Source organism: Lysinibacillus telephonicus (assembly GCF_039654155.1).
Lineage (GTDB): Bacteria > Bacillota > Bacilli > Bacillales_A > Planococcaceae > Ureibacillus > Ureibacillus telephonicus.
In genome coordinates this window covers 1,100,245-1,157,915 of sequence record NZ_CP155468.1, presented here as the reverse complement: position 1 = coordinate 1,157,915, position 57,671 = coordinate 1,100,245, and the positions used below count along the sequence as shown (strand labels likewise).

At 34.0% G+C, this 57,671-nt stretch carries 59 protein-coding genes and 1 riboswitch (2 of these 60 only partly in view); of the genes, 17 read left to right on the top strand and 42 right to left on the bottom strand.

Annotation, left to right across the window (positions count from 1 at the left end):
- The 4 genes from MKY04_RS05410 to MKY04_RS05395 all read right to left on the bottom strand — a co-directional run.
- Positions 1-20: the beginning of a PaaI family thioesterase gene (locus MKY04_RS05410; RefSeq protein WP_126296189.1), read on the bottom strand. Its footprint begins 460 nt before the window's first position; only the first 20 of its 480 coding nucleotides appear in the window; its start codon is at positions 18-20; the stop codon falls past the left edge of the window.
- Between the two features lie 37 nt (positions 21-57).
- Complete coding sequence (locus MKY04_RS05405; RefSeq protein ID WP_126296190.1) at positions 58-621, bottom strand: Fe-S-containing hydro-lyase; 564 nt, start codon at positions 619-621, stop codon at positions 58-60.
- A 12-nt stretch (positions 622-633) separates the two neighbouring features.
- Complete coding sequence (locus MKY04_RS05400) at positions 634-1,479, bottom strand: fumarate hydratase (protein ID WP_126296191.1); 846 nt, start codon at positions 1,477-1,479, stop codon at positions 634-636.
- 166 nt (positions 1,480-1,645) lie between these two features.
- On the bottom strand, positions 1,646-2,503 hold the full coding sequence (locus tag MKY04_RS05395; RefSeq protein WP_346235489.1) for a CoA ester lyase: 858 nt from the start codon (positions 2,501-2,503) through the stop codon (positions 1,646-1,648).
- A 153-nt stretch (positions 2,504-2,656) separates the two neighbouring features.
- On the opposite strand from MKY04_RS05395, the gene MKY04_RS05390 reads away from it, so the two are divergent.
- From MKY04_RS05390 to MKY04_RS05375, 4 genes are all read left to right on the top strand, one after another.
- Positions 2,657-3,322: a GntR family transcriptional regulator gene (locus tag MKY04_RS05390; RefSeq protein WP_246020503.1), complete on the top strand. Its 666-nt coding sequence runs from the start codon at positions 2,657-2,659 to the stop codon at positions 3,320-3,322.
- 624 nt (positions 3,323-3,946) lie between these two features.
- A complete protein-coding gene (locus tag MKY04_RS05385) occupies positions 3,947-4,984 on the top strand; it encodes a DctP family TRAP transporter solute-binding subunit (protein WP_346235488.1) in 1,038 nt (345 codons plus the stop codon).
- A 66-nt stretch (positions 4,985-5,050) separates the two neighbouring features.
- Positions 5,051-5,542, top strand: a complete 492-nt coding sequence (locus MKY04_RS05380) for a TRAP transporter small permease (protein WP_346235487.1) — start codon at positions 5,051-5,053, stop codon at positions 5,540-5,542.
- Entirely contained in the window at positions 5,523-6,794 is a 1,272-nt protein-coding gene (locus tag MKY04_RS05375; protein WP_346235486.1) for a TRAP transporter large permease subunit, read from the top strand. Before MKY04_RS05380 ends, MKY04_RS05375 begins: the two co-directional genes overlap by 20 nt.
- 275 nt (positions 6,795-7,069) lie before the next feature.
- Here the strand turns inward: MKY04_RS05375 and MKY04_RS05370 are convergent, their stop codons facing one another.
- The 13 genes from MKY04_RS05370 to MKY04_RS05310 form a co-directional block, all read right to left on the bottom strand.
- Positions 7,070-8,860: an oligopeptide ABC transporter substrate-binding protein gene (locus MKY04_RS05370; protein WP_126295471.1), complete on the bottom strand. Its 1,791-nt coding sequence runs from the start codon at positions 8,858-8,860 to the stop codon at positions 7,070-7,072.
- 323 nt (positions 8,861-9,183) lie between these two features.
- Positions 9,184-10,086, bottom strand: a complete 903-nt coding sequence (locus MKY04_RS05365; RefSeq protein WP_346235485.1) for an ABC transporter permease — start codon at positions 10,084-10,086, stop codon at positions 9,184-9,186.
- Positions 10,087-10,113: 27 nt separating this feature from the next.
- Positions 10,114-11,076 carry an oligopeptide ABC transporter permease gene (opp4B, locus tag MKY04_RS05360; protein WP_346235484.1) on the bottom strand — a complete coding sequence of 321 codons (963 nt, stop codon included), beginning with the start codon at positions 11,074-11,076 and terminating at the stop codon, positions 10,114-10,116.
- A 13-nt stretch (positions 11,077-11,089) separates the two neighbouring features.
- Positions 11,090-12,022 carry an ATP-binding cassette domain-containing protein gene (locus tag MKY04_RS05355; protein ID WP_346235483.1) on the bottom strand — a complete coding sequence of 311 codons (933 nt, stop codon included), beginning with the start codon at positions 12,020-12,022 and terminating at the stop codon, positions 11,090-11,092.
- Positions 12,003-13,028: an ABC transporter ATP-binding protein gene (locus MKY04_RS05350; protein ID WP_126295467.1), complete on the bottom strand. Its 1,026-nt coding sequence runs from the start codon at positions 13,026-13,028 to the stop codon at positions 12,003-12,005. Before MKY04_RS05350 ends, MKY04_RS05355 begins: the two co-directional genes overlap by 20 nt.
- 282 nt (positions 13,029-13,310) lie before the next feature.
- On the bottom strand, positions 13,311-14,771 hold the full coding sequence (locus tag MKY04_RS05345) for an alpha-amylase family glycosyl hydrolase (RefSeq protein WP_126295466.1): 1,461 nt from the start codon (positions 14,769-14,771) through the stop codon (positions 13,311-13,313).
- Positions 14,772-15,829: 1,058 nt separating this feature from the next.
- Positions 15,830-16,195: a YisL family protein gene (locus MKY04_RS05340; protein WP_126295465.1), complete on the bottom strand. Its 366-nt coding sequence runs from the start codon at positions 16,193-16,195 to the stop codon at positions 15,830-15,832.
- Positions 16,196-16,456: 261 nt separating this feature from the next.
- The gene (locus MKY04_RS05335; protein ID WP_126295464.1) at positions 16,457-17,359 is read right to left on the bottom strand and encodes a fumarylacetoacetate hydrolase family protein; all 903 of its coding nucleotides are present in this window, start codon (positions 17,357-17,359) and stop codon (positions 16,457-16,459) included.
- A gap of 350 nt (positions 17,360-17,709) precedes the next feature.
- Positions 17,710-18,882: a DUF418 domain-containing protein gene (locus MKY04_RS05330; RefSeq protein WP_346235482.1), complete on the bottom strand. Its 1,173-nt coding sequence runs from the start codon at positions 18,880-18,882 to the stop codon at positions 17,710-17,712.
- Between the two features lie 125 nt (positions 18,883-19,007).
- Entirely contained in the window at positions 19,008-22,730 is a 3,723-nt protein-coding gene (gene addA, locus MKY04_RS05325; RefSeq protein ID WP_346235481.1) for a helicase-exonuclease AddAB subunit AddA, read from the bottom strand.
- Complete coding sequence (gene addB / locus MKY04_RS05320) at positions 22,708-26,232, bottom strand: helicase-exonuclease AddAB subunit AddB (protein ID WP_126295461.1); 3,525 nt, start codon at positions 26,230-26,232, stop codon at positions 22,708-22,710. The genes addA and addB overlap by 23 nt, the downstream gene beginning before the upstream one ends.
- A gap of 409 nt (positions 26,233-26,641) precedes the next feature.
- Positions 26,642-27,295: a TVP38/TMEM64 family protein gene (locus MKY04_RS05315; RefSeq protein ID WP_126295460.1), complete on the bottom strand. Its 654-nt coding sequence runs from the start codon at positions 27,293-27,295 to the stop codon at positions 26,642-26,644.
- Positions 27,296-27,307: 12 nt separating this feature from the next.
- The gene (locus tag MKY04_RS05310) at positions 27,308-27,859 is read right to left on the bottom strand and encodes a helix-turn-helix domain-containing protein (protein WP_126295472.1); all 552 of its coding nucleotides are present in this window, start codon (positions 27,857-27,859) and stop codon (positions 27,308-27,310) included.
- A gap of 356 nt (positions 27,860-28,215) precedes the next feature.
- Here MKY04_RS05310 and MKY04_RS05305 point away from each other — a divergent pair, with 356 nt between their 5' ends.
- From MKY04_RS05305 to MKY04_RS05295, 3 genes are all read left to right on the top strand, one after another.
- Positions 28,216-28,938, top strand: coding sequence for an AzlC family ABC transporter permease (locus MKY04_RS05305; protein WP_126295459.1), 723 nt, complete (start codon positions 28,216-28,218; stop codon positions 28,936-28,938).
- On the top strand, positions 28,935-29,258 hold the full coding sequence (locus MKY04_RS05300) for an AzlD domain-containing protein (protein ID WP_126295458.1): 324 nt from the start codon (positions 28,935-28,937) through the stop codon (positions 29,256-29,258). The genes MKY04_RS05305 and MKY04_RS05300 overlap by 4 nt, the downstream gene beginning before the upstream one ends.
- A 282-nt stretch (positions 29,259-29,540) precedes the next feature.
- Positions 29,541-30,245 carry a DUF4362 domain-containing protein gene (locus tag MKY04_RS05295; protein WP_346235480.1) on the top strand — a complete coding sequence of 235 codons (705 nt, stop codon included), beginning with the start codon at positions 29,541-29,543 and terminating at the stop codon, positions 30,243-30,245.
- 308 nt (positions 30,246-30,553) lie between these two features.
- On the opposite strand, the gene MKY04_RS05290 is transcribed toward MKY04_RS05295, so the two are convergent.
- Entirely contained in the window at positions 30,554-30,973 is a 420-nt protein-coding gene (locus MKY04_RS05290) for a hypothetical protein (RefSeq protein ID WP_126296401.1), read from the bottom strand.
- A gap of 359 nt (positions 30,974-31,332) precedes the next feature.
- On the opposite strand from MKY04_RS05290, the gene MKY04_RS05285 reads away from it, so the two are divergent.
- Positions 31,333-31,539, top strand: coding sequence for a hypothetical protein (locus MKY04_RS05285; protein WP_126296402.1), 207 nt, complete (start codon positions 31,333-31,335; stop codon positions 31,537-31,539).
- Positions 31,540-31,931: 392 nt separating this feature from the next.
- Here the strand turns inward: MKY04_RS05285 and pruA are convergent, their stop codons facing one another.
- From pruA to MKY04_RS05250, 7 genes are all read right to left on the bottom strand, one after another.
- Positions 31,932-33,563 (bottom strand): L-glutamate gamma-semialdehyde dehydrogenase, encoded by a 1,632-nt coding sequence (pruA, locus tag MKY04_RS05280; RefSeq protein ID WP_126296289.1) that lies wholly within the window; start codon positions 33,561-33,563, stop codon positions 31,932-31,934.
- 476 nt (positions 33,564-34,039) lie between these two features.
- Complete coding sequence (locus MKY04_RS05275) at positions 34,040-34,417, bottom strand: SET domain-containing protein (RefSeq protein ID WP_126296290.1); 378 nt, start codon at positions 34,415-34,417, stop codon at positions 34,040-34,042.
- Between the two features lie 234 nt (positions 34,418-34,651).
- Positions 34,652-35,332, bottom strand: coding sequence for a DUF3169 family protein (locus MKY04_RS05270; RefSeq protein ID WP_185807839.1), 681 nt, complete (start codon positions 35,330-35,332; stop codon positions 34,652-34,654).
- Entirely contained in the window at positions 35,329-35,535 is a 207-nt protein-coding gene (locus tag MKY04_RS05265) for a helix-turn-helix transcriptional regulator (protein ID WP_126296292.1), read from the bottom strand. The genes MKY04_RS05270 and MKY04_RS05265 overlap by 4 nt, the downstream gene beginning before the upstream one ends.
- Before the next feature lie 162 nt (positions 35,536-35,697).
- Entirely contained in the window at positions 35,698-36,750 is a 1,053-nt protein-coding gene (locus MKY04_RS05260) for a site-2 protease family protein (RefSeq protein WP_346235479.1), read from the bottom strand.
- Between the two features lie 327 nt (positions 36,751-37,077).
- Positions 37,078-37,650 carry a hypothetical protein gene (locus tag MKY04_RS05255; RefSeq protein WP_126296294.1) on the bottom strand — a complete coding sequence of 191 codons (573 nt, stop codon included), beginning with the start codon at positions 37,648-37,650 and terminating at the stop codon, positions 37,078-37,080.
- A 282-nt stretch (positions 37,651-37,932) separates the two neighbouring features.
- Entirely contained in the window at positions 37,933-38,823 is an 891-nt protein-coding gene (locus tag MKY04_RS05250; RefSeq protein WP_346235478.1) for a DMT family transporter, read from the bottom strand.
- A gap of 194 nt (positions 38,824-39,017) precedes the next feature.
- On the opposite strand from MKY04_RS05250, the gene MKY04_RS05245 reads away from it, so the two are divergent.
- Positions 39,018-39,896, top strand: coding sequence for a LysR family transcriptional regulator (locus MKY04_RS05245; protein ID WP_126296295.1), 879 nt, complete (start codon positions 39,018-39,020; stop codon positions 39,894-39,896).
- A 308-nt stretch (positions 39,897-40,204) separates the two neighbouring features.
- Here MKY04_RS05245 and MKY04_RS05240 read toward each other — a convergent pair whose 3' ends face one another.
- Positions 40,205-41,440 carry an IS110 family transposase gene (locus MKY04_RS05240; protein ID WP_346234646.1) on the bottom strand — a complete coding sequence of 412 codons (1,236 nt, stop codon included), beginning with the start codon at positions 41,438-41,440 and terminating at the stop codon, positions 40,205-40,207.
- A gap of 722 nt (positions 41,441-42,162) precedes the next feature.
- On the bottom strand, positions 42,163-43,101 hold the full coding sequence (locus tag MKY04_RS05235) for a chlorophyllase/cutinase-like alpha/beta fold protein (protein WP_126296326.1): 939 nt from the start codon (positions 43,099-43,101) through the stop codon (positions 42,163-42,165).
- Between the two features lie 133 nt (positions 43,102-43,234).
- Between MKY04_RS05235 and MKY04_RS05230 the strand changes: the two genes are divergently transcribed.
- Positions 43,235-43,741, top strand: coding sequence for a TetR/AcrR family transcriptional regulator (locus MKY04_RS05230; protein ID WP_346235477.1), 507 nt, complete (start codon positions 43,235-43,237; stop codon positions 43,739-43,741).
- A 249-nt stretch (positions 43,742-43,990) separates the two neighbouring features.
- Positions 43,991-44,434: an SRPBCC family protein gene (locus MKY04_RS05225; protein ID WP_126296324.1), complete on the top strand. Its 444-nt coding sequence runs from the start codon at positions 43,991-43,993 to the stop codon at positions 44,432-44,434.
- A gap of 406 nt (positions 44,435-44,840) precedes the next feature.
- On the opposite strand, the gene MKY04_RS05220 is transcribed toward MKY04_RS05225, so the two are convergent.
- From MKY04_RS05220 to MKY04_RS05200, 5 genes are all read right to left on the bottom strand, one after another.
- Positions 44,841-45,056 (bottom strand): hypothetical protein, encoded by a 216-nt coding sequence (locus MKY04_RS05220; protein ID WP_346235476.1) that lies wholly within the window; start codon positions 45,054-45,056, stop codon positions 44,841-44,843.
- 105 nt (positions 45,057-45,161) lie between these two features.
- The gene (locus tag MKY04_RS05215; RefSeq protein ID WP_346235871.1) at positions 45,162-45,950 is read right to left on the bottom strand and encodes a DUF817 domain-containing protein; all 789 of its coding nucleotides are present in this window, start codon (positions 45,948-45,950) and stop codon (positions 45,162-45,164) included.
- Between the two features lie 80 nt (positions 45,951-46,030).
- On the bottom strand, positions 46,031-46,255 hold the full coding sequence (locus MKY04_RS05210) for a helix-turn-helix domain-containing protein (RefSeq protein ID WP_126296322.1): 225 nt from the start codon (positions 46,253-46,255) through the stop codon (positions 46,031-46,033).
- A gap of 10 nt (positions 46,256-46,265) precedes the next feature.
- On the bottom strand, positions 46,266-46,748 hold the full coding sequence (locus MKY04_RS05205; protein WP_346235475.1) for a DUF2975 domain-containing protein: 483 nt from the start codon (positions 46,746-46,748) through the stop codon (positions 46,266-46,268).
- Between the two features lie 355 nt (positions 46,749-47,103).
- Positions 47,104-47,703 (bottom strand): DJ-1/PfpI family protein, encoded by a 600-nt coding sequence (locus MKY04_RS05200; RefSeq protein ID WP_126296320.1) that lies wholly within the window; start codon positions 47,701-47,703, stop codon positions 47,104-47,106.
- Positions 47,704-47,849: 146 nt separating this feature from the next.
- On the opposite strand from MKY04_RS05200, the gene MKY04_RS05195 reads away from it, so the two are divergent.
- Positions 47,850-48,299 carry an Lrp/AsnC family transcriptional regulator gene (locus tag MKY04_RS05195; protein WP_126296319.1) on the top strand — a complete coding sequence of 150 codons (450 nt, stop codon included), beginning with the start codon at positions 47,850-47,852 and terminating at the stop codon, positions 48,297-48,299.
- A 137-nt stretch (positions 48,300-48,436) separates the two neighbouring features.
- On the opposite strand, the gene MKY04_RS05190 is transcribed toward MKY04_RS05195, so the two are convergent.
- Positions 48,437-49,357, bottom strand: coding sequence for a DMT family transporter (locus tag MKY04_RS05190; RefSeq protein WP_346235474.1), 921 nt, complete (start codon positions 49,355-49,357; stop codon positions 48,437-48,439).
- 26 nt (positions 49,358-49,383) lie between these two features.
- Complete coding sequence (locus MKY04_RS05185) at positions 49,384-50,208, bottom strand: AraC family transcriptional regulator (protein ID WP_346235473.1); 825 nt, start codon at positions 50,206-50,208, stop codon at positions 49,384-49,386.
- A 305-nt stretch (positions 50,209-50,513) separates the two neighbouring features.
- Between MKY04_RS05185 and MKY04_RS05180 the strand changes: the two genes are divergently transcribed.
- Genes MKY04_RS05180 through MKY04_RS05170 form a run of 3 tightly spaced genes read left to right on the top strand, consistent with a single transcriptional unit; the run spans position 50,514 to position 51,821 of the window.
- Positions 50,514-50,933: a MarR family transcriptional regulator gene (locus tag MKY04_RS05180; protein ID WP_346235472.1), complete on the top strand. Its 420-nt coding sequence runs from the start codon at positions 50,514-50,516 to the stop codon at positions 50,931-50,933.
- A gap of 16 nt (positions 50,934-50,949) precedes the next feature.
- The gene (locus MKY04_RS05175; RefSeq protein ID WP_346235471.1) at positions 50,950-51,345 is read left to right on the top strand and encodes a rhodanese-like domain-containing protein; all 396 of its coding nucleotides are present in this window, start codon (positions 50,950-50,952) and stop codon (positions 51,343-51,345) included.
- Between the two features lie 5 nt (positions 51,346-51,350).
- Positions 51,351-51,821 (top strand): EVE domain-containing protein, encoded by a 471-nt coding sequence (locus tag MKY04_RS05170; RefSeq protein WP_346235470.1) that lies wholly within the window; start codon positions 51,351-51,353, stop codon positions 51,819-51,821.
- Positions 51,822-52,136: 315 nt separating this feature from the next.
- Here MKY04_RS05170 and MKY04_RS05165 read toward each other — a convergent pair whose 3' ends face one another.
- The 8 genes from MKY04_RS05165 to MKY04_RS05130 form a co-directional block, all read right to left on the bottom strand.
- Entirely contained in the window at positions 52,137-52,283 is a 147-nt protein-coding gene (locus MKY04_RS05165; RefSeq protein WP_346235469.1) for a hypothetical protein, read from the bottom strand.
- Between the two features lie 62 nt (positions 52,284-52,345).
- Positions 52,346-52,759, bottom strand: coding sequence for a hypothetical protein (locus MKY04_RS05160; protein ID WP_346235468.1), 414 nt, complete (start codon positions 52,757-52,759; stop codon positions 52,346-52,348).
- 161 nt (positions 52,760-52,920) lie between these two features.
- Positions 52,921-53,331: a hypothetical protein gene (locus MKY04_RS05155; RefSeq protein ID WP_346235467.1), complete on the bottom strand. Its 411-nt coding sequence runs from the start codon at positions 53,329-53,331 to the stop codon at positions 52,921-52,923.
- Positions 53,332-53,366: 35 nt separating this feature from the next.
- Entirely contained in the window at positions 53,367-53,912 is a 546-nt protein-coding gene (locus MKY04_RS05150) for a DUF1697 domain-containing protein (RefSeq protein ID WP_346235466.1), read from the bottom strand.
- Between the two features lie 94 nt (positions 53,913-54,006).
- Entirely contained in the window at positions 54,007-54,405 is a 399-nt protein-coding gene (locus MKY04_RS05145; RefSeq protein ID WP_346235465.1) for a GyrI-like domain-containing protein, read from the bottom strand.
- 183 nt (positions 54,406-54,588) lie between these two features.
- The gene (locus MKY04_RS05140; RefSeq protein WP_346235464.1) at positions 54,589-54,999 is read right to left on the bottom strand and encodes a hypothetical protein; all 411 of its coding nucleotides are present in this window, start codon (positions 54,997-54,999) and stop codon (positions 54,589-54,591) included.
- Positions 55,000-55,111: 112 nt separating this feature from the next.
- Positions 55,112-55,426, bottom strand: a complete 315-nt coding sequence (locus MKY04_RS05135; protein WP_346235463.1) for a hypothetical protein — start codon at positions 55,424-55,426, stop codon at positions 55,112-55,114.
- A 474-nt stretch (positions 55,427-55,900) separates the two neighbouring features.
- Positions 55,901-56,419: a GNAT family N-acetyltransferase gene (locus MKY04_RS05130; protein WP_346235462.1), complete on the bottom strand. Its 519-nt coding sequence runs from the start codon at positions 56,417-56,419 to the stop codon at positions 55,901-55,903.
- A gap of 572 nt (positions 56,420-56,991) precedes the next feature.
- A riboswitch (guanidine-I (ykkC/yxkD leader) is annotated at positions 56,992-57,089 on the top strand.
- Positions 57,090-57,158: 69 nt separating this feature from the next.
- On the opposite strand from MKY04_RS05130, the gene MKY04_RS05125 reads away from it, so the two are divergent.
- Positions 57,159-57,500, top strand: coding sequence for a DMT family transporter (locus MKY04_RS05125; RefSeq protein ID WP_126295226.1), 342 nt, complete (start codon positions 57,159-57,161; stop codon positions 57,498-57,500).
- Positions 57,500-57,671, top strand: partial view of a DMT family transporter gene (locus MKY04_RS05120; protein ID WP_126295227.1) — the 5' portion only. 143 nt of this gene lie beyond the right edge of the window; only the first 172 of its 315 coding nucleotides appear in the window; it begins with the start codon at positions 57,500-57,502; its stop codon lies off the right edge, out of view. Before MKY04_RS05125 ends, MKY04_RS05120 begins: the two co-directional genes overlap by 1 nt.

The following is a 57,671-nucleotide window of genomic DNA, read 5'->3' as shown; positions in this document are numbered from 1 at the left end:
AATTTTCGAATAAATATCACCTTTTACTTATTCAATTTCGTATAAACATCTATATTTTCAATTAATCTCCTCAGCTTCTCTGAATGCTGCAACACCTAATTCATAGTAGTCTTGCCCAGTTGCATCATTAATGACGATTAAAGGCATATTTTCTACTTCTAATTTACGAATCGCTTCAGTTCCTAAATCTTCATAAGCAACTACCTCAACACGTTTTATGCATTGGGCAATTAATGCCGCTGATCCCCCAATTGCTGCAAAATAAATCGCTCTATTATTTTTAATGGAACTCTTAACCTCATCGCTTCTATACCCCTTACCAATCATCCCCTTCAAACCCAAGTCAAGTAAGGTAGGTGTATACTTATCCATTCTTTCACTTGTAGTTGGACCTGCTGAGCCAATGACTTGATTGTCTTTCGCCGGTGTAGGTCCTACGTAATAAATTACTTGATTAGTAATATCAAAAGGTAAAGCTTTTCCTGCTAGACACGCTTCATACATTCTTTTATGTGCCGCATCTCGCGCAGTATAAATTGTTCCGCTTAGTAAAACTGCATCTCCAGCCTTTAAATTTTCTATTATCTCTGCAGTAAGTGGTGCAGTTATATGAATTGGCATTCGAAGTCCCCCCTACAGAACAGCTTCTTTATGTCTGCTAGCATGACAATTTAAGTTGACCGCTACAGGTAAAGCAGCAATATGACAAGGCTCAATTTCAATCTTTACATCTAATGCTGTTGTTGATCCTCCCATTCCTTGTGGCCCAATTCCTAGCCTATTAATCTCTTTAATAAGCTCTTCCTCTAACTGGGCAATATCGGATAATTGACTCCGAACACCTATAGGTCTAAAAAGAGATTTTTTCGCTAAATAGGCACAACGTTCAAAATTCCCACCTATTCCAATTCCTACTACTAATGGTGGGCAGGCATTAGGACCGGCTACTTTGACAGTTTCAAGGATAAATTGTTTCACGCCTTCTAATCCATCTGATGGCTTTAACATCTTAAGCGTACTCATATTTTCAGCTCCTCCACCTTTTGCACTCATATGCAACACTAGCTGGTCTCCTGGAACTATCTCGATATGCACAACTGCTGGGGCATTATACATTTCCGTTTTCTGTCTTGTTAACGGATGATTAATAATTGAACTTCTTAAAAAGCCTGTTTGATACCCTTGGGCAACTCCTTCATTAATAGCATCTATTAAACTTCCATCAACAATATGACAGTCCTGGCCTAACTCTACGATAAATACTGCAACACCTGTATCTTGACACATCGGAACACGGTTTTTTGTCGCTAATGCTGCATTATCTAACAATTGATTGATAATCATCTTGCCTGTGTCAGATTTTTCAGTTTGCTTTGCGTTTTGGAAAGCCTCTATTACATCTTCCCCTAAATCGTAGTTGGCAGATTGGCACATGTCGGCAACTTTACTAACAATATCTCGATAATGAATTACTCTCATTGCAGATCCCCTTTTCCATTGTTTGAGAATAAAATATTGTACTTACTCTTCTCTTAAATATTCCACCAATTCAAAATGCCTCCTTCCATACCCACCAAATAGAATTATGCAGTAGATGTAAACCGGCATTGATTTCACACTGTTCTATTCAAAATGTTAGCAGTTGTCAATTATTATTCCCGATCTTATTTTGTCTTGATAATATTCTTTTAGCCTGTTTATAGACCGGGTAATCAATCATTTTCCCCTCATAAGATATAGCCGCTTTACCATTTAACAAGGCTTCTTCAAATAATTGAACAATAGTTTTAGACTGATTAATTTCTTCTTCTGAATGCTGATATAATTTATGTAGTAATTCAATTTGCTTTGGATGAATTAATAGTTTAGCTTTCATCCCTAATTTTTTAGCATTTGTAACTGTCTCGATAAATCCTTCCTCGTTATTAAAATCAATATAAGGACAATCTATTGGGCTTTCGATACCAGCGGCAGCTGAAGAATTAATTAACATTGATCTTGCAAATAAAAGTTCAGTTTCTTCTTTTGATAGTTCTACACCGATATCTAATGAGTAATCAACAGAACCAAATGCTAAACGTTGTATAGAATGATGTGATTTCGCTATTTCATAAGCATTTAAAACCCCTTTAGCACTTTCAATTAACGGAATTATTGAAAAATTTAAAATGCATTTTTCCTCAGCAAAACGAGTTAACTGTTCAATGTCTTCTTTAGATTCACACTTAGGTAACATAACACTGTTAATATTAGCTTTATATACCGCTTCTAAATCGGATTTCCAATGTTCTGAATCTATTCCATTTATTCTAACGCATAATTCCCTTTGCTGAATATTAACTTCTTTATTGATAGTTAATAATAATTGCCTTGCATTTTCTTTTTCATCTTCAGCAACTGCGTCTTCTAAATCAATAATGACAATATCTGCATCAGATGTAATCGCTTTCTTTATTACTTGTTCTTTTGCCCCTGGTACAAATAAATACGATTGTAAAGCCAAAAAAGCACCCCCTATTTATCGAATATTATATATTGTATCCAATATTTAATTCAATAAAATTTTTATAATTTTTTTAATTTAAAGTTGATGATAAAATTAAATTGATTAAATATTATATCCAATATCAAAGATACTTTATGGAGGCAACAAGATATGTCAATGAATTTAAAATTAGACGCACATGATTTAGAAACTATACCTGTAAAAATCTGTCGTGTACTTCGAGAAGCGATTATAAAAGGTGAATTTCAACCAGGAGAACGTTTAATTCAAGATGAATTAGCAAAGTCTCTAGGAGTAAGCCGCATGCCTATACGTGAAGCAATCAAGCAATTGGAGGCAGAAGGTTATGTCACATTAGAACCCCACAAAGGAGCAATTGTTAGGGAATTTTCACTGAAGGAACTTGAAGAACTCTACTTTCTTCGTTCGAAGTTCGAGACTTTAGCTGTAAAAGAAAGTTTAAAATTTATTAATTCCAATATTATACAAAAACTAGAAAACTTAATTGAGGAAATGGATCAAACAAAAGAAATAAGTAAATTTGTCGAGTTAAATATTATGTTCCACAATCTTTTAATTAAAGATTGTCCGTGGGAAAAATTAAATTCCTTCATAAAAAACTTATGGACTGGATTCCCCCAACAAACTCCACACTTACTTCCAGACCAAATTGAAGTGTCAAAACAGGAACATAAAGCAATGGTAGAAGCGATTAAAAACAATGATCATCAATTAGTTTGCGATATATTGGAAAAGCATATTACTCGCGCTGGTAATCAGGTTTTAGAAAACATAAAAAATAAAGAAAATAAGTAAGGCTTGTAAAAGGTCCTTGCTTATTTGCTGTCAACAGTCACTCCCCCTTCCCTGCTTTATACAACATTGAAATATATAATCATAGAGCTAACTGAATACTTAAATTTTCATTTTAGAAGAAGATTTACGTCATTAGGAGTATACAATTCTTAAATAAATTTGCTAATGAAATAAAGTAATAGGTGAAATACAAAATTTATTAAAGAGGCTTGTGAACAATGAGTTTACAAGCTTTTTTAATACTTAAAGCACTATCAATCACTTACATACCATAAAAACCAAAATGTCCAATATGACCATAATATTGTATATTCTTATCATTCTATTATTATCAAATCAATCTAAATTTTCAGTATTTTGTAGAAAATCCGAATCATATAAAAGAAAATTTTGAAACTTATTGTATCCATTATCCAAATAAATTGTATCCATTATCCTAAATTCTTACTAGAAATCGAAGACATCGTTGTCCAAAGAAACTCTTCCAAAGACTACGATGAAATGAATGCGCTTTCTTGTATGAATTTAAAATCTATAACTAGGACTTGTCCTATGCTTCACTATCAACTTTGGTTATTAAGGGAGTAGCTCTCTTTTAACAATAAACACTTAGGGGGAAAACAAATGAAGAAATGGCTTTTACTAACAATCATTAGCGCACTCGCACTAGTATTAGCAGCATGTGGTGGAGGAGAAAGCGAAGGCGAAGCACAATCAAGTGAAGAATATACGGTAGAAAACCCGTTTATTATTAAATTTTCTCACGTTACGGCAATTGAAAGTGTAAAAGGTCAAGCTGCTGACAAATTTGCTCAATTAGTTGATGAAAAAACAGAAGGAAAAGTTAAGGTGGAAGTTTACCCTTCTTCACAGTTATATGGAGACAACGACGAATTAGATGCATTAGCATCCGGTAACGTACACATGATCGCTCCATCTGTAACAAAAATGGTGAAAATTGACCCACGTTGGCAATATGTTGACATGCCATATCTTTTCGAATCAGATGAACATGTTCAAGCATTCTTTGATTCAGAAATTGCACAAAGCTTAATGAACTCTGATGCATTAGCTGCAAATGATATTAAAGGGTTGGCATTCTGGCCAAATGGCTTCAAACATTTCTCAAACAATAAACATCCATTAGTAACTGTTGATGATTATAAAGGTTTAAAATTCCGGGCACAAGCTGGACAAGTATTAGAAGCACAATTTGAAACTTTAGGCGCTGGTTCCGCAACAATCGCATTCGGTGAAACTTATGCAGCACTTCAACAAGGTACAGTAGATGGCGCTGAAAACCCATACAACAACTTCGATACGATGAAATTTTATGAAGTTCAACCTTATTTATCTACAACTCAGCATGGTCGTGTTGATTATGCAATCTTTGTAAACAAATCATTCTGGGAATCAATTCCTGCTGATCTTTTAGCACCTGTTGAAGAAGCTCTTGCTGAAGCAACTACTTTTGCACAAGAATTAGCAGCTGAAGAAAATGCAAAATCTTTAGAAAATATAAAAGCTTCTGGTGTTGTAGAAGTTTATGAAATGACACAACAAGAACGCGATGCTTTAAAAGAAGCTTTACAACCTGTTTATGAAGAGTTTGAGGAAACAATCACACCTGAATTAATCGAGGGAATTAATGCTTTAAAATAGTTTTATTTTGAGTGCCGATTATTCGGCACTCCCTCTTTATTTAATCTAAAAGGAGTGAGACTAAAAATGCTACAGAAAGTTTGGACGTACCTTGAAGAAATAGCATCTGGGGTTTTCTTTGCAATTGGTATCTTTTTAATTTTCTACGGAGTTATTATGCGCTATGTTTTGAATGACCCGCAAGCTTGGGTTGAGGAAGTAGCACGCTACGCTATTATTTGGGGCACGTTTTTAGGATTTGGTATGGCTTTAAAGCACAATCAACATATTCAAGTTGATATCCTATTCGATAAATTAAATAAACCGATGCAATTTATACTAAATATTGTAGCGACAACTTTAAGTATTATCTTCTGCTTAATTTATACATATTACGGATTCGTACTTGTAGAAAATCGTTACACATCTGGAATGGTATCACTAGATGTAGGGATTCCTATGTGGGTTGTTTACTTAATCTTACCAATTTCAGGAATACTATTTTTACTTCGTTTCATCGAGAGATTCGTAAACATTCTGCGTAGAAAGGGTGAAGAATATGCTAACCCTCTTAATTAGTTTCTTCGTATTAGTATTTTTACGTGTTCCTGTTGCCATTAGTTTAGCATTATCTACTATTTTCGTTCTATTTATGTCCGATTTTAATATGAACATGATGCCGCAGCGTATGTTTACGGCTCTCGACTCCTTCCCTATGATGGCCATTCCGGGGTTTGTACTCGCTGGGGTTATTATGGCTCGCGGCGGTATTTCAAAATATTTAATTGAAGCATTGCGTTCATGGGTTGGCCATTTACCCGGTGGACTTTCAGTTGTTACGATTTTAGCCTGTGCTATCTTCGCAGCGATTTCAGGTTCTTCCCCTGCAACGGCTGCTGCAATTGGTTCAATCATGATTCCAGCGATGCTGGCTGCTGGGTATGATAAAAAATATTCTTTAGGGCTTGTAGCTGCTGGGGGTACGTTAGGTATTTTAATTCCTCCAAGTGTACCGTTAATCATTTATGGTATTACTTCAGAAGAATCGATTGGTCAGCTATTCATGGCTGGGGTTATTCCTGGACTTGGTTTAACAGCCGTTTTAATTATTGCGGCCATTATTTATGCGAAACGAAACGGCTTCAAAGGTGATGAAAAGACTTCATGGAGTGAACGTGGGCGTAAATCATTAAAAGCAATCTGGGGTGCATTTTTACCGATATTAATTTTAGGTTCCATTTATTCTGGTGCAGTTACTCCAACGGAATCAGCAGTTGTAGCGGTTGTTTATGGTCTTATTGTTTCAGCCTTTATTTATCGCGAATTAAAATGGAGAGATCTTCGTCCTATCTTTGTAGAATCTATTAACGTTACAGCCATGATCTTCCTTATTATCGGCGCTGCTTCATTATTTGGTTTGTACTTAACGAATGAACAAGTTCCACAACAAGTGGGTCAATGGATTTCTGAGAGCGGTATGAATAAGTGGACATTTATGATTATCGTCAATATCCTATTCTTCATTTTGGGGATGTTCTTAGAGGCTGTATCGATTATTTTAATTGTACTTCCTATTCTTTTACCAATCTTAGCTCACTTTGATATAAACTTATATCATTTCGCTATTATTATGGTAATCAACTTAGAGCTTGGTATGATTACACCACCTGTCGGATTAAACTTATTCGTCGTAAGTGGTATTGCAAAAGAAAAACTTGGGGTTGTTGTTAAAGGGGTAATTCCATTTATTATTCTTATGATTGCATTTTTAGCATTAGTTGTTTTATTCCCGCAAATGTCGCTTTGGTTGCCATTTGGCAATGGTGAATAAAGTGAGAAAAAAGGCAATTTACCGTCTGATTTGACAGTAGGTTGCCTTCACTTCGTATATCACGAAAAAGTCAACTGTTCAGTAAGAATCGCTTAAATAAAGCTTTCAATTGCCTGTTTATTTTATCCTAATGACTAAATGTATGTATCCCCTTCTAGTCAGCTAACATCTCCAAAAATTTCAATCTAGCTCTAAAGCATCATCCTATACTCAAACTAAAAAAGATGACCCGTAGCTAATAAAATAACTATGAGTCATCTATAAAAAACATTACATTATTTCGAAGCAATTGGCTCTTCAGCTACTAATTCTATTTCGTGCAGCTCAGTCGGATTACTATAATCAATACTATAATTTTTTACCCGCTTATTAACAGGATAAATTTCATATCGGAATTGCATTGGAATCATTGTTGCAACATCTTCTAAATGCTGTTGAAATGCACGGAACTGTTGTGCACGGTATTTTTTATCAAACGATTTAGCAGAATCAATATTTTTAATAGTTGTTTCCAAACTCTTAGAAGTATAACGAGTGAAGTTATATTGGTCAGTTGCACCAAATAATCCTGCCGGTGAAGGGTTCGTCCCCGTTCCCCAAGCACCCATGAAAATATCAATTTCTGGATCATCAGCTCGTACTCGATCATAGAAAGAGTTGAACTCAATCAAGCGGTCTGAAGTTAACGTTACATTTAGTCCAATATCCTTCCAATTTTGAATATAGTAGGCAATTATTTCTTCTTGTGCCGAATCACCTGATAGTGCAGCTAGTTTAATTTCTAACTTTTTCCCATTTGGATCTTCACGTAATCCATCGCCATTAACATCAACATAACCAGCATCATCTAATAAACTTTTTGCTTTCTCTGGATCATAGTAATAACCCTTTAAACTTTTATCATAAAACGAAGCAAATGCTGGTGGAATTAATGAATTGGCACGTGTACGCAAATTATGATAGAACACTTCAGATACTTGTTCGATATCTAAAGCATAGCCCATTGCTTGACGTAATTTTTTATTGCCCATTTTTGAACCGTTCATATTCGTTTCTACTTTTTTAGCTTCGTAGTTATACTTCCCAACCTTAAAACCGAGGTATGAGTAATACAATTCTGGTCGCCCTAAGACGTTAATATTGTTGTAATTTTCTATTTCCGGCATTTTTGTTGCATTAAAGCCCATGACAAGATCATAATTACCTGATCCTATTGCAACTGAAATAGAACTTGATGGAACAATTTTAATAACAACGCCGTCAAGTTTTGGCTTACCTTTCCAATAATACTCATTCTTTACAAATTGCACAGATTCACCTGGAACAATTTTTTTGAATTTAAATGGACCTAACGTTACGGGATTTTTTCTTACTTCATCTGACTCAATTAATTGATCGATAGGAATATCAGCTATTTGATGACTTGGTGCAGCGTATGTCCATAGACCATCTCCGCCTGAGTATATAGCAGGAGATAACTGTTTAAAACTAATTTCTAAAGTTTCATCATCAATTTTCTTAATGCCAGAAATAGTTTTCGCCTTTCCAGAATGATATTCTTCAGCGCCGACAATATTTTGGAATGAAGAGTCATGACGTACACCTGTATAGGACGGATGACCGATGATTAAATATGGCAAAATAACATCTTCAATTTTTAATGGTTCTCCGTCAGACCATTTTACGCCGTCGCGTATTTTTATCGTTACTTTTTTATTTTTTTGATCAACATCCATTGAAGCAATGCCTTCATCTGTAATTAAAAAATCACCATCTACTTCAAAAATAGAATTTGATGCCCAGCTCATAATATTAGCATCATAACCATCCTCATAAAGCTCCCAGGAAAATACTCCTTTGAAAGGTTCATCCTTCACGATGGCAACCTGAAGTGTCCCGCCTTTAATAGGCTCTCCCTTATTGGAAACTGATACATCAAATAAATCCTCTGTAGTTTGTTCTTTTGCTGCTTCCTTGCTTTTTATTTTATCGTCTCCTCTACATGCTGCTAATACGAGTAGTATTGAAATTAATAAAACTAGTAATGACCACCTACGTATTCTCAATGTACTTCCTCCCTTTTTGTATGATTATCCGTGACTAGTATTCCAACATTTATACGAACTACAAGAAAAGCGGAAGCGCCCTGCTTAGCATTGTGACAATTCTTGCTGCATCCATTTATCTAAAAGCGTGGCGCACATCATGTAATCTCCAAGAGGATCGGCATTAACTCCAAAAAACCTTTGTTTCAAATTCTGCACTAGTTACATCCATGAAAATCGAAAACGAAAAACGATAATCTTTTACAGCTTTAGCCCGAGGTACGCTAAAATAACTTCAATATGCTGGGACTGGAGCTAAGATAATTTTCAAGTTTATTAAAAATTTAACCAAAGCGTTGACGCGAATCAGCAGAACGTCTTAGCGCTTGTCCAACATAATTGATAGCAAGCATCATCAATAAAATAAATAAGGATGCCGGAAGCCATACCCACCAATATTGTTGTATGACAAGAGGATTATTTGCATGGCTAACTAATGTACCAAGAGATGGTGTTGTCGGCGGCAAACCAAAACCTAAGTAGGATAGCCCCGTCTCGATTCCCACGTTGCCAGCAAAATTTAATGTTAATTCAACAATAATAATGGAACTTAAATTTGGTAATATCTCTCTTACGATGATGACAAAATCATTTGTACCAAGTGTTTTTGATGCTTGTACATAATCACGTTTACTTTCTGACAGCACTTTGGAACGAACAAGCCTTGCAGTACCTGTCCATAGAAATAAGCTCATAATAAATACAAAAGAACTAATTGAATATTTCGGAACAATTGTAACAAATACAATAATTAACATTAGAGAAGGAATGGTAATGAAAAAATCGATGATTCGCATAAACAAATTATCAATCCATCCTCCAAAATACCCGCATATTAAGCCAACGAAAATACCAAAAATTCCAGTTATAAGTGTGATTGACATTGCAATTATAATAGAATTTTTCGCACCTACAATTATTTGTCCAAGTATATCTTTCCCACCTTGATCAGCTCCTAAAAGGAACTTCCCACTAGGCTCGGCATAATTATCTTTAAGGCTTATGCGCATTAACGCCTCTTGATCGATAATAAAATAAGCTCCTATAAATACCGCAACAATGACTGTTACTAAAGAAATAAAGGAAAACATTGCGATTTTATCTTTCCTAAACTCTCGAAAAATGACTTGAATACCAGTTGGAGGAGAGCTTTTATATTTTTTCTTTCGTTTATATTTCTTATTCATACTTTCAGCAAACCTCCTTTACATTCCTTATTCAATCCTTATTCGCGGGTCGACAATGCTCATAATAATATCGGATAATAAACTTCCTAAAAGTGTTAAGAAACCATATAACATGACAAGAGCTGTAATAACACTATAATCACGTGAGGAAATGGATGAAACAAATAACTGCCCCATTCCTGGGTAGCCAAATATTGTTTCTATAAAAATAGAGCCCCCTAATAATCCGGTGATTGTAAAGCCTAAAAATGCGGCGATTGGCAGCAAAGAATTTCGAATAATATGCTTTGAATATACTTTTCTCGTCGGTATTCCTTTGCTGCGAGCTGTTCGTACAAAATCCATTGCTTTCGTATCAATTATTTCAGATCGCAAATATTGAATAACGCCCGTTGTTCCAAGAATTGCATAAGTAATAGCTGGCAATATAATATGATAGCCCTTACTCCAAATGTAGCCTAGTGTACCTGGCTCATATTTGATATCCACACTTCCGCTTGTTGGAAACCATTCAAGCTTATAGCCAAAAATATAAAGAAATACGAGTGATAGTACGAATGTTGGTATTGCATACGTAAAAAAGCTGTAAAATATAACTGTTTTATCTAAACGTGAATTATGATAGCGCCCAGCGAGAATTCCTAATGGAATCGCTATGGCATAAAGTAAAATTACACTTAAAAATGATAGCCAAAATGTATTTAATGCACGTTCCCCAATTAAAGAAGCGACATCCCTTTTAAACGTATAACTCATTCCAAAATCGCCTTGAACGGCCCTAACAATCCAACGTACATATTGAATATGCCATGGGTCATTTAATCCTGCTTTTTCTGTCAATTCTTCAATTCGTGAAGGATCCGTTTCGGGTGTAATTAAACCTGTAAAAGGGTCACCTGGCATAAATTTTGCCAATATAAATATCAGAATGCTCAGTACAAATAGTTGTGGAATCATTAATAGAAAACGTCTAACAATTGTTTTCCACATGAACTGACCTCCTTTAACGTGAAGTCGTCGCTACAAAATGAGTTCTGGAAATAGGCACTAAATCTAAAACTCGACCGTGTTCATCGAAATATTTTTTATACTCTTTTTGATAATATTGTTCAACTTTTATTCGCTCACGTTTACGCTTTTCACGCCCAATCGGTGTAACTTTCGGTATAGCTGACAGTAAACGCTTTGTATAAATATGCTGTGGGTTATTGTATATGTCATATTTCGTCCCTGTCTCAACAAAACGTCCTTTATACATAATTGAAATATGGTCACACATATGTTTTACAACCCCTAAATCATGTGAAATAAATAAATAGCTTAAGTGAAATTCATCTTGAATATCTTTCATAAAATTCAACACTTGCGCTTGCACTGATAAATCAAGAGCAGATACCGGTTCATCGGCAATAATTAGTTTTGGATTTGTGGCAATAGAACGAGCAATCCCGATACGTTGTTTTTGTCCGCCGGAAAATTCATGAGGATACTTGTACCTTGCATCTTCAGGCATTCCGACAATTTCCAATAACTCGCTAATTTTACGGTTTTCCTCTTTAGGAGTTAGATTTAAAAAATTTCGTATCGGTTCAGCAATAATGTCCTGAATTCGTTTTCGAGGATTTAAGCTCGAATGTGAATCTTGAAAAATCATTTGAATGTCACGATTATAAATAGATTTTCTATCTCTTCGTTTATTTGTAATGTTCTTTCCCTTATAATAAATACTCCCAGAGGTAATTTTCTCCAAGCCAATAATTGCCTTCCCAAGCGTTGATTTTCCACAACCCGATTCACCAACTAATCCATATGCTTTTCCTCTTTCAAGTTCCATACTGACCCCATCAACTGCATAGACAGTATCAATGATTGTATTGTAAAAGCCTCCACGAACAGGAAAATGAACCTTCAAATTATTAATTCGCATAAAGCTCATAAGTTCCGTCTCCTTTAACCTTGTTGAAATGAAACTCTTTCCAACAGGTGCAACGAACGAAGTGTCCTGGTGAAATTTCATGCAATGCCGGCCGTTTCTCATGTGCCTCTTTACGAATCCAAGGAATACGGGAAGAAAAACGACAACCTAATCTCGGTAAATATTTTAAAGAAGGAACCATCCCCTCTATCGCATTTAGTCGATTTGTATAACTGTTCATTTGAGGAATCGAATGGAGCAGTGACCGAGTATATGGATGCTTCGGATAAAGAAATAATTCTTTTACAGGTGCTTCTTCTATTATTTCCCCTGCGTACATAACAGCCACTCGATTTGCTACTTCTGCTACTATACCTAAATCGTGTGTAATTAAAATAATACCCGCCCCAGTCTCCTGCTGCATCTCGACTAGCAAATCTAAAATTTGAGCTTGTATTGTTACATCCAATGCTGTAGTCGGTTCATCGGCAATAATAATTTTCGGTTTACAAGAAATCGCAATGGCAATCATTACACGCTGTCTCATGCCACCAGATAGCTGATGTGGAAATTGCCTTGAAACTCGATTCGGATTTTGAATCCCTACCTGTTTTAACAATTCTAGTACTTTTCGTTTTCGATCATGACTTGAAAACTTCGTATGATAAATTAATCCTTCTTCAATCTGTTCCCCAATCCGCATAAGCGGATTTAATGCAGAAAGTGGATCTTGAAAAATCATACTAATGTCAAGTCCGCGAATATCATTGAGTTGATCTTCTGTTAAGGTCGCTAAGTTTTTATTTTTAAATAAAATTTCACCCTGTATTCTTGTATTACTACGGTCAAACAGCCCAATTATCGATGTAGCAAGCGTACTTTTGCCGCAGCCGGATTCTCCAACAATTGCAAGAATTTCATTTTTTCGAAGAGTAAGTGATACCCCATCGACTGCATTATAGAACGATTCATTAATTCGAAAACCTATGTGTAAATCTTTAATCCTTAAAAGCACGTCTGTTTCCAAATTAACTCTCCTCTCTAGCAATTGTTTTTAAGAACGTTAGAAATTTATTTATAAATTACTATTATGATTTTAAAAAACTTGTATTACAGAACTTATAGATATTTAAAGAAAATGAAACAAAAAACTGCACATTGATGTTCTAATAACAAGTAAATTTGTTAAACATATATATTTTTATGTACATTATTTTATGAAAATGAGTTATAGCTTTAATTTCTTAATTTCTATTAAGAGTACAAAAAAATCGGCAAAATCAAATACATGATTTTGCCGATTTAACATTTAATTTTCTTGTACTCTTTGTCGTCTTCCGCGTTTAATGATTGCTACGATAAATCCAATAAACAGAATGTAGACTAATCCTAAAGCAATTACATAAGACATATTAATGCCTCTTTTTTCAGTAACCTGGAAGATTTCGATTACTTCACGATCAAGGACGATTGGATACACTCCCTCTTCGTTTACACGAATAATATCATCCTCTAACATACCGCGAATTTCTTTATCTGCTCCGATTTCCTCTTCTGGAACATCAATTCTTGTTGTTTTCCCTGTGTTATTAATGACAACAATCCATCTTTCATCATCAGAATAACGCTCAAATGCTAAAAAACCATTTTCATTTTTTAATAATTTAAAATCTCCACTTCGCAGCGTTTCGGATTTATTGCGAATCGTTTGGATATTACCAATCAAATCAACAATTTCTTTATCCGTACGGAAGTTATATAATTGATGCGCTTCTGGGCCTGCTTCACCATTCATTACTATTTCTGTTCCATATTGCATAACTGGAACACCTGGCAAAAGCAATGTTGCAGCAGTAGCAAGCTTTACCCTTGTTGGAGGATAAGCTTCAACATCCAATGTAAAACGGTCAGTATTGAGATTATCAATCATTAATTGTGTAGGAGCCTCTTGATTTTGAACATAGTTTTCAATATATTTCAATTGATTAGACGAATCCTGATCAACATTTTTATAAATATTGCGGAATATTTCGTTTGTTTCCCCGTAATATGTTGCATCAAAATTTGCATTACTATCTTCGTTTGAAATGACATAAATTTGATCATTAACGCCTTTTATAGCTTCAATCATTTCGTTTAAAAAAGAGGTATCCGCTATATCTAAATTTGTTAATCTAACTCCACCAACTTTATATGTAGAGACAAAGTTTACGATTGCTTCAATAAGTGCTTGTTGCACTTCTTCATTTTTTAAATTCCATCGAACTTTCCCATTCGAAGTACCAACTATCCAATCAGCTTTTGCAGCATCTTGTACCCATTCATGATTTTCACTCACATTCGTTAACGGAAAATCAATCATAATGGAAACACCATTTTGCTCTGCATTTTGAATTAATTGCTTCAACTCATCTGCTGTACCAAAATGTGGTTCAATTTCAGTATAGCTAGTTACCATTGAACCATCGTATTTTTCAGTTGCAAAAACAGAGCCAATAGATGCTATAGAAAAGCCCATATCTTTTTTAATTAAAGAGAGTTTTTCACCGATTCCCTTGAAGTCCCCACCTGCAAATTGACTAGGGTCTTTGGGATCTGCATTGTAATCGTTTTGTGCAGAACCATTAAAAAAACGATCTACTAGTAAATCATATATACTTTCATCTGTGATTGATTTTGTTTCTTCAGCATTTGCTACGGTTGTTGCTGTAAACGATGCAGCCAGTAATACTGATGCAGCAGTAGCACTAAACCATTTTTTGAATTTCAAAATTATCCCTCTCTTTCAAACCATACCATCGTCATTTTACCAAAAAAAAAAGATATACAGCTATCTTTTCAAGTTAAAATGACAAAATGCAACAATAAATAGGGCAAAACAGTGACAATCACGATTTTATTTTGAAATAACTCTGTCTTTTTATCAAAGATATCCAAAAAAACAATGAATTTTACGCGTTATAGGAAATTTTTACGCGGTTTTACATACTTTTTACGCGGTTTTGGGAAGTATTTACGTGCTTTCGTACAACATTTACGCGCTTTTACTGCTTTTTTACGCAACTTGGAATTTTTACGCGGTTTCATACACTTTTTACGCATTTTTTAGTAGTTTTTATGTGCTTTCGTACAACATTTACGCGCTTTTACTGCTTTTTTACGTAACTTGGAATTTTTACGCGGTTTCATACACTTTTTACGCATTTTTTAGTAGTTTTTATGTGCTTTCGTACAACATTTACGCGCTTTTACTGCTTTTTTTCGCACCTTGGAATTTTTACGCGATTTCATACACCTTTTATGCATTTTTTAACAGTTCTTACGTGCTTTCGCGCAACATTTACGCGCTTTTACTGCTTTTTTTCGCACCTTGGAATTTTTACGCGGTTTCATACACTTTTTACGCATTTTTTAGTAGTTTTTACGTGCTTTCGTGCAATATTTACGCGCTTTTACTGCTTTTTACGCACTTTGAAACTTTCACGAAATTTCACATACTTTTAGTACTTTGCTTATTCAAGTTCCTTAATTTTTTTCTGTATATCTTTCAGCTCTTTTTTCGTTAAGATGGAGTTTTCAGCAGAAAAATTTGTGGTTTTTTGTAAAAAAGCGAACAGAACGAAACTTCCCATTAAACATAGGATAAATACTAGCATTATTATCGGCAGCATTTTTTACTATCCTTTCTTGTGAACTATAAACATACTCACTTCTTATAACTACATTATAATCCCACAAAAAGAAGATGACCCAAAAGATTTAAATTAACCTTTTGGGTCAGTTTTTATAATTGCTTTATACGGCTATTAAAATAAGAGCATTGCCTAATTACGCTAAGAAATTTTCTCCCATTGGTAATTTGAAGCCATAGAATAAAACTGCAAATAGGAAAATTGCGAATAGTACCCAGAATACCGCTGTAGGTTTGTTTTTAGCTTTTCGGACTAAAACCATTTCCATCATACCAATTACTAAAATACCTAGAATGAATTTAATACCATAGTCCATACCCATGTTATAATCCATTCCTTCAATGAATAAAGCACCGCCAGTAATAATAATCAAAATATAGAATAATCGTAATGCCATGTGGATCCCTTTAGATTTTGATGCTAAAGCTGCCACAAAAAATAGTACTAATGCAATTACCCAAGTAGTAATGTGTAAATGCGTTGAGCTTGTTAAAAAGTCCATTTAGTCCCCACCTTAATTTTCTTTGTCAGCATTATCCTACCATGTGTAAGAAGTGGATTCAAATATAATAATCTCTTTTACAATATCGACACGCAATGTTCACTATTTTCAGAGAATGTGAAAAGATAAGCCCCTCTATCCTTATCCTAGTATCAGCAAATGCACCAACAATAGAATTTTGTAGAACATCAACACCCAAGTTAAACATCCCAAATAAAAAACATTGGAGGCTATTATGCACCTCCAATGTTTATAAATCAATTATTCAAATCTATTAGATAGAGTTCCAATTCCCTCAATAGAAACTTTTACTTCATCACCAGCTTTTAAAAACGTTGGTGGCGTCATTCCTTTTCCTACTCCGGCTGGTGTACCAGTTAATATAACGTCCCCTGGCTCCAAAGTTACATACTGAGATAAGATTGAAATTAATTCTTCTACAGTAAACATCATATCCTTAGTCGAACCATTTTGACGAACTTCACCGTTTACTTTTGTAACAACAGTTAACTTTTGAGGATCTGCAATTTCATCCTTTGTTACAATATAAGGCCCTAATGGACAAGTACCATCTAAACTTTTTCCTAAGAAGTACTGCTTATGTCGATCCTGTAAATCACGAGCTGTAATATCATTTGCAATGGTATAACCAAACACATAATCAAATGCTAAATTTTTAGGGATATCTTTGCCATGCTTCCCAATTACAACTGCTAATTCACCCTCGTAATCTAGCGAATTTGTTTTGTTTCCGTGAATCGGCAGCACTTGTTCATCAGCAGCAATTGAAGTAGGTGATTTTGTAAATACTAATAAATCTTTAGGCGCTGCTTTTGAACCCATTTCTTTTGCATGTTCATCATAGTTTTTGCCGATACATAAAATATTTTTTGGTGTTCTCGGAATTGGTGAAAGCCATTCTATTTCAGTAAAAGAACTTTTAAATTGTTCTACTTGGTCAGATTTTATAGCTGCTTCTACTAATTTACGAATCTGTTCTACAAAGTCAAAACCTAGTGCGATTCCATTAATAATTTCGCTTGGAAAAGAAGGAAGAACTTTTAGCTCTTTTTGAATAGCTAAAACATCCCATACCGCTTCTTCTTTTTTTACTTTCGGTCCGAATTTTACTTCTCCATTTGATTTAAACGATAAAATCTTCATAAATAATGGCGCTCCTTTTTACTTCGTTCATACGGATTCGTGTTAGGAAGGCGATCCCTCTCCCCACGAAGAAAACGTATCATTTATACCATCATACATCATATTATTTGAAAATGCTTATTTTTCCGACAACATTTTTTTTTTAAAATAAAACTTTATCAGTGGGGGTTTTTTTCCCCACTGACTGATAGTTATTGTCAAACATAAATTGTGTAATACAGAGGTTGCCACAAAAGCGATTGGCGCAAAACGTGGCGCTTTTAGTCCATACTTCGGACATTTACGAGTTGTTGATTTCACTTTTATATTTACTACTTCAATACATCTGTCGGTTTACTTTCTACTGAAAATTACTGCCTTTTAATTGGGGGATAAACTATTCTTTTTACTGCTAATTCAAGCGGACCTTGTTTAAACTTAGTAAACCATAGTTCTGCAAGGATTACTTGTACTACAAAAATTCCAATTGCAATAAGCGTACTCATTTGAACATCAACTTTGCCATACAGTCCAAAGCCAAAATTATAAAATAGTATCGTACAAATAATTGATTGCATAATGTATAAAGTTAATGACATTCTTCCAGCTGTTGCAATTGGTGTAAGTAGTTTAGCGGCTGTTGGCAATAAACAAATGCTTACAATTAGTGCAATATAGCCAATTGATAAAATTGGACCACCAACATAAACCTTTAAATAATCTAGTATATAAGTACGTGTAAACATAAATGGTGCGCTTTTTATAAATAAGCCTGCTGCTACAAAAATGATTGCGAAACTTATCCAAAAGATTTTCAATTCTTTTGCACGTTCGATTAAACGCCATTTTGCTGCTGCTGCACCAATTAGCATATAAGGCAATATAGTTACTAAAGATGAAATCCACATGCCTATGCTCATTTGTACCGATAAATCTTTTAATCTTTGAACAAATGCATCGCCCCAGCCACCAACACCATATGCTGTAATCGCACTATTAATTAGCGCAATATCGACTGCCGGTGTTTCATACTCTGCACTCATCATGCCTGCAAGAGCATATATTAACAGAATAAAAATATGCATTAAACTATTAATAATGATTCCAAATGTCAGCAACCATCCGCCGCTAAAACGGATAAATAATAACAGGAAAAATCCGCAAAAGGCATACATCGTTAAAATATCGCCCCACCAAATTAAAAATGCATGAATTAGGCCGAGACATAATAAAACAATAAGCCTTTTGGGCGCAAACTTATAAAAGCTAGTCCCCGTACGTTCTGCCTTCATATACTGCATAGCTAATCCATAGCCAAATAGCATTGAAAATAAAGGATAAAAGCTTCCTTGTACATAAATATCCAGTGTTTGATGCCATATAATATCTTCTGCACTTGTAAACCAACTATTTAAGTCTAAAACATGAGGCATCGGTAAATAAAATCCAAACATATTTACTAGCAAAATGCCTAGTAAACTAAACCCGCGCAAAATATCAAGAGAGTCAACCCTCTCATTTAATGTTGTTGGTTGAAAATTCACAATTCGTTCTCCTTTATCTATCCGTCTAGTTCAAGTAAATCTATCTCTTATTTTACAATATTTATAATGCTCCTTGAAAAAAACAGTCTATCAATTTTTAAAATTAATAGACTGCTTTATATTATTTAATCAAGGCGGATTTCTTTTTGCGCATTATATAAATACAATACTTTTTCATCGACCTTGATTTGCAGAATCGATTCAACTGCTTCACTATAAATTCGAAGCTGTATACCATAACGCTCATTCATTGTATTTATTAATGCGGGCTCATCTTGGAATGACGGCAATATTTTATCAGTTTTATAATCTAACAATACCCATTTCCCTTGTTCATCTTCAAACAAGCAATCCAATATCCCTTGTACAATTTGGGAATCACCTTGTTCATCTACTCTACTTAATGTAAATGGTACTTCCCTGAATACTTGTTTCGCATAAATAAATCGTTGCCCGATTGGCGCTGAGAAAAATTGGATTACTTTTTCAGCTTCTACTACTTTAGCTTCTTCTTCCGTTAACAATTTCTTTTCAATTAACGTCTGCAAATATTGCTGTACTTCATCGACATAATGGAGCCCTTCCTTTGGAGCATGCTGCATCACAGTATGGACAACTGTACCAATTTCGGTTGCAGACAGTGCTTTTTCCTGTAAAAACATTGGCCGCTTCGTTGCACTCGAAGTTTTATTCTGAACAGTGTATGTTTCAGGCTCCTCTTCACGCTGCATCGTTTCAATTCTTTTTATTTCAGAAACGCTAGTTTTAGATTTTTTTGTAATTGAATGTTGAAATTGATAAGGTGTTAAAAAACGTTTTTTTAATTCATCTACCAACTTGAGATCAACCTCTTGTTGGAATGTTTGTTCCGTTTCGCCTTCTTGTTGTGAAAGTGATGTACTCATAAATAGCGTATTTGAAATAGCAGTTACATCCCATTTTGATGGATGTACAATTGGCGTGTATGGTTCATCAGTAAAGGGTTCAAAACAACTATGTCTAGCAACAGCAGGTCCAATCCAATCTAAATAATTTTTAGCACGTGCCCGAATATAGTCTGGCAGCATATCTTCATGTGGAATACGCTGTGCTTCACACCATGCCTGACGTGTTTTATCCCAATTTTTCACAGAACCAATTAAAATAAGTCTCTCTTTTGCACGCGTCATTGCTACATATAAAATACGCATTTCTTCTGCTTTCATTTCCAGTATCTTTTTTTCTTTCATCGCTAAAAAAGGCAATGATGTATACATTATACGGTCATCTGGATCTATCGCTTTGACGGCAAGTCCAAATTGTTGGTCAAATAAGTAAGAATTGCTAAAATCCATTTGGTTAAAGCTTCTTCCTAATCCTGCAACGAAAACAACTGGATATTCCAAACCTTTAGAAGAATGAATCGTTACTAGTCGAACAACATCATCCTTTTCACCAATAGACTTCGCTACACCTAAATCATCCCCGCGAGATTTCATGCGATCAATAAACCGCAAAAAACGGAACAATCCTCTGAATGAAGTTTTTTCGTACATTAGAGCGCGATCATGCAGTGTACGCAAGTTGGCCTGACGCTGCTTGCCGTTCGCCATTGCTCCTACCATCTCATAATAGTTTGTATCGATATAAATTTTCCAAATTAAATCTGATAGCGAACCTCGACGTGCTAAATTTCTCCATGTATTTAGTTGGTGTAAAAACGTTTGTAATTTCTCAGCAGTAATTAAATTAATGCCGCTTCTTTCTTCTTCAACAAACTGTTTTACTGCCTCATAAAATGGAACCTTTTTATTTACTAATCGAATAGCTGCCAATTCATTTTCAGTACAACCGATAAATGGAGATCGCAAGACAGAAGCTAGCGGAATATCTTGATAAGGATTATCAACAACCTTTAAAACATTTAACATTACCATTACTTCAAGTGCTTCAAAATAACCTTTTGAAGACTCAGCATACAACGGAATCCCTGCAGCTTTAAATTCCTCAACTAAATCACTTGACCAGGTCATAGAACGCATTAAAATAACAATATCACTATACCGCATAGGGCGAATTCGTTTCTCTGGGTCTTTTTGCTTTGCGTCATATACCGTTGCACCATTATCCATAAGCTCTCGAATTCGCTTAATAATGAAACGTGCTTCCTGCTGGGACTTTTTCATCTCTTCCTCAATGATTGCATCCATCTGCTCTTCATCATCTAAATCGGAAGTGTCTTCCTCTTGCTCCTCATATAAAATCGCTAGCTCGATGGGCATATCAACTTTATTATAAGGAGCTCCTGGTTTTAAACCTGCTTTTTCGTCATAGGCAATTTCTCCGACCGTCTCTCCCATAATTTGTTCAAATATAAAATTCGTACCGTGCAGAACTTCCTCCCTACTGCGGAAGTTAGCATTTAAATCAATTTTTAATCCATTTGAAATTGGTTCCTCTTCAAACAAATTATATTTATTTAAGAAAAGCATAGGCTCAGCTAAACGGAATCGATAAATGGATTGCTTCACGTCACCAACCATAAATAGATTACCATCTACTTCGGTGCCACTCTTTACTAATTGAAGTATCGTTTCTTGAAGCATATTTGTATCTTGATATTCATCTACAAGTACTTCTTTAAAACGATTTTTAAAATCTTTCGCAACAGGGGAGGGCTGCAATTTTCCATCTTCTTTAACAGTTAAAATTTCAAGTGCATAATGTTCCAAATCTGAAAAATCTACCAATCCCCGCTCGAGCTTAGCTGCTTTAAACTTTTCGCCAAACTGCTCGGTTAATTCAACTAAAGTTTCAATAATTGGCGCCATCAATCGTATTTCTTGCAAGAGCCGTTCAGGCTTTCTCATGAAAAATGCTTCTTTTATTTGTCCAACGACTTTTTTAGCTAGGTCTCGTTTTTTCTTAGCTTTTTCCTGCAGCTCTATATCGCAGCTATCCTTTTTCATTCTAGCTAGAGTGGACCATTTCAGTGTTGAAAAGAAATCAAATGCTTCTTGCCATGTACCATGCTGAATACGGCGTATTGCTTCTTCAATCAATGCAAAATCCAATTCTGCTGTTTCTCCGTATGCAAAGGGTCCATCTGGTTTTAAAGCATACTGGCGAACCTCTTCAATATGTGCTCGAGCCTCTTCTAAACTAAATTTAATCGCACTTTTTAAAGATTCAATATAAGGTAAATCATCAATCGTTATATCATCAGGCAAATCATATTGTGCTGGAAGTGAACGCAACCATTTTGTTGGTTCAGGATGAACTCGAGAAATTTCATACAGTTTATCAATTAAAGTTTCGATTGCTTGGTCATCTCGATCAGAGGTAAAACTATCTACTAATCGGTAAACAGCATTAACCTTTAACTCATCCTCATTGTCATATGCTTCTTCAAGCACCTCTGCAAGCACATCATCACGAAGTAATGCAGATTCCCCTTCATTTGCAATTCGAAAACCTGGATCAATGTCAATTAAGTAGGCATATTGACGAACAATAGCTAAACAAAAAGAGTGCAAAGTTGAAATTTGAGCTTTATTAACTAGACTTAATTGTCGACGTAAATGTGCGTTGCGTGGATCTTTCGCAATTTCTTTTTCCAGCGCTTCTGCCATTCTATGACGCATTTCAGCAGCTGAGGCATTAGTAAAAGTTACGACGAGAAGCTCGTCCACATCAATTGGATTATCTTTCGAAATGACTTTTTCTATCATACGATTAATTAATACTGCTGTTTTTCCTGAGCCTGCTGCTGCAGAAACAAGAGTATCCTGCCCTGTTGCCCATATGGCCTTCCACTGTTCATCTGTCCAAGTAACATCAGGTCCTTTATTTGGAATCGATAGCACCATTGCCCTTCAACTCCTCTCTTATTTTTGACACGATATTAACCGGTTTATCTGATTGAAGCTGATAGTAATGTTGTTCATTGTCTGTCGGGTCAAACTGGCATACTGATTTGAAGCTGCAAAAATCACATGCTGTCTTTCCTTTTAATCTATATGGACGGATAGCAGTTTCTCCATTTAATATACCGTTTCCTGCCGCCTGATGCTTTAACCTTACATATTGCTTTATTTCTTTCATTTCATCAGGTGAAACAATACGTGACATCGATGGTGATGCTGTACCATCCTTTTTTAAATAGACGGGCACAATTTTCGAACTACCACCAAGTTCTAATTCTTCATCCATTGCAATTAAAGACTCAGAGTTTTCAGTGAGCAGCCCTCTCATGCGATATTTTTTCATGCGCTCCAATTCTAATGTCATATCATCTAATTCCTGTTCAATTTTTAAAATTGGATTATGAACATGGACATACAAGACACCCGCAGCATCAGCATCACGATCTAACCAGTTGCTGGCATTCTCTAATGCAACATCTAAATACGTTAATAGCTGTAGGGAAAGACCGTGATACACTTCATTTAAATCTAAATCACGGCTAGAAGATTTATAATCTACCACTCGTAAATAGGATTTATTGCCAATTTCAGCACTATCAATTCGGTCGATTCTACCTCGCAAATGCATTTTACGTCCATTATTTAAATTAATTTCTAAAGGTGGTAGCTGTTCATTCGGCCCGAAAGCTGCTTCTATTGCAATCGGTTTAAAAAATGATAGTTTAGCATGTTGTGACAGTGCTATCATCGTACGTTCAACAATTCGAATTAATTTTCGTTGAATATAACGATAACGGGCACTGCTTAATAGTATTTGATGAGAAAATACCGGAACGATTTGCTCAACAGCTTGCCGTGCTAATTGGCTGCATTGTGTACGAGTCAATCGATTCCACTGCAAGTTTAGACGTTTTGTTTCAAGCGTTATCCATTTTAATGCCTCATGGAACAAATCACCCATAGCAAAATTTTCAAGCCTATATACAGCTCGTTCTTCTAATCGCAAACCATATGTTGTGAAGTGAGAAAATGGACAGCGATAAAACTTCTCAATTCGAGAAACACTGGATGTAAGCTCTGTCCCATATAATTCTTCAGTAATATCTTGAGTTAATTTCTCTGCGACATTTTTCTTTTCCAATGGACGCATTACGGTTTGTAGAACGTGTTTCCAATCATCCGCTTGTTCATAAAAAACTTTTAATGCAAGCCATTCCGGAGCTAGGTTTTGTGAATATTCTGCTTGGCGAAGCTGCATAATTAAAAACGCGAGCGATGTTCTTGGATGCTGAAGGTAGGACAATACGTTTTTAGGATTTAATTCTTCAGCTGGATCAATCAGAACTCTCTTGTGAGGCAATGTCTTAATACCATTGACTTCAAACAATTTATGCAGACGATTTATATATAAGGACGGTAATAACGCTTTACTTTCCTCATCAGCACTTGCATAAGTAACATAAAGTCGATCACTTGGCGAAGAAAATGCACGATAAATCAAAAATGCTTCTTGCAATAAACGATGTTTTGAAGTCGGTGAAAGTTCTGTATCAATATCTGCGAACCAGCCTCTTTCAACATCTGTAATTAATCCTTCGTAATCCATTCGCATTGGATATACTCCATCATTGACTCCGATGACAAAGACAACTTTTTTATTATCAAAGCGTGAAAATTCAACGGTTGCAACTGTTATTTCATCAACAGATGGAGGGATTTTTGAAAACTTGAGCGTATCATACCCTTCATCTAAAATTTGAGCTGCTTCTTCAATTGTTAGTTTTTGATCTCCAAACATAATAACAAATTGATCTAAAACATTAATCCAACGATTCCATGCCTGATCATGTTCACTAGCACCGTGTAATTCATGCTCTTCTAATTCTGTATCTTTTAGAACTTGCAACTTATCATATACTTGTAGTTCATCAATACAGTTGTACAGTGCCATTGCGATATCTCGTCCAGTTTCAGCTTTGGATAAGGCCGCTTGCAATTTTTCAAGAGGGGTTTTTATTATTTCCTTCATTTCATCTATTAGCTGCTGCATTTTGAGTTCTTCATCTGTTTGATGTTTAGAAAAGAACTCTAACCCGCGGTACTTTTTATAAAACCAGCGAGCATCTTCAAACCACCGATATCCGTAAATACCTTGTGCAATGACAAAGTTTTCGAACAGGTCAGCCTTCTCACGCATTTCTTTTAAATCACTATTTAATGGGAAAAGTAAATCTGTTTTAACACTTCTGAATACAGGTTCGTATTGCCAATTGGATGTCATAACTTCTAAAATTGAACGGCTAAACTCGATTAATGGATGATGCAGCATTGGCTTCTTCTCATTAGTAAATACCGGAAGATCGTATTGGGCAAAAATTGTTTCGATTAATGGATCATAAATATCTGCTTGACGATACATGATCCCTATATCTCGATAACGAACTCCCTCTTCTTGTACGATTCGACATATTTCCCGGGCAATAGCATGAATTTCTGCTCGCCGATTTGCCCCTTCAATAATTTGGACATATCCATCTGCTTGAGCAGTTTTAGGGATAGATTCATGAAACTGCTCTTCAACATGTTGCAAGTCATAATTATGGTATCGGTAACAGTTCTCTAAATGAATGCGAGGTTCTATTTCAATTTGAAAATTATGCGCCTCTTGTATTAATTTGTCGTACATAACTGCTGACCGATAAAAAACAGCCTGATCATCATCTTTATCATTTACATCTTCAAAAGGCAATACGACAGTTACTCTTTTTGCAAGGGCTAATAGTTGCTTTACAATTTCAAACTCCCTAACTGTAAATGCAGTAAAACCATCGATATAAATATGAGCTTCTTTTAATTTCTGTGAATTTTGCAGTTGCTCAATTAAAATCGGATAAAAACCATCACTATCGACATAACTATCTCCGAGAACTTCTTCTAATTTATCTAAAATGATTTGTAAATCTTTCGTCTTAGCAATTAATGTATTTGGTGCAGATGTCTGTTCCAGCTTGGTAATGGCTTCGTTTAATACAGTACTGTCGATATTATATTGGCTAAATTCTTTAATTAGCTGTTCAACTTCTTCTGTAAAACCCCGTTTATCTGCTGCTTGTCGGAAAAGTGTAAATTGATCCTTGTTTTCAGCAAGTAAACGGCGAATCAACATCCGGTAGCCAATCTTATCAATTTGTTCCTTCGCAATGCCACCAGTTTCTTGCAATATATACCAGGCAAGTCGTTTAAAGGTCATCACTTGCGCTCTTATAATGCCTCGAATATCGTAATTATTTGTTAGCATATATTCTGCTTGATACGACATTTGATCTGGAACAATTAAGTAAATCGGTGCGCCCAATGGCTGTTCTTTTAATTCCTTCACGATTTCATTATGGATAAGTGTTGTTTTCCCTGTCCCAGCTCGTCCACTGATTACTCGCAACGACATGAAGCATCCCCCTTTTCCCACGTATTATTTCTATTTTATACAAGAATGTATGTTCGAGTCTTATAAATTTTTTATACTTTTATTAATCTTTTATTTTAAGCATCTATAAAAAGTTACAACTTCTATTATAATATTTTTTTAGTATAATTGATAAAATTCCGTATCAATTACCCCTTGGCGTAATTATACCTGCCGCTGTCGTTTTCGGTAAAACTTTATGTGCCCAATTTCGGACTCGTGCTTTGGCCAACACAATGTTGGACAGATAACCATTGTCACGTAGATTTTCTAGTTTACTTCCTTTCCTAACTCCTCTACGAAATCGCATGGTTCTCTGGAGAGGCTTTATCATTCCGTCTTCCGCTCCCAATACAATAAACATCTGTTTTAATGAAGAAAAAAGAGCGATTTATAATAACCGCTCTTTTTTCACTGACATTTTAACTTTCTTTTTTTTATCTTCTCCTTGTTTTAAATCTCGCTCAACTTTTTTGTTTAAATGTTTTTCAAAGCCTTTTCCTATAATCCAAAGCAAGAAGATTCCAATCCCAGCAAATATTAATTTCACCGGATCTGTTAGCAACGCTTTAAGGTCATAGCCTAAAGCACTCATACTCGCAATCATTACGAATTTTCCTGCCATTATCACGAACAAATAATATTTTTTCTTAATATTCGATAACCCAGCGACAATATTTACTAAAACTGAAGGGGTAAATGGAAAACAAAGTAAAATAAAAAGTGGGCTTAATCCCCGCATATCAACCCATTTGATAAGCTTTTGAACCTTTTCTTTCTCTATAAAAACCTTTAAACGAGGATGTCTGCCAAATCTCCTTACAATTAAAAAAACTGCATATGATCCAAGAACCGTCCCAATCCATGATAATAGGAAGCCTAACCACAAGCCATATGAGCTGGCATTGGCAACTACTATGACAACTAAAGGCAAGAATGGCAAGAATGCTTCAATGAAAGGCAATAGAATACCAATCAGCGGTCCAAGTGTCCGATAATGTGCTGCTAAATTTTCAATGTTTTCTACTGTAAACCAATCGTTCACATGTCCCACCCTCTATCGATATTGAATAATTAAATGTAAAATTGAAACCTTATCTGTAGGGTTATGGTAATGATGCTCTTGATGTCCGGAAAATACAAGCGTATCTCCTTCCTCCAGCAGCTCTTCCATACCTCCAGCATGAACAACAGCTTGTCCTTGTATTACAGTTAAAGTTTCCTCTACTCCTTCTGGATGTGCTTCACTCCTATGTATCACACCAGGATCCATTTCAATTTTGTAAAATTCCCATCCACGCTCTGGTGCATATGGAATAATGGAAAAAACTCGGTAACCTCCATCTTCTTCGGAAACAACAGTCGAGGTTTTATCATTGTATTTTTGAAATTGTTCTTTTGGTGGTTGTAGTAATGAAGAGAATGAGATTCGCATACCGGAAGCAATTTTCCAAATGGTCGAAACTGTCGGATTTGAATCACCTTTTTCAATTTGTGCCAACTGTGCTTTGCTTACATTTGTAGCTTTGGCAACATCATCTAAACTTAAACTTCGTAGTTGACGTATTTTTTTTAATTGATACCCTATATTTTTACTCATTTGCTCCATTTTTCTCACCAACCAATTGTTCATTTTAAATGACAAGTGTATACTATAAAAGACAGACTTTTGAAATATTACTGATTATTTTATTATAGTCTAAATTTTCAATCATAGTTAAAAAACATTTTGACAACCGTAGTAAATTTCATATTTCTTATTTATCAGCTATTACTTAAAAGAATTTGTTTAGCTTTATAGTATAGCGATATGTTTATTAAACGATTTTGATTATATTTTGTTTCACATTTCATCTTTGTATATATCAAATTTACATTATTCCTCATGTTTATTAAAGTTACATATTACTAGTTTTTCATTATTTTATTGCAAAATTTAATATTTTTCGAAAGGAAGCGAATCGCTTGAACACACAGGTAAATGTTAATCATTCTCTTACACTTGATACGTTTTCACAAGGTATAAAAGATTGCATCCCAACACTACTAGGATACATAAGTATCGGATTGGCTTTTGGTGTAATTGGAATTACTTCTAATCTATCGATATTAGAAATTTTTCTATTATCTGTGATTGTATATGCTGGATCTGCCCAATTTATTTTTTGTGGATTATATGTTGCAGGGGCACCATTTTCGGTCATTATTATCACAACTTTTATTGTAAATTTACGTCACTTTCTTATGTCGTTAACTGTTGCACCACATTTCACACGTTATTCACCATTGCGAAATATCGGATTTGGTACATTATTAACAGACGAAACCTTCGGGGTAGCTGTCACTAAATTAACAAAGGAAAAGCATCTTGGCGGGAACTGGATGGATGGCCTTAACTTAACGGCATATATAACATGGATTGCCTCATGTACATTAGGCGGAATAGTTGGAAAGTGGCTGCCAAATGCAGAAAGCCTAGGATTAGATTTTGCATTAATTTCAATGTTTGGAGCATTGCTTGTTCTTAACCTTGTTGATTTATCTAAAAGTAAGCTGATGCATTATATAAAGCTTATTGTATTAATGGCTATTATTATGTATTGTTTGCTATATTTCTTACCAGGGCACTTAGCTGTTTTAATTGCAACAGTAATTGTAGCAACAATTGGGGTGGTGACTGAAAAATGACAACAACCCTACCAATGATTTTACTAATGCTCGGCTGTGCAATCGTTACATGGCTGCCCCGGGTGATTCCGTTTATTTTGGTGCGAAATGTACAATTGCCAGATGTTGTATTGCGCTGGCTGTCATATATTCCTGTTTGTATATTAAGTGCTCTTGTCTTGGAATCATTATTTAATGCTGAAAAAAGTATAGTAACATTTGATTGGTTTAATCTCGGAGCATTAATTCCTACTTTAATTACTGCAATTGCAACAAAGAGTTTATCGAAAACGGTTGTTGTCGGTGTATTAACGATGGCTCTTTTACGATATTTCTTTTAAATTATTTCTTTCCCAGTAAATATTTTATATTCAAGTCATTATTCCAGAACCTACAATGCCCTCAGTGTTAAGTAACAATATTGTTTAATTTACAATAAAGTCATTTAAAAATATTAAAGTTGTTTATTCAACAAAAACAGCTAATAGAAGCTGATTGGTATTCAATTATCGGGCGCGATTCTTCAAAAGCGAAGGATCGCGTTTTTTTATTAAGTAAAGGTGCAGGTCAGTAAATTTGTAACTTTTTTCTCATACTAATGTCTAAATCAAGGGGGAGATATTTTGAAAAAGATAATTATTATGCTATCAATAATTAATTTTGTATTAGTTGGCTGTTCTCAGGAGCCAAAAAGTCAAATAAGCGAACCAACAACTGAACAGAATGTAGAAACAAACTTTAAAACTAAAATAAACCATTTAGAATTAAAAAAGGCAGAAGAAATAGAGGTTTTTGAAAAGGCGTTAAGTGATTCAAAAAAAGAGCCAGGCATCGTCAATATGACTAATCCACAATATCAATTTAGCCTTGGTGAAGATTCATTTTTTCTCTGGATAAATGAAAAGAATGGAACAATAATGAACACAAATGATACACACACAATTTATACTTTATCAAGTAGTTCAGTTAAAGAAGTCTATGAGTTTGTTAATAAAGCCCAACCGCAAAAGATTGAAGAAGTAGTTTATGGACATATGGATATTCAAAATTTAGAGGGGTTAGATAAATTTATTAACAATGTAGAAAATCAAAATGAAGCAATATTAAATTTTATTCAGTATGGGACAGAGGGACAGCTTGGAGTTAGGACATTAACGTTTGATGGAGAACAAGTGTACGTTTTTCATAGTGTAGATGGAAATTTTATTGAGGAATACAGTTGTAAAAAATTAACAGTCCAAACTGAAGAAGCGATAAAAAAGTATATTCTTAGCGAATGTACGGGAAGTTTTAATGGGGATTTTGAGTTATTATCAGTTCCAAATTAATCAACCAATCGTGCTTTAAACTATTTTGCAGTTTTTGTGTTCTTAAATAATTTACAATCGTGCGCTTTAGTTTAATAAGCAACAGTAGAAGAATGATAAGAAAAAAAGAACTCGATTCCACTGAATAGGAATCGAGCCATATAATTAAACCCACCAGCACCAATGTGTGTTGCAACGTATACTCGACACATTGTGAGACTGTCGCGTGGTGTAGTTAGGTATAAGTAAAATAAAAAATAGTTGTGTTGAAAATCCTTATGTGAATCTCAACCTCTCTGCTTTTTTAATTTAAATGGCTAGTTTTTGTTTTATTTATTCAATTCCTTATATAAAACATATTTCAAAGCAGAAATTTCATCTTCAGACAGTTTACCTTCAATTTCAGATAATACTTCATCCTTACTAATTGAACCGTTTTGCACTTGTTCCTGAATCTCAAGTAAACGATTAACGCCCACTTTTTTTATTAACACACGTGTCGCTTCTTCCTTAGTTTGGAAAGGAAGAGTATCCGGATTTGTAGTTGCTGCCTCGTTTACAATTTCTTGAACGTTCGGATCGTTCTCGATATAGGATTTTACTTCTTCTAGATTTTCGTCATCTAAAGTAGATTCCACTTTTTCGATTATTTTTTCGGAAGCGATATTTGTCCCAAAATGCCACACAGCATAGCCAGCTGCTCCGAGTAAAACAAGGATACTAGCGGTAATTGTTAAAAACTTTTTCATCAACTCACTCCTGACACTTTGAATATAGCACAACTTCTTAAAAACCACGAGGAAAAGATGTTTCCTATAATTGATTTAATTACAATTATTTGTGAACCCCGAGGAGATAAATTTTCACCCTAATATTATAGATAGCAAAATTATCTATTTTATTGTACGTCCATATTTCCATCTGGGTACTTGTTCTACAATCAACGCTTTCCTTGAATAAGGATAGTGTATTTTCATTAAAGGACTTTTTCTGGAATAGCAATTGGATATTTATGTTAAAATAAAAAACGAATATTAAACGTAACATAGTGTGTATTCTTTGAACAATGAACTTTTAAAGAAACTACAAAAAGGTCAGGGGGATAGGCGTGGGGGATATTCTAGAGATATTTACAGGATTAGGCTTTTTCCTAAATCCAATATTTGCGATAGTTTTCTTTATTAACCTTGTTGAGATAAATAAGAAACTCATTAAAGGAAATGAATCGGACATTAGCAAGAACGTGCTATGGTTTGTTATATCTGGGACATATATTGTAACTATCTTAACCTGGATGTTTGGATTTCCGAAATAGTTCGCTTGTTTCTAAACAAGGAAAAGTAATCACTATTCCTGGAACTCAACAATTGGATGCGATTGTAAAATAAAGCTTAAATCTTCAAACGACTTTATTGTTATATTTTTTAGTATAGTGAAGTATCTTACATCAAAAATTAAATAACTTTATTGTCACGTCATACTCAGCAAGCAATTATAAGTAATAGAAAAACTGTCCCAAAAGTATTTATTTCCAAACTTCTAGGACAGCTTTCTTATTTAAAATCCTTTAATTTCAAGTTCTTTATACTTGTCGCTTCGCTTTTAGTACAAATAATTCAGATAAATTTCGTCTGACGGCTTAAGCTTCCGTCGCAGAAAAAGGGACGTCTCACACTTTTATGAGACGTCCCTTTTATATACTATAAATTATTCTTCATCCATAAATGGATATGCGATATCTGTAGTTGGTGCAAAGTTTTCTTTAATAACGCGAGGAGTTGTCCAACGAATCATGTTGAATACAGAACCTGCTTTATCGTTTGTACCAGAACCACGAGAACCACCAAATGGTTGTTGGTTAATCATTGCACCAGTTGGTTTGTCATTGATGTAGAAGTTGCCAGCTGCGCCAGATAAACGTTTTTCTAAGTGCATAATCGCTTGACGATCTTGTGCAAAGATAGCACCTGTTAATGCGTACATAGAAGCTGTATCTACTGAATCTAATGTTTCTTCTAATTTATTATTATCATAAACATAAATTGTTAATACTGGTCCAAAGATTTCTTCTACCATTGTTTTGAAGTTTGGATTTGTTGTTACGATGATTGTAGGTTGAATGAAGTAACCAACTGAATCATCATAAGTACCACCAGCAATAATTTCTGCTTCTTCAGATGCTTTTGCATATTCGATATAGCTTGTAATTGAATCAAATGCAGCTTTATCAATTACCGCACCCATGAAGTTTGTAAAGTCACGAGTATCCCCAACTTTAAGTTTTGCAGTTTCTTCAATTAAACCAGCTTTTACTTCTTCCCATAGGCTAGCTGGGATGTAAGCACGTGAAGCTGCTGAACATTTTTGACCTTGGTATTCAAATGCACCACGAACAAGGTTAGCTACGACTTTGTCTGCTTGAGCAGTTTCGTGAGCAAATACGAAGTCTTTACCACCAGTTTCCCCAACTAAACGAGGGTATGATTGATAGTTTGCAATGTTCTCCCCAACTGTTTTCCAAATAGTTTGGAACGTTGCTGTTGAACCAGTAAAGTGGAATCCAGACATACGAGGATCTGTTAATACTATTTCTGAAACTTGTGAACCACGAGATGGTACGAAGTTGATTACACCTTTTGGTAGACCTGCTTCTTCTAAAATACGCATAAAGTAATAGTTTGCTAGAATAGAAGTTGTTGCTGGTTTCCAAACAACTACGTTCCCCATCATTGCCGGAGCTGATGGTAAGTTACCACCAATTGCAGTGAAGTTAAATGGAGAAATCGCTAATACGAAACCATCTAATGGACGGTAATCTAGACGATTCCAAACATTTTTCATACTATCTGGTTGGATTTGATATACTTGGTTAGCATAATCAACACCAAAACGTAAGAAGTCTGCTAATTCTTGTGCTGAATCGATTTCAGCTTGGATAACTGTTTTTGATTGCCCTAACATAGTAGCAGCATTCATAACGTCACGGTAAGGACCAGAAATTAAATCAGCAGCTTTTAAGAAGATCGCTGCGCGGTGTTCCCATGGCATATTAGCCCATGCTTCTTTAGCAGCCATTGCTGCTTCAACAGCATCACGCAACTCTTTTTCACCAGCTTCTGAATAGTTAGCTAAAACATGTTGATGATTATGTGGCATAACTACTTGCTTCACTGTGTTTGTTTTTATATTTTCACCATTAATAATCACAGGGATATCCACTACGATACTAGATTGGCGTTGTAATTCTGCTTTTAATGTTTCTCTTTCTTTTGTACCTGGAGCATAAGTATTACCAGGTTCATTCTTAGGTGTTGGGATTTTAAAAATTCCGTTGCTCATTATTTCACATTCCTTCCTGATGATTAAATACTCTGTCATTATATCATAGACATATCCGTCTATATTGATAAATTATAACATACTTATTCTATTTTTTTACCTTTCAATTCCTTTACATTTTTTAGCAGAATTAAAGTTGAGCCTAGTATTATCTAATAAATCAAAGATTGCATAAATTATTAAATCCTTGTTAATTTTTTGACAAATTATCACCTAAGCATAAAACACTTATCTTAAAGCTAAAAAAATTATTGCAATAACCTATTTTATGTTTAATTTTAAGAGGTATATTCTGCTATGGCAGTAAACCTAAACAATATTCTAGTAAATTAAAAAAGCGTTAATCCTACTCCCTGGATCAACGCAACGGTAAGCCACAAATCATACTTCCTAACAGATAATATTTAAACATAAATAGTTTACACTTCATTTAAATCCTTTATCACGGCAACCAAACTAATCGGAAGTAATACTTTTTATTCTTGATCAAACCATAAAAGCTCTTTATCATCAACATCGCCGTTATAATTAATTAGAATCTCTTCTCCTGCTTTAATATCTTTAAAAGCATAGAAGTCAAAAGTATGATTATTGAAATTAATTTCATAAATCGCATTCGGTTCATAGGAATGATTAAACAACATTCCATAACCAAGAAGAATTGCAGTATGGTTTATTCCGTATTCAAATGCATAATCTGCGAGTATAGTTTGCTCAATGTATTGATGCTGGTCGTTTGGATAAGATATAACAGGGGCTTCATGAATAAGTACCCCTTTTTTAATATCACAAGTAGCAAATACCCCTCTATTAAATTCTCCGTTACTTATCTGAGATGTCTTTATTTCAATAATTTTAATCGCCTACTTACTTTTTAATTTTCTTTATTACTTTAACATTAAATTGAACATATAGCTCCTTTTACCCTTTTTAATTTACAAAATAGACTTCCTTTTTAAATCAATAAGATTAATTCTAATTAGAATAACTCTTTTTTCAAACCCGCTCAACTGGACTAAAATTTAGTAAACAATTTAAGTATCGTCATATTCCCAACCCTCTCTACGCTAAATTACGTTCCAAAACGATTACCTCTTAGGTTTTAAACTAAGAGCGAAATATGTTTGAATAAATAATAAAATACAACCGATTCCAACAATGCTTATTAATTGTGACTGCTCTGTAAAGATGGAATAGAACATTAATCCAAATCCTAATAATATTAGCAATAAAATTAACCAATAGTATAACTTATACAAGCCTTTTAACATTAGATATTTTTCACCATCATCAAAGCTATCAAAAAGTTCTTTTTGGTAAGTTGGCGAATGTGGATCTGGAAGTTCAAAATTAGGATTCGAATAACGTGTTAAATAACTAACAAGCACTAGGCCAAGAAATGATGCAATAAAAAGACAAATTGAATATAAGACTATTTTGGGGTAATAATCACGAACAAGCATAAATCCTGATATAAAAGAAACAAACGAAATAGAAAATGCAACTTGCACCCAAATTACAGTGCTATAAGATTGCCTCTCCACAAGTAATAAACGCTCATCCTCTTCCTCATCGCTCATCTTTTTTACACCGTTTACTTGAACAAATACCCCGTAAAAACTGGCTATTATTAAGCAAAGTAAACAACTGATATTGGCCAAAACCAATAAATTATAAGTAAGAGTTTGTTCTTTTATAAAACCCAACCAATTACTCAAGGAATATAGAAATATAACGAGCAATGAAATTGGTAATAAAAACTTCTTCACAATAATTCCTCCTCTGAAAGAATAAATACATCTTCAACTTTTTCATTAAATACCTTTGCAATTCTCACCGCGATAAGTAAAGAGGGCATATACTCTTCCCTTTCAATTAGACTAACAGTTTGTCTAGATATCTTTGCTCGTTTTGCAAGCTCTGACTGATTTAACCCATCTCTTGCACGAAATTCTTTGAGTCGACTTTTCACTTTCAACACCTCCAATAAATTTTATGTAATAATTTCCATTTTGACAACTATTATAGTCAAAATGACTATCTTTATTTTCATACAAAAACCGTGCTACAAATTTTTTGTAACACGGTTAAATACTTTTATAACTCTCTTGAATTAAACTATTCCATTAATAAATTAAATATCCATTCCCATAATTCTTTTCATTTCCTCGGACTCCATGATTATAGAATTTCCAAAGTAAGTACTTGCCGCTAAAAATACAACTAACCCCATATAAATTACAAATAATTTTAGCTTTGTTTTATTGTCGGTTTTATAATATGCTGCCTTTCGTTCGAATTCATTCTTTATTTTATGAACCTGTTCATCGAAGCGTAATAGGAATTCATCTATAATCTCTCTATCTTGCTCTTCTGTAGTTTCCAATTCTTCTACTTTATTTAAAATATTAAATGTCTCTCTCAATTGTTCGTTTAAAATATCCTTTTTAAACGAACCTGCATAATATGTAAAATTACTAACTGATGCTCTTTCAGAATGTTCTCTTAACAGATTGTTTGTCGTAATATAGGATGATACTTCCTTTTTATCTTTCGCAAGATTTTTTTGTTGCTGATAAATTCTATACCACTCCATCGCACCAATTATTGTTATGATAAATCCTAATATACTAAAGTTATAGATTGAATATCCAAGGAGTATGATTAATCCTACCGCCCATAATTTTGTGCTAATCCCAGCAGCAATCCGTCCTCCATCTAAAGGTGTTATGGGAATTAAATTAAATAAATTCAATAATCCTCCTAAAAAAATAACAAGCGCCCAAAAAGGATCCTCACTATAAAAATACAGTGGAAATGCTGGCAAAAACGCAAGAAGTCCGAAAACCGGCCCCATATAAGCTAAATACGCTTCATCTTTAGCACTCTTTGGCATTTCTTTCATAGCAATGGCGGCTCCAACAAAAGGTATAAAAATAGCTGGGCTTACTGGTAATTTAAGTCTTTTCGCAGCATATGTATGTCCCATCTCATGTATAAATATTAAATAGACGAATGCAACAGCGAATTTCCACCCATATATTAGTGCATACATCCATAAATAAATAGCCATACTAATTAATGTTTGCAGCTTTAATACCTTCAAAATGACTAGAACAAATTTAAATTTTGATAAAACTAATAAACCTAATGTAATAATTACTCCCCAAGCTTTTTTATTCTTCAACGTTTACTCCACCTCAAATTCATAATGTTTGAATACTAATCTATAACCTTTAGTCCGACGAACGTTACTGCATAACTATTGTGAATGCAGATTGCCCTTCCGTTATAATTCAAAATTCTATTAGAATGGATAAATATGAAGACACTAACACCTTATAAGTCTCAAAATATATGAAGATATCGATATACACAATTACAAAAAATCCCAAGAAAAAACTCAGTTCTTTATTATTAGAACCAAGCTTAATATCTTTCCTTTCATAACACCTAAATTATTATCCTAATATTTCAGCCTTAGCATTTAAAGAGATCCTTCTCAAATTTCACATTATCCAATTGTTAAAGCATAAAAAATAGCAAACATAATAATGGCGAAGCCAAATACAATTCCAAGAACAATACTAATTATGTTCCATTTCCTATTATAGGTCTTAAAATCCTCTTCAGTTGTTCCTCGGTCAACCTTACGAATATGCAATAACATTGTAGTGTTCAATAAAATTAATAAAAGGATTAATAATCCACTAAAAAAAAGTAAATCTACTTCCATAATCGTCTTTGAATTAAGATTAAAGAAATATTGAAAAAAGAATAAAACACATAAAAAGATACTCCATATTCGATTACTTTTTCTTTGTTTTATCCACTCTTTCCCCATCTTGCTCTTTTCATAAATGTTTACTTGTTCAAAAATAGGAATGAATGATTTTGTTGAAGATCCTTTCACCATACTCAAAATTACTTGAATAAGCATCAGAATACCCACTAATAAATATTGAGTTGAAATTGTTATGTTAACATTGTTAATAAATACAAAATATAACATAAGCATAGTTATAAATAATAAATTAGTTACAAGCATTTGCTTCTTTCTCATTGCCTTTAGTTCAGTTGTATCCATCTCCGTCCCCCTAGAAAATAGGAATATACCAAAATAACAATATGATGAAACTAAATCTGCTCATTTTACTCTTTGAAAATATTGTCCTAATCCAATTATACAATATGTGGAAAATAATCCAATGATAACTACACTATTACTTCCATAATCTTTGAAATCGTTCGTTTCTATTAAATAATAAAACATCTCCCCTCTAGACTATCATTGAAGGAAAGATGCTTATAATTAGAATTTAATAATCTACCATTATCTTAATAAAACTTTAGTTACTTACCAAAAACCTTATTCACTCGAGACTTTTTCTTGTCCTTTTTGCCGAAACAATTCTCCAAATGCTGCACCTCCTAGAATCAACACAGCTCCTGCTACTTGAACAAGACTTAACTCTTCTCCTAAAATTGCAGCTGAAAAAATCAGTGCCGAAAGAGGCTCCAAATATCCAAGAATTGACACTGTCTGTACAGGCAAACTTCCAATAGAAGAAAAGTAAAAATAGCACCCGATTCCAGTACTTGCAACACCTAAGACAAGTATAGGAATCAAATTTCCATCCGAAATGTTAACTGAAAATCCTTGTTTTAAACCTATAAAAATTGCCACCGTTATAAAGCTTATAACTAACTGACACATAGCATTTTCAAGTCCCGTTATACTGCTTGCCTTTTTATTAAAAATAACCATAATAGCATACGTGATTGCCGATAACATCCCTAAAATTAATCCCCAAGAAATTTTCCCCTGAACAAAAGCTTGCCCGTTTACACAAAGCATCCCCAATATTACAGCAAGAAATCCAACCACTTTAGCACTTGTCATTTTCTCCCTAAAAATAAAGGGAGAAAGCATCATGACGATAACAGGGCCACAATAATAAATAAGTGTGGCTATACTTACACCAATCTGTGCAAATGCTTCAAATAAAAATATCCAGCTTGCTCCCATCGCAACCCCGGAAATAACTAAATACAGTAAATGTGATTTATTTCCCCAAAACTGTAATTTTTGCTTTGACAGGAAAAATACTATAATGAGAAAAATGCTTCCAATCAAAGTCCGTAAATAAACAATTTCATAGCTATTCAATAAAATATAACTTGCAACAATTCCGTTAGAGCCAAATAACAGTAATGCGACTACATATTTTACATAAGCATTCTTCAATATACCCACCATACTTCCTTCCTACTTCATTTTATTTGTGAATAACAGGTGGAATGTATTCCTGCAGGAGTGTTATCTAAATCCACCTAATTTTGGTATTCAAGCTTGAATTTTCAATAGCAATAGATTAGCATAGCTTTACATATTACAAAACCGAATGTTTCTCATGTTATCTATGACAAATTAGAATGTTAAAGGTGGAAGTTATGAATATCCAAAAATATATCGCATTTGTTAAAGCAGTAGAATATGGAAGCTTTACAAAGGCAGCTCAAAGCTTAAACTATACACAGTCTGGCATCAGCCGTATGATTAGCGATTTAGAAACGGAATGGGGAGTTTCTCTTTTGGAAAGAGGACGAGGAGGTATTAGTTTAACTTCAGATGGCTTAAAGTTATTTCCTCAATTAAAGAGAATCTGTAATGAGCACGAAATTTTAATGATGCAACTCGAGGACTTACATGATATACAGTCCGGGATGATACGTATTGGAACGTTTTCAAGTGTGGCAACCCACTGGCTTCCCAATATGATTAAATTCTTTAGGAAGGATTATCCAAATATTGATTTTGAATTGCTGCTAGGGGATTATACAGAAATAGAGAATTGGATTATAGAAGGACGAGTTGACTTTGGATTTTTGCGGCTACCATCAAAAGAGCAATTTGAAACAATCTTCTTAGAGCAAGACCGTTTACTGGCAGTGATTCCTGAAGATCATCCACTAGCTAATTGCGAAAAGTTTCCAATCAGCGAGCTACTAAACAGACCATTTCTGCTATTAGAAAAAGGGGCAAAAGCAGAAATCTCCGAAATTTTTGAGAAGCATCAAATATCACCGCAAGTTCATTTTACAACATGGGACGACTATGCCATTATGTCGATGGTGGAAAATGGTCTAGGGATTAGCATACTACCAGAATTAATTTTGCAGCGCATCCCTTACCAAATTATTGCGAAAGAACTCGAAATCCCTGCCTATAGAAATATAGGAATTGCTATGCGAGAGCAAAAATCACTTTCACTTGCAGCCAAAAAATTTTTAGAATATGTATCTTTTAGAAAAAAAACTAAAAAAGTGTAATCTATGAAATCAATTATTATCCAAGTTGGATTAATTCCCGTTTTAAATAGGCCTCCCAATTTAAGAAATACATCAAGCTAATTAAAGTTCCCAGAAAAATAAAAACTAATAATTTATAATAAAGTTCGTTTAAAATCCTGTGTTGAAAAAAACGCAGGATTTTCTCTTATTTCACAAAACCAGCTAATAGATTGTCAATAAAAATCTTTTAAATTAAAAATCGCTTCATGCTATACTAAAAATGCACAACTCAAGTAACCCTCCGAATCTAATTTGGAAGGTTTTTGTTTTATTTTCAAATAATGTTACTAATTAGTTTCTTGGAATGGTGTTTTTGATTTTAACATCGCATAAATCCAGTGTAAAAGCTTATTAGCGCAAGCGATAATAGCTACTCTGTATGGTTTACCTTCTTCGCGTTTCAAGTCGTAGAAGGCTCGTAATCTTTTATTTCGTGCTATAGTTTCGTCAGTTGTTTTCTTTTTACGGCTATCACGAATAGAGCAGCGAACCGCTGTGTAAAGCATACGGCGAAGCCGAGCTGAGCCACGTTTGGTAATATGATTTTTTGTACCTTTAAAGCGTCCTGATTCAAACACACTTGGATCAAGTCCTGCAAAGGCAACTAACTTTTTTGGATGACTAAACCGATCAATTTCACCGATTTCAGAAATAATCGTTGCAGCGATTTTTTCACCTACACCGGGAATTGTTTGGAGTAGTTCATATTCTTCAAGTTGTACCGCTAAATCATCAATCTCTCGTTCTAACGTAGAAAGCTGTTGGTGGTACGCTTGAAGTAAATCTATATACATATTCAGACTGACAAGAAGACTATGATAAAGGGTTGACTGAAATGGATTGCGTTCTCCAGCAGCGATTAATTCCTCTGCTTTTTCATGCGCCCAATCAAATGAACGTGCTTTACAATGCATATTAATAAACTGGGCAATTTCTTCTACACCTGCTTTTAAGACAGACTCGGAGGTAGGGAAGGTTTGTAAAGTTTTTAATGAAATTTCGGCATATAAATTCCCAAAAACTCCTTTGTATTCAGGGAATACTTGATCTAATACTGCTTGGAATTGGAGCTTAGTTTGAATCATAATTCCTGTCATGTTTTCATGTTGCCTTGTCAGATGCCGAAGGTTTAATAACTGAATACCACGTTTCTTCTGAGGTTCTAAATCCTCTTTGTAATATAGTTCACCTAAGTGATAAGCATCAATGGCATCTGTTTTCGTTTTCCGTAAGCTAGAGCTTTTCGCTCGGTAAGATACCAACGGATTTACGATAATCACAATATACTCTCTTGCTTCTAAAAACTGAACAACTGGGGCATGATAATGGCCAGTTGATTCCAAAACCACAGGTGGTTTCATCCCTGTTTGACGCTCTAAATCTAGTAAATAAGAGTGTAACTCTTCTAATCCTTCTACCGTATGTTCAACCTTCACACTGTTTTTATAGGGCATTTTTTTATCCAAGAACATTTGAATCTGACTTTCACCTTTTGCGACATCCAGACCGACAACTGGATTCATTTAAATCTCCTCCTTATGTAGTGAATTGACCGGTAACCTCCATCTATCTTGTCATTCATATCTTCGCTTGTTATACGGGATCGCTATAGTCCCAACCAGCCTAATCATGTGTTAACAAGTAGAGGGCGAACAGTTTTGTGGACGGGATCAAGTCCCACGGGCCAGAACGTTCTACCCCGGCTACTATCAATCTATAAATTGAATAAAAAATAGTCAACCAGATTTCTCTGGCTGACCTTATAATACGATAGGGCCAGATTGTGGAGGGCACCTTTAACAAAATTGGATATTTATATTAAAATTTAGGTAGATTTTTGTTGATGAGCCCAATGTGCTTTATTGGTACGATAAAAAGGATGAAGTAAAATTGTACAAATTGGGATTTATGAACCAAATGATGATTATGAAACAAAGTTCAGGCATGTTGAATAAATAATAAAACTTATTAAGCTAACGGGGCTTTTAGTAAATAACTGAGAAACTATATTGCAGCTTTTGTGTCTTTCAATAATACAATCGGGCGCAATTCTTGAAGAAGAGGAATTGTGCTTTTTTCAGTTATAGGGCCATATTGTTGAATAATACGACTTGATCATTAAATTCACTTAAATAAGAATGTTATTTAAAATAAGTAATCAGAAAGTCTATTTGAGAAATACTTTTAAATAAACCCCATATATTTGAGAAAGATGGGGTTTTTATTGATGCTATTAATATACAAATTATCGATTGATTTCTACGTCCTGCCAGTTGGTATTAGACAGAATTTCTGCATCATCACCGAAAAACACGTTTTCAGCTTCTTTATCATCTTGCAAATAATACCTGAACCATGCCGTCATGTAACCGTCTGCCAAAGGAAGCATATCACCATGATCGGTATTGACACGTCTGGCGTAAATTTTTGTCACATCGTCAGAAATAGCTTGATAGTTTTCTTGAAGAGAGAAAAGTGGCGCAATACCAGAATTTTTATCATCACCAGCATCGATTTTCAGTGTTCCAGCAGTCATAAAGTATGGAATATTGATTTTGCTGACGTCATACTGCCACTTTAATCCTTCCGCTAGAGCAAGATGGGGTGTGCTTGCAGTGTAAATTGTTTTATAGCTGTTTCCGTTTTCTTGAGCGGTTACAGCATTAATTGCACCTACACCACCTTGAGAATGTCCAGCAATACCAATATTATCAATGTCTATTTTTCTATAAAAGATACTGCTATCAGTATTGTTGAGTTCTAACATAAGTTCAAGACTTTTTGCTGAGGATATACCATCCCATGAGCTTTTGTCTTCGTTACCAATAACAATGAAGCCCCAAGATGCTAAGTGGTCAAAAATAGCCTCATATTTAGATGCTGGTACACCAGTACCGTTTGCCATTACTACCAGTGGGTATTTATTGCCACCTTTTTCTAATTTGGTAGGATACCAAATCTTGTAACTTCCAATTTTTTCATCTCCAACATCCTGCTCCCATGTAGAGACCACATAGTTTCCCTTAAGCGTATACTTCTGTTCTAGTGCTTGATTCGTTGTCATAACTTCCTCAAAGTAATTTTCCTTTACGACAGGCTGACGAGAAGCAAAGATAAATAAAAAAATCAATGCAACAATGATTCCTAAAACAGTTAATACCAAAATTTTGATAGCTTTTTTCATAAATCATAACCTTCTTTCCTCTTGACCTTCACCTGAGACACTTGTATCATCGAGAATGAAATGAGTGTATCATTAGCTCTTGTCCATCTACAAGAGGTTTGGTGAAAATGAGACAATTACGAGGTTTTGCATCATGAAAAATGAAGTAAAACTTTCCTATGTGCAGCAACAGATTACGGATTCTTTGTTGAGATTGATGGAACAGTTTCCTTTCGAAGAAATTACAGTTACTCAGATTGTGCAGAATGCTGGTGTTGGAAGGACATCTTTTTACCGAAACTATAAAAGCCGTAAAGATGTCATTTATCACTATATGATGTTATTAATTAAAACATGGGGAAAAGAATTTGAAGCTATAGGAGATCCCGATTGGGCTGGAAGTTTATTAAGGCATTATTACAAGTACAAGGATTTCTATTTGCTGCTTTATCGCTGTGGGCTATCACATTATATTTTATTAATTATCAAAGAAGTGGTTGGTGTGGAAAACGAATCACAGAATGTTCCTGCTTATATGAAAGCGTGGTTTGCTGGAGCTCTTTTCGGCTGGATTGAAGAATGGATTCGCCGAGGTATGCATGAAACCCCAGAAGAAATGCAAGCGTTGTTGGAGACTAAAAACTTTGGGCATAACTTATAAATAGAAGCAGATTGTTATTCCACAATCGGGCGCATTTCTAGAGTAAAGGATCTGCGCTTTTTTACATTTAAAGGCCAGATTGTGGAGGAAACAGTAAACGAAAGATTACTGTTTAAAGATTATTTGAGAAGTGTTTCACTTTAAACTAACCTGCTCTTAATAAAATAAGAACCTTGGTAGTAATGGAAGATTACCATTGGGTATAATGGAAGAAGTAATAAATTTTCTGAAAGTGAGTTGATTTTTGTTATGGATACTCAAGTAACTACGAAATTTAAAATACATAAGCCAACTAATGAGGTTTTTGAAGCCATAGTAGACCCTGCGAAAATCGGGAATTTTTGGTTCTCATCGAGTTCCGAAAGATGGAAACAAGGAATGTCCATTACATTAAGATATGATGAATACGAAGCTGAAGCCGTTATCAATGTATTAGAAGCCGAGGAAAATAAGAAAATCGTGTTTTCATGGGGTGGAGAATCTGATGAAGAAACGGTTGTTACAATTACACTAAAAGAATTAGATAATGCAAGTACAATTATTGAGGTAAACGAATCAGGCCTTAATGAAGACGACCCTGAAATAGTAAATAAAATGCTAGGACAAAAAGAAGGTTGGGTATATATGTTAACTTGTTTAAAAGGATATTTGGAAAATGGTATCAGTGATTTGAGAGCATCATTAATCCATTAGTGTTAAATGACTTCATGCTAAAAAAGAGTTCTTTTTTAAGTAAAAACCACGATTAACTTCTGTATTTCTTTTTGGACTAACTTTCTTTAGTAAAAAAATTAGTGTACCAATTTTAAATTTTTCACACTTTCCATATTTAACAATCGGGTGCAATTATTGAACAATATAGGAAGAAAATTATCAAACCTTTTTATAAAAGTCATACTTAAATCTGCTAAAAAGACCACCTTTTATCAATCTTCTTTAAAAGGGAGTTTTTTAAATTTACCTTAGAATATTGTTTGTGAGGTGTTTATAATCAAAACTTTATTCTAAGCTACATTTTCTTCAAATATAACTTGCTTAAATAAAAGGAGCTTTCCCACTAAAAAGGAAAGCTCTAAAAAATTCACTGGGGAACAAAGGGTTAATATCCCTTTTGATCTCCCTCTTTTATTGAAGCTGTTGGAGTAATATCATCATCTTCAATTTTTTGAAAGCCTTTATCTAATCTTCCCGCATTTTCAATGTCTCCAGAAGCCTTATAACCAGCTATTTCTGTATTGGAGGTTGTCCCATAGAGTCCCATTCCACCCAATTCCACATTTATTCTTTCTTCGTTATGTTCTTTTTTCTTATTCACTATTTATCACCTCTTATTGTAATATACCCAAAGAAGGCAATAATATAGTTTAAAATAACATTTTTTATAAACCGCTGAATACACTATTTTGCTATTGTATTTAGTTTAAAAGTGACTAGTATCTATCCCGGTGGAGTTTTTCCCCTTAATCAGTTTTAACGTTGCTACTATAAGAAAGCTCACTATCACTAATAAAAGCCATGAACTTACCTTTCCTAGATGAACGAGACTCCAAGCATCGGTTTGGTTTGGATATTGCCAAGCACCAAAAAACGTAGCGATATTTTCGGCTATCCAAATAAAAAATCCAATAAGCACAAACGAAAGTGCAAGTGGCATACGGTACCGAGTTCCATTTACCTCATATGAGACCCATGATTGCCAAAAGACGATAATAACAAGTCCACTTAACCACCAACGAATGTCAATCCAATAATGATGGGTAAAGAAATTCAAATAAATAGCAGCTGCAAGAGATACAACCACCAAAAAAGGCGGCCATTTAATCAGTTCAACCTTTAACCTCCTCCAAGCCTGGCAAAGATAACTTGCAACACTTGCATACATAAACCCGCTATATAAAGGTACCCCCAAAATTTTGAAATATCCTTCCTCTGGATAAGACCAGGAACCCATATGCACCTTAAAAATTTCAAGTACAAGTCCAATAAGGTGGAACAATGTGATAACCTTTAATTCATCCTTTGTTTCGAGCCCAGAACGCACCATCCACCACTGCATTAAAAGAAAGATGATAAGCAACCAGTCGTACCTTGGCAACAGGGGAAGCGGCATAATTTGTGTTAAGGCCAATGAGGCAAAAATAACGACAGGAAATAAACATGATAAAGCTTGTTCCCAACCAAAATGAACGAGTTGTTTTAGTGCTCTCATGAACCTTGATTTTTGAATGGTCAACTCCATAAGCAGCTCCCCTTTATTATTTATTTACATTTTAATAAAATATCCCCAAATCATTTATTTTGACTGTCTTCATCATCTCTGTACTCTAAAATATCCCCAGGTTGACAGTCTAAAGCCTTGCAAATTGCCTCTAAAGTTGAAAAACGAATCGCTTTAGCCTTGCCATTTTTCAAAATAGAAAGGTTTGCCATCGTTATTCCAACTCTATCAGAAAGTTCTGTAACGCTCATTTTTCGTTTAGCCAGCATGACATCAATATTGATTATAATTGCCATTGTTTTCACCTCAGACCGTTAAATCATTTTCAGATTTTATATTAATAGCTTCTTGTAAAAGTCTTTGGAGAACAGCAGCAAAGACTGCTATACCCAATGAAGCAAAAGGAACAACTAATCCGACAAAAATAACACCTGGGGCATCGTCTTTATCTGCAAATAGATAGAATAATGGTAAAGCTAGAACGTGCAAGCCGCTGATTGTAATGGCACAGTATTTGATTTTCTTCAAAGCTTCTACTGATATTTGCGAGAAGGCATTATTCTTATCAATATAGTTTAAAAGCTTAAATGCTTGGTACAAAGCAAAGTAAAAGGGTATAGCCGATCCATAAAAAATAATGAAAACGATGTATTTTATAAAGGCTAACTCCGGCAGCAATTTTACTGAAATATTTCCTAACTCAGGCACCAAAAATATGCATAAAGCAAGAACTGGGATTCCAATAAAAATAACAGCAATCTTTAAAAAGAGTGTCGTAACTTGTTTCATAAAAAGCTCCTCACTTAACAATTTATTTTCACCTTGATAATAAAACAAAATTTATCGTTTTACAATAAATATATATCGAATTTAATAATTTTATTATTGATAAAGAATTGCTCTTTTATTTTCAGACAGGAAAAAAGCATTCCTTATGACAAAGAAATGCTTTAACTTTTAACGATTAATTTTTCGCTTGTTTCTACTAATTTACTTCATTTGTTGAATAAAAATTCGATGCCAACTATTAAGCATTGCCCTATGTTTAATACCATTTAAGACTATTGCCTAATGATGAAATTCAGACTTCAGAAATCCCTTATATTTTATAAAAAGTATTCATTATCCGTAAATTGTTTCATTGTTATTTAGTCTTTGTTGTGGAAAATCCCATAAGTTCTTTTACATGTTCTGTATTCTCTTTAGATGTTAGTTTCTCAAGTAATAAAAATGCGACATCAAAAGCTGTACCTGGATTGGAAGATGTAATAATATTTCCCTCTTGAACGATTAATTCATTTTGTACTACTGCACCGAAGTTCTTTAGTTGCTCCTTGCGTTTGCTCGTTGGATGATTGTATGTAGTGGCTCTTTTCCCTGTAAGAATTCCGCTTTTCCCAAGTGCTAATGATGCCACACAGATGCTTGCAATGGGCTTTTGCTTAGTATAAAAGTGTTGGATAACATTTGAAAATTCTTGACTGTATGCATCCTTGTAAAAGCCAGCTTCTTCAAATCCTCCTGGAATAGCGAGTGCATCAAATTCATCTAATTGAATTTCATTAATCGTTTTTTCAGGGATGATAGTAAAATTCCATGTACAAGTTAATTTATTTCGGAGACCAACTGTTACAACCTCGGTAGAGCCATCTCCCTCCCATTTATTCCAACCTAGAACATCTGTAAATACACTAGCTTCTACTGCTTCGAAGCCATCAGCCAATAGTAATAATACCTTTTTCATATTCCAAATCGCCTCCCTATATATATCCATATTTTATAAAAATAAAAACAACTCTTATATAAATTTGATAAGGATATTTCTATATTTACCTTTAATTGATTAAGTATTTACGTTATTCTATCTTATAAAAAAAGGGAGAATAATTTATGGATAAAATTGATGAACATATCGTTAGAATACTACAAGAAAATGCAAAAATTTCAATGAAAGACTTGGCAGAAGCTGTTCACTTAACTTCTCCTTCCGTTATCGAGCGAGTACGCAAATTAGAGGAGCAAAAAATTATTGAAGGTTATCACGCACACATCTCACTGAAAAAAATCAACCGTCCAATTAGCGCGATAGTATTGTTTGAATCAAAGGATTGTAAAGGGTTAGCTAAGTTTTGCCATAACCATCCAGATGTACTCGAATGCTACCGAGTAGCTGGGGAAATAAGCTATATTGTGAAGTTAGCAACACATTCTGTAGAAACCTTAGAACAATTTATTGATAATTCAATGCAATACGGTTCACCTTCAACTAATATCGTTTTATCATCTTATGAAAATAAAGTAATTGCCCCCTATACTATTGAAGACAAAACATTGTTCTAATAATTCTCCGAATTTGCAACAAAAAAGTGAGTTAACCCTGCTTGGACTAACTCACTGGTATGCTTATTTAATGTACTAAACGACTTGGCAGTACAAGAAGCTGCTGATCCTTTTATACAATGATTTTCTTAATTGTATTACTCTTGTAAACTATTTACTTGTTTCTCTTTTTTCTTAGTAATCATTTTAGTTTCTGAAATGAAAAGGCCAGTTAAAGTAAGAAATGTACCTAAAATTGCCATCCAAGTTAAAGGCTCGTGCAGCACAATCATGGCAGTGATGACTGTTATTACAGGAACGAGATAGATATAAATACTTGTTTTAATAGCACCTAATTTTTTTATAGCAAAATTCCATGTTACAAAGCATAGTGCAGATGCACCTAGCCCTAAGAAAAACATATTAAACAAGTTGACTGGATTTGCTAAGCGTTCAAATCCAAGTTTAAAATCAAATAAAAATAGAGTAGGAATCATAAATAAAATACCATAGAAAAACACTTGTCTAGTGGCTTGGATCGTATGATAACCAAAACTACTAATTTTCTTTGAAATAACAGAATAGATTGCCCATACAAGTGTTGCAGCGATAGCGAGCAAATCGCCTAATGGATTTACTTTGAAATTAATAGTTCCATTAAAGCTGATAAGAAATATTCCTGTTAACGCTACTACAAAACCAATAAAAAAATTAATTCGTAACGGTTCGTTTTTTAAATAAAAGTAAGTAAGGATAGCTGTAAAAAACGGGACTATCGCACTGATCACACCTACATTGGAAGCCATAGTAAAAGTTAAGGCAATGTTTTCCAGCAGGTAATAAAGTGTTACTCCACATATCCCTGCGGCAGCAAAATATAAATGGTGTTTTCTATCCATTACCTTTAGTCGGTATGGATATATAATACTTAAAGCAATAATTCCTATGACGAAACGGAAAAATAATATTTCAATAGGAGTAAAATCAATTAATAAAATTTTTGTAGAGATAAATGTTGTTCCCCAAATGATAATGGTAATAAGGGCTGAAATATGTCCCGTGTTCATTTTGATTTCCATTCTCTTTCCTTTCCACTAAAAGCAGCTTATTTTATTTCATCTATGTAAATATTTCGGTATTGTCCAGGAGTTAATCCAATGCAGTCCTTAAAGCAATTACTAAAGTGACTTTGATCCACAAAACCAGTTTGCATAGCCACTTCCAACGGTTTCATTCCTAGCTCCAATAGCTTCTTAGCTTCATTAATACGTACTGTTTGCAAGTAACGATAAGGAGTAATTCCACGCTTTCGTGCAAATGAACGTAACAAGGTGTATTTATTCATATCACAAATTCCCACTAAATTATCAAGAGAAATAGGCTCTGCATAATGCATTTCTATAAAATTACAAATCTTTGCGATTTTCTGCTCAACTTTATCCAATTTATTATCTGTCACTATTTCACAATATTCTTCAATTAATTGTTCCATTAAAAAATAAAACGTCTCTTCTTTCTCAAAATCTAATAGCTCATCCATAATCATTTGATGGAGATGCTGCAGCAATTGAGCATGCTCACTACGAAATGCAACAGGATTCGTAAAGTAAGGAAGATAGTCTCTTCCTGTAATCTCTTTTACTACTTTTCGCATAATCTCTGGTTTTATGTTCAAGCATCGATAATCTAATGTTTTATTATCAATTTGTTCACAAGCATGATTATCAAATGGGTTAAAAAAGATAAGATCACCACTATTAATGACGTAATTTTTATTTTTACACGACAATTTTCTTTGTCCACTCTCGATAAAGCCAATGACATAATATTCATGAAAGTGGTTCGGAAACTTTTGCATGATTCCATAAAAACGATAGGCCTCGATTTGCAAATCATAGTCAAAGCAAACTTTCCTTTCCTCCTGTTTCATGTAAAGATTCCCCTTTCAGTCTTCTGATAAATAGATTAACACACTTTTTATATCACCTCTTGTATGATATTGACTAAAAAAATTGTGGTAGCTTGATCTTATAGTTCTGCACCTTATACATGATGATAAAATTTTGTTTACTATCCTTATCATTGTTTTTTCAATAAGAAAAGACTGTCAAAGTAGCCTATTTGGGCTGAACGAATTAGTCTGTTTTAATAAAAATAAAATGAGTTGAATTTTATAAATTAATCAGTTAAACTGATTATATATTTTACTGATTATATGCTGAGGTGAATAATTTAATGGACAAATGGAATCAATCCTATGGCTTTTTGCTTGGAAAGGTTCTTCAGCAAATGGAAACTAAGTTTGCTGAAGGACTTGTCCCTTTTAATATCAACGCTAGACAGTATGGGGTTCTTTTATTTATTAAAGGAAATCCTTACTCATCACAAAAAGATATTTCTGAAAACCTACAAATTGATCGAACAACAATGGTAAGTCATATCGACCATTTAGAATCTTTAGGGTTTGTTGAGAGGACAAGGAATCCTAATGACAGAAGATCCTATAGCCTTTTGATAACACCAAAAGGAAATAATGTATTGGATTCGCGTTGGGAATTTTTAAACAATACCGAATTAGAAGTTTTAGCTCCCCTAAATCAGCAGGAAAGGCAATTGCTAAAGGAAATGCTTATTAAAGTTTGGAATTCACTATAAAAATGGAGGTAACAAAATGTTTAATACTCTTGATTATTTTAATGCACGTTTGGAAGCAACAATTAGCCCTATGGATTATTTGAAATTGTCACAAATGGAGCCAGATAAATACTTTTTGATTGATGTAAGAAACGGCCCGATTAATGTAAGAAGTATAACTATTAAGGATGCCCATGTTATACCTCAACTTGAGCTACCAAACCGCTTAAATGAAATCCCAAAGGATAAGGTAATTATTGTTTACTGTTGGGATGTCTGGTGTAACACCGCTGCCAAGGTTGCAAAGCTTTTATTAGAACATGGATATAAAGTGAAGGAATTAACAGGGGGAATTGCAGCATGGAAAGAAATGAACTTTCCTGTTTCAGATTCTTCACAGGATGTAGAAGTGTCTGATAGTTGTGGGTGTTGACTTTGATGCAAAATAAAAGGTATTGGATTGGTGTTGCTTCACGAGACCATGTAATGAATGCCGTCCAAAGTGGGTTTGCCCAACTTTGTCATGGCAAACAGGCTCCTTTAAAAAAGATGAATACTGGTGATTGGATTATTTATTACTCTCCAAAGGTCGATTACAAAGAAAGTATACCTCATCAAAAATTTACTGCTATCGGAAAAGTTATAGATGATAATGTTTACCAGGTAGATATGCGAAGTAATTTCTTGCCTTATCGAAGAAATATAGATTTTATTCCTTGCGAAGAAATATTAATTCATCCATTAATTTCAAAACTTTCTTTTATTAAAAGTGTAAAGTATTGGGGTTACTCTTTTCGATTTGGCCATTTAGAGATATGTGAAAAAGATTTCAAAATAATTGCAGAAAGTATGGTTAATGTAGAGAAGACGGGGCAAGAGGCATTTTTCACCAATGACCTTATAAATTAACGACATGAATTTGCATTTAAATTATTCAAAGGAAATGTATTGATTGGAACGTAGTCGGTGGGTGTAGCTGCTCCTGTCGCTTACCTATCGTCGCAAATAAATTTGTTAGCTCCGTCTTTTGCTACAGAGCAATTTTTTTCTGTATCAAAGCATCACGACAGGTGCACCGAGCAGAAGGTCCCTCTTTCCGTTGACGGCTGAAAAAAATTAGCCGGTTTGAGTCCAGTACAATTTCGAACTCAAACCAGCCAATCAGCTGCATAATAAAAACTCTAACTTTATGGGTCATTCCCCTTTTATCCCAGTCCCAACGTTTTAGTATCTGAATTTAAGTAATGAGGAGGGACAATAAAGAAACTGCATTTTCTTTTTTATTACATCTACCATAAAATCAACGTTCTTAACTAATTGTTTTACATATTCTCCATCATTTACATCAATGATGGAGATATGCATGTTCAATTCTGATTCTCTTATATCTAATGAGAAGATAAAAACTATTAGCCAAAATACAAAGCTTTTTATTAATTTCCAATTTTTGATTGGTTACTAAAAAAACTTAATATTAATGTCATTCCTGAAACAATGCCCAACACTTCTGAAGTAGAGATTTGTATAATCCAATTAGGAACCCCTGCTTTTCCTAAAGTAAGCATTATAGGGTAAAAAAATGAAATTAATATACAAGGAATGGATACACCCCATAATAAAGTTGTATTTATATTTAGTGACCATGTTTTTACGAAAATAAGAGAAATATAGATTCCAAATAAAATCGAAGAAATTAAATTGAACCAAAAAATTAGACTAAAATACAATGTTGCGTCCACAAAATTTCGGACTTGATTCTCAAAATTTAAAATTATTAATGATAAAATAATCAATCCGACAACCCAGAGCAATTTCCATAAATAAGTTGACCATTTATACTTTTCCATATATAGCACCCCTTTTTTGAAAACGACTTGACTATATCTAAATTGGTTAAAAGTTTAAATAAAACTTTGGTCGAGAGGGTGTAAATCAAGTTTGCGACTGGGAGGGCAATAAGTTTTTGTGAAAATCGTGCAAAACTTTTTGTAATAGTATCTCTTGATAGTTATTTTGTTAATTCAAGAAAATATTTTCTAACATCCTCTGGTAGTTCTTCAACCGCAAGTACTTTTAGCTTTTCAGTACCGGGGGAGGTCATAACTAAATAAGTTTTTTCATCATATTCAAATAGTGTAAATTGACTTATACTATTTGCTTGTGTGTCTATCCTATTTATATATTCAAAATCTTCTTTACTAAAATTATCTTCATATCCTTCTAACATTAGATTTTGTACATCATTATAATCTTTGGCAAATGAAATAACTTGGTACAATTCTAATGAATTTTTTGGTTTAAAGAATAAAATATAGTAAGTCGCCACAGCAAATATTATCAGTGCAAATATTGAGAAAGTAATTAATTTTTTTGAAGAAACTTTATTTATCCCACAAAGTAACACCCCCAAAAATTTCAAAACAAAGAATCAATTTTATAACTATCTATGGCGAATTAACTGTTTTGAGCCTCCATCAGTTCATATATCTTACGAGCGGTGTTGACATTTCTTACCGTCACTTGTTTGTATATCTTTGATCCAATAATTTTTGACTTTCCGCTTTTAGTTACATTTTCCTTAGCAACCGACCAAAGAATTGCACCAGGAACATATTTAACCGTATCAATATTTGGTTTAATGACTAAATTTACAAGTACAGATTCATCATCAATCTCATCCCATAAAAACATAACATCACTTGACATGTCTTTATCATTTTTCCATGTATCAGGAATAGCGTTAATAATTTGTCTAACATCATCGATACTTAGAACTACTACTTTAATTTGCAATTCAAAGTCCCTATGTATTGCCTCTTCCAAAATACGTGATAGTTCGGGCCTTGACCGTCCATTGTACGAAAAAATAATATTACCTGTATTAATGTATGTCACCACATCGTTCATTCCAGCTTGTTCAAACGTTTGTTTAAGCAGCTTCATGTCAATTTTATTGTTTCCGCCGACATTAATTCCTCGAAGAAGAGCAACATAAACCATAACCATCCCCCTTTCAACCTTTCACTTTATAGTAGTTACATAACCTTTTACACTTTATAATTAATCTGCTCAGTATTACATAAAGCATCTAAAACTATTTAATCGCAATGTGAATCTCAATTTGACCATTAGGGTAATATTTTTCAAAATCAAAAGAGTAAGCTCTCTCCAAAATCCCTTTCTCTTCACAGCTCCATATTTCTTTCCAAGTATTAAATATTCCATTCTCATCAGATGTATCCACTTTAAAAATTTGATATTTATTACTATTCAGAATATTAATTGAAGATCCGTTGTCACTGCCTTCTATAGCTACTCCTAAGGAATAATCGCCTTTATAATTATTTTCGTAATCATAATACAGACCATAAGTAACTTCATCTTTATTATTTAAAAGACTTGATGCGTCTTTCCACATTTCGGTAATCTTATGCATGATATTGTTATCATTAAAGTTATTAGTTCTAACACTCTTAATGATAGTTAGGTTCATTTGTATTTCTCTCCTTATATGTGGTTTATTAAACTCTATAGTAATTTATTTATAACTCTTCTAATCTTAGTACAAAACTATCGAACAATTCTTCAGCCTCAGCTCGACGTCGAACTGTAACAAACTACAGGATATGTAGGACAAAGTTGGAACAGCTTCTTCTGCTCTATTTTAACTGGTAAATCACCATCTATCTTTACATCCCAAAATCCTTGCTTTTTTATATGCAACAGCTTGAAAATTACTATTCTCATCCCAGTTAAAATAGATATGCCAATGAAATCCAAGTAAATGCTCCTCAATTTCCTTCGCATAATCACTATAAGATGTTTTAATCGAAATAAGTTCCATCTCTTCCGTTACCTGTTCAGAAGGAATGGGTGCCTGACTTGGTAAATCTTCATTATCATAAAGAGTACCAGCTAACAAATAAGCTAAGGCCTTTTCTGCATTTTGAATTGCTTTTATTTTAGTGGGTCCTGAGCATAAGGAAAACTCCCACCCGTATTTTGGGAGCAATGTTGGGAAATGAATACCGAATCCTTCTTCTTCTCTCTTTAAAAATGCAGGATAAACTACATTTTCAAATGTCATCTCAATCTATACCTAGCCTTTAATGAACAAAATTGTCTAATATTCATTGTTAAAACAACCCTTTTCCCGAGTATTCAAAATTTTCCCGCCATACAAGCTACTATATATTTTTCTATTTAGCTGTTCGGATACGATATACAATTAGAGTGATTGCATTTAATACGAAGGTAAAAATAAGAAGAACTGCTGATGCGAACGCCACTGCCTCCATTGTATCCATAAGGGCAGTCCAATCTTCAACATTTACTTTATGATTAATATAGAAAACTTGGAAACCTAGCGCAATGGCACAAGCACTAAAGCTTAATATGGAAAGCATTATCCAATTCCTATTGTCATTATTTTTATATTTCAAGAGATTAACAATAGGAAGTATCCAAGCAACTAGTCCAAGCATGAAGCTGCCAAGATTGAGTAAACCAAACATATTTAATCGCCCCTTTTAGTTTTTTCTTCATTCTAGATCGGAAAATCAAATCTTTAATTTCAACAGAAAGGTAGATAAATTTAGAAAAGCGATTTTATCCCCTAATTCCCGAAAGTTTAATAATGGATATAAAGGTTGACGGATTAAATTGGTAAAAGTTTCAAAATTAAAATATTTATTATTGAAGTGGCTAGCTTGCTAGTTAAAACTATAACAATACGTTCTTTATTTCTATTTATTTGGCAATATTACCTTTATAAAATTTTTATAATTTAAAAGAAATGTAGTTTTGTAACTTACAACACCATGTAAAACATATAGGGCTAAAAAAGAACCTCTTATGAGTATCTTTTCTAAGAAATAAATCTCAGAATTGTGCTATTTGTTGAGAGTTCAAATTTCTGCATAGTTTTCTGACCTTGACTTAATTTATTTGAGCCTAAATTTCCTGAATAATCCAACATCGAAAAAAGGCTATTTAAGAGTTTTGGTCATTATAAAATCAATTTGTTCTTCATTCCCCATATAAAAAGAATGGGTTCCAGTTTGAACAAATCCTATTTTCTTATAAAAGGCAATAGCATTTTCATTTTTTTCCCAAACGCCTAGCCATATTTTCTCTTTATTACTTTCCATTGCAATTTCAATAGCTTTATTTAGAAGGACTTTACCAAGTCCATGTTTTTGATATTTTTTCTTTATATAAATTCTCTCGATTTCAAGTGCCCCATCACCCATCACTTCTGACTGAGCTTCATTTGTATTGACCTTTAAATAACCAGCGACCTCATCATGAAAATAAACAAAAAAGAATTGCGAAGATATATTAGATAGTTCTTTTTCTAATTGCTTTAAATTAAAGGCTCTTTCTAAATACGCATTCATATTTTCAGGTGAATTCTGATCTTTAAATGTATCGTTGAATGTTTCTATGCTTATTTCCTGAAGTGTTTTTAAATCTTCCTCGTTGCACTTTTGAATTTTTATAGTCATTTTAATTTACAGCTCCTTTTTTTATTAATTTGCCTTGTTTCTTTTTTACAAGTTCCTAGTTTGTTTCTTTTTCATGTTCATTGAAGAGGTAAAATAATTGTTCTATTTCTCTTTCGAAAAATTTCATTAATCCAATGATTTTCGAATAATCATTTACCCTATTTATAAATAGGCTATACATTTTTTTATCATTACCCAACCACTCTTGCCAGCATACTAATTTCACATAAAGAATTTTCTTCTTCTGCCCTATCCCCACTTTTGTTGTAAATGCAAAAAAGATGTATTAAATTTAACTTATTTTTGTTGCATTTGCAACAAAACACAACAATAAAGATATGTATTAAAATTTTAATATAGCCCTCTGTTCCTTTCTTTTCATAAGACAATCACAATCTTGCCTTTTAGTCACTTTACGTAGAATCGTTTATAAATAAAATTATTTATGTGAAAAGCTAGGAAATAAGGCTTTAATTTTAAAATGGGTTGTAATTAACTTAGCAAGATCAATATACATTTTCTAACCTTGACTTAAATTTAAATTTGTGTATAATTCAAGGTAATTTCATAAGTTAAAAGTTTTCTAGGGTTCCGCAACTATAAGTGTTGGACTGGTCCGAGAGAAAACTCACAGCTTGCTGTGCCACGGAAGGATAAAAGCCTGGGAGGAACTGTTTTTACAGTTTTCTCTCAGGCTTTTTTATTTTTTGTGAATTATAAATTTGGAGGTGATGTACAAATGAATACAGACTGGATGAAAGTATTCGTTGCTGCTTTTTTTGAAGTTCTATGGGTAATTGGATTAAAGCACGCTAATAATTTTTTTGAATGGACAGGAACTATTATTGCTATCATCATTAGCTTTTACGTAATGATAATGGCAGGAAAAAAACTTCCTGTAGGCACTGTCTATGCAGTTTTTGTTGGATTGGGAACAGCTGGAACTGTTTTTTCTGAAATTCTACTCTTTGATGAACCTTTTAAGTTGGAAAAAATAGTCTTAATTTTAGTTTTATTAGCAGGAGTCATTGGCTTGAAATTAGTTACAAAGGATAAAGTTCAGGAAGGGGATGAATCTTAATGGCATGGATTTCTTTAATATTAGCAGGTCTATGTGAAATGTTTGGTGTTACTATGATTAATAAATTGCATAAAGATCGTAATTGGCAATCTTTAGTTTTGTTAATTGTAGGATTTGGATTAAGTTTTATATTCCTTGCTTATTCAATGGAAGCACTTCCTATGGGAACAG

Coding starts and splice junctions, on each gene's coding strand:
- MKY04_RS05125 (WP_126295226.1), top strand. CDS start 57,159: ATGAATACAGACTGGATGAAAGTATTCGTTGCTGCTTTTTTTGAAGTT.
- MKY04_RS05190 (WP_346235474.1), bottom strand. CDS start 49,357: ATGGAAATCAAAATGAACACGGGACATATTTCAGCCCTTATTACCATT.
- MKY04_RS05245 (WP_126296295.1), top strand. CDS start 39,018: ATGAATATCCAAAAATATATCGCATTTGTTAAAGCAGTAGAATATGGA.
- MKY04_RS05200 (WP_126296320.1), bottom strand. CDS start 47,703: ATGAAAAAGGTATTATTACTATTGGCTGATGGCTTCGAAGCAGTAGAA.
- pruA (WP_126296289.1), bottom strand. CDS start 33,563: ATGAGCAACGGAATTTTTAAAATCCCAACACCTAAGAATGAACCTGGT.
- MKY04_RS05185 (WP_346235473.1), bottom strand. CDS start 50,208: ATGAAACAGGAGGAAAGGAAAGTTTGCTTTGACTATGATTTGCAAATC.
- MKY04_RS05340 (WP_126295465.1), bottom strand. CDS start 16,195: ATGGACTTTTTAACAAGCTCAACGCATTTACACATTACTACTTGGGTA.
- MKY04_RS05170 (WP_346235470.1), top strand. CDS start 51,351: ATGCAAAATAAAAGGTATTGGATTGGTGTTGCTTCACGAGACCATGTA.
- MKY04_RS05335 (WP_126295464.1), bottom strand. CDS start 17,359: ATGAAGATTTTATCGTTTAAATCAAATGGAGAAGTAAAATTCGGACCG.
- MKY04_RS05380 (WP_346235487.1), top strand. CDS start 5,051: ATGCTACAGAAAGTTTGGACGTACCTTGAAGAAATAGCATCTGGGGTT.
- MKY04_RS05385 (WP_346235488.1), top strand. CDS start 3,947: ATGAAGAAATGGCTTTTACTAACAATCATTAGCGCACTCGCACTAGTA.
- MKY04_RS05180 (WP_346235472.1), top strand. CDS start 50,514: ATGGACAAATGGAATCAATCCTATGGCTTTTTGCTTGGAAAGGTTCTT.
- MKY04_RS05240 (WP_346234646.1), bottom strand. CDS start 41,440: ATGAATCCAGTTGTCGGTCTGGATGTCGCAAAAGGTGAAAGTCAGATT.
- MKY04_RS05130 (WP_346235462.1), bottom strand. CDS start 56,419: ATGACTATAAAAATTCAAAAGTGCAACGAGGAAGATTTAAAAACACTT.
- MKY04_RS05195 (WP_126296319.1), top strand. CDS start 47,850: ATGGATAAAATTGATGAACATATCGTTAGAATACTACAAGAAAATGCA.
- MKY04_RS05215 (WP_346235871.1), bottom strand. CDS start 45,950: ATGAGAGCACTAAAACAACTCGTTCATTTTGGTTGGGAACAAGCTTTA.
- MKY04_RS05400 (WP_126296191.1), bottom strand. CDS start 1,479: ATGAGAGTAATTCATTATCGAGATATTGTTAGTAAAGTTGCCGACATG.
- MKY04_RS05135 (WP_346235463.1), bottom strand. CDS start 55,426: ATGTTTGGTTTACTCAATCTTGGCAGCTTCATGCTTGGACTAGTTGCT.
- MKY04_RS05355 (WP_346235483.1), bottom strand. CDS start 12,022: ATGAGCTTTATGCGAATTAATAATTTGAAGGTTCATTTTCCTGTTCGT.
- addB (WP_126295461.1), bottom strand. CDS start 26,232: ATGTCGTTGCGAGTAATCAGTGGACGAGCTGGGACAGGGAAAACAACA.
- MKY04_RS05175 (WP_346235471.1), top strand. CDS start 50,950: ATGTTTAATACTCTTGATTATTTTAATGCACGTTTGGAAGCAACAATT.
- MKY04_RS05255 (WP_126296294.1), bottom strand. CDS start 37,650: ATGGATACAACTGAACTAAAGGCAATGAGAAAGAAGCAAATGCTTGTA.
- MKY04_RS05250 (WP_346235478.1), bottom strand. CDS start 38,823: ATGGTGGGTATATTGAAGAATGCTTATGTAAAATATGTAGTCGCATTA.
- opp4B (WP_346235484.1), bottom strand. CDS start 11,076: ATGTGGAAAACAATTGTTAGACGTTTTCTATTAATGATTCCACAACTA.
- MKY04_RS05210 (WP_126296322.1), bottom strand. CDS start 46,255: ATGGCAATTATAATCAATATTGATGTCATGCTGGCTAAACGAAAAATG.
- MKY04_RS05390 (WP_246020503.1), top strand. CDS start 2,657: ATGTCAATGAATTTAAAATTAGACGCACATGATTTAGAAACTATACCT.
- MKY04_RS05160 (WP_346235468.1), bottom strand. CDS start 52,759: ATGGAAAAGTATAAATGGTCAACTTATTTATGGAAATTGCTCTGGGTT.
- MKY04_RS05375 (WP_346235486.1), top strand. CDS start 5,523: ATGCTAACCCTCTTAATTAGTTTCTTCGTATTAGTATTTTTACGTGTT.
- MKY04_RS05290 (WP_126296401.1), bottom strand. CDS start 30,973: ATGAAAAAGTTTTTAACAATTACCGCTAGTATCCTTGTTTTACTCGGA.
- MKY04_RS05225 (WP_126296324.1), top strand. CDS start 43,991: ATGGATACTCAAGTAACTACGAAATTTAAAATACATAAGCCAACTAAT.
- MKY04_RS05300 (WP_126295458.1), top strand. CDS start 28,935: ATGACAACAACCCTACCAATGATTTTACTAATGCTCGGCTGTGCAATC.
- addA (WP_346235481.1), bottom strand. CDS start 22,730: ATGGTGCTATCGATTCCAAATAAAGGACCTGATGTTACTTGGACAGAT.
- MKY04_RS05140 (WP_346235464.1), bottom strand. CDS start 54,999: ATGACATTTGAAAATGTAGTTTATCCTGCATTTTTAAAGAGAGAAGAA.
- MKY04_RS05150 (WP_346235466.1), bottom strand. CDS start 53,912: ATGGTTTATGTTGCTCTTCTTCGAGGAATTAATGTCGGCGGAAACAAT.
- MKY04_RS05235 (WP_126296326.1), bottom strand. CDS start 43,101: ATGAAAAAAGCTATCAAAATTTTGGTATTAACTGTTTTAGGAATCATT.
- MKY04_RS05205 (WP_346235475.1), bottom strand. CDS start 46,748: ATGAAACAAGTTACGACACTCTTTTTAAAGATTGCTGTTATTTTTATT.
- MKY04_RS05365 (WP_346235485.1), bottom strand. CDS start 10,086: ATGAATAAGAAATATAAACGAAAGAAAAAATATAAAAGCTCTCCTCCA.
- MKY04_RS05405 (WP_126296190.1), bottom strand. CDS start 621: ATGCCAATTCATATAACTGCACCACTTACTGCAGAGATAATAGAAAAT.
- MKY04_RS05230 (WP_346235477.1), top strand. CDS start 43,235: ATGAAAAATGAAGTAAAACTTTCCTATGTGCAGCAACAGATTACGGAT.
- MKY04_RS05310 (WP_126295472.1), bottom strand. CDS start 27,859: ATGGAGCAAATGAGTAAAAATATAGGGTATCAATTAAAAAAAATACGT.
- MKY04_RS05145 (WP_346235465.1), bottom strand. CDS start 54,405: ATGAACCTAACTATCATTAAGAGTGTTAGAACTAATAACTTTAATGAT.